Annotated in this window: 49 protein-coding genes and 1 pseudogene; 28 read left to right on the top strand and 22 right to left on the bottom strand. The window is 64.6% G+C overall.

From position 1 onward, the window contains the following. Window positions 1-112: 112 nt before the first annotated feature. Window positions 113-958 carry an LLM class F420-dependent oxidoreductase gene (locus M1247_RS35875; RefSeq protein ID WP_317161225.1) on the bottom strand — a complete coding sequence of 282 codons (846 nt, stop codon included), beginning with the start codon at window positions 956-958 and terminating at the stop codon, window positions 113-115. Between M1247_RS35875 and M1247_RS35870 the strand changes: the two genes are divergently transcribed. Beyond that, the gene (locus tag M1247_RS35870; RefSeq protein ID WP_317161224.1) at window positions 957-1,088 is read left to right on the top strand and encodes a hypothetical protein; all 132 of its coding nucleotides are present in this window, start codon (window positions 957-959) and stop codon (window positions 1,086-1,088) included. The two genes, M1247_RS35875 and M1247_RS35870, sit on opposite strands and share 2 nt — an antisense overlap. A 6-nt stretch (window positions 1,089-1,094) precedes the next feature. On the opposite strand, the gene M1247_RS35865 is transcribed toward M1247_RS35870, so the two are convergent. From M1247_RS35865 to M1247_RS35855, 3 genes are read right to left on the bottom strand one after another with little or no spacing between them, the layout of a single operon-like run. Then, window positions 1,095-1,952, bottom strand: coding sequence for a TIGR03618 family F420-dependent PPOX class oxidoreductase (locus M1247_RS35865; protein WP_317161223.1), 858 nt, complete (start codon window positions 1,950-1,952; stop codon window positions 1,095-1,097). A 29-nt stretch (window positions 1,953-1,981) separates the two neighbouring features. Next, entirely contained in the window at window positions 1,982-2,737 is a 756-nt protein-coding gene (locus M1247_RS35860) for an SDR family NAD(P)-dependent oxidoreductase (protein ID WP_317161222.1), read from the bottom strand. A 28-nt stretch (window positions 2,738-2,765) separates the two neighbouring features. Next, complete coding sequence (locus tag M1247_RS35855; protein WP_317161221.1) at window positions 2,766-4,190, bottom strand: APC family permease; 1,425 nt, start codon at window positions 4,188-4,190, stop codon at window positions 2,766-2,768. A 271-nt stretch (window positions 4,191-4,461) separates the two neighbouring features. Here M1247_RS35855 and M1247_RS35850 point away from each other — a divergent pair, with 271 nt between their 5' ends. The 3 genes from M1247_RS35850 (at window position 4,462) to M1247_RS35840 (ending at window position 7,955) form a co-directional block, all read left to right on the top strand. Then, window positions 4,462-5,073, top strand: coding sequence for a TetR/AcrR family transcriptional regulator (locus M1247_RS35850; protein ID WP_317161220.1), 612 nt, complete (start codon window positions 4,462-4,464; stop codon window positions 5,071-5,073). A 108-nt stretch (window positions 5,074-5,181) separates the two neighbouring features. Next, complete coding sequence (locus M1247_RS35845; protein ID WP_317161219.1) at window positions 5,182-6,417, top strand: alpha/beta hydrolase family protein; 1,236 nt, start codon at window positions 5,182-5,184, stop codon at window positions 6,415-6,417. Further along, the gene (locus M1247_RS35840; RefSeq protein WP_317161218.1) at window positions 6,417-7,955 is read left to right on the top strand and encodes an acyl-CoA synthetase; all 1,539 of its coding nucleotides are present in this window, start codon (window positions 6,417-6,419) and stop codon (window positions 7,953-7,955) included. The genes M1247_RS35845 and M1247_RS35840 overlap by 1 nt, the downstream gene beginning before the upstream one ends. On the opposite strand, the gene M1247_RS35835 is transcribed toward M1247_RS35840, so the two are convergent. Continuing rightward, a complete protein-coding gene (locus M1247_RS35835; protein ID WP_317161217.1) occupies window positions 7,952-8,557 on the bottom strand; it encodes a TetR/AcrR family transcriptional regulator in 606 nt (201 codons plus the stop codon). The genes M1247_RS35840 and M1247_RS35835 overlap by 4 nt on opposite strands. Before the next feature lie 107 nt (window positions 8,558-8,664). Here M1247_RS35835 and M1247_RS35830 point away from each other — a divergent pair, with 107 nt between their 5' ends. After that, window positions 8,665-9,378, top strand: a complete 714-nt coding sequence (locus M1247_RS35830) for an SDR family NAD(P)-dependent oxidoreductase (protein WP_317161216.1) — start codon at window positions 8,665-8,667, stop codon at window positions 9,376-9,378. Here the strand turns inward: M1247_RS35830 and M1247_RS35825 are convergent. Together M1247_RS35825 and M1247_RS35820 are read right to left on the bottom strand one after the other, a co-directional pair. Beyond that, the gene (locus M1247_RS35825; protein ID WP_317161215.1) at window positions 9,363-10,685 is read right to left on the bottom strand and encodes a lipase family protein; all 1,323 of its coding nucleotides are present in this window, start codon (window positions 10,683-10,685) and stop codon (window positions 9,363-9,365) included. The genes M1247_RS35830 and M1247_RS35825 overlap by 16 nt on opposite strands. Window positions 10,686-10,812: 127 nt before the next feature. Next, complete coding sequence (locus M1247_RS35820; RefSeq protein ID WP_317161214.1) at window positions 10,813-11,745, bottom strand: alpha/beta hydrolase; 933 nt, start codon at window positions 11,743-11,745, stop codon at window positions 10,813-10,815. Window positions 11,746-12,066: 321 nt separating this feature from the next. On the opposite strand from M1247_RS35820, the gene M1247_RS35815 reads away from it, so the two are divergent. The 4 genes from M1247_RS35815 to M1247_RS35800 are packed head-to-tail and all read left to right on the top strand — an operon-like array spanning window position 12,067 to window position 15,500. After that, window positions 12,067-12,627, top strand: a complete 561-nt coding sequence (locus M1247_RS35815) for a cupin domain-containing protein (protein ID WP_317161213.1) — start codon at window positions 12,067-12,069, stop codon at window positions 12,625-12,627. A gap of 49 nt (window positions 12,628-12,676) precedes the next feature. Further along, window positions 12,677-14,182, top strand: a complete 1,506-nt coding sequence (locus M1247_RS35810; RefSeq protein WP_317161212.1) for a CoA-acylating methylmalonate-semialdehyde dehydrogenase — start codon at window positions 12,677-12,679, stop codon at window positions 14,180-14,182. After that, complete coding sequence (locus M1247_RS35805) at window positions 14,179-14,619, top strand: VOC family protein (RefSeq protein WP_317161211.1); 441 nt, start codon at window positions 14,179-14,181, stop codon at window positions 14,617-14,619. The genes M1247_RS35810 and M1247_RS35805 overlap by 4 nt, the downstream gene beginning before the upstream one ends. Before the next feature lie 14 nt (window positions 14,620-14,633). Next, the gene (locus M1247_RS35800) at window positions 14,634-15,500 is read left to right on the top strand and encodes a mycofactocin-coupled SDR family oxidoreductase (protein WP_317161210.1); all 867 of its coding nucleotides are present in this window, start codon (window positions 14,634-14,636) and stop codon (window positions 15,498-15,500) included. An 88-nt stretch (window positions 15,501-15,588) separates the two neighbouring features. Here M1247_RS35800 and M1247_RS35795 read toward each other — a convergent pair whose 3' ends face one another. After that, window positions 15,589-16,251 carry a TetR/AcrR family transcriptional regulator gene (locus M1247_RS35795; protein ID WP_317161209.1) on the bottom strand — a complete coding sequence of 221 codons (663 nt, stop codon included), beginning with the start codon at window positions 16,249-16,251 and terminating at the stop codon, window positions 15,589-15,591. A gap of 223 nt (window positions 16,252-16,474) precedes the next feature. On the opposite strand from M1247_RS35795, the gene M1247_RS35790 reads away from it, so the two are divergent. After that, window positions 16,475-17,974, top strand: a complete 1,500-nt coding sequence (locus tag M1247_RS35790) for a long-chain-fatty-acid--CoA ligase (protein WP_317161208.1) — start codon at window positions 16,475-16,477, stop codon at window positions 17,972-17,974. Window positions 17,975-17,987: 13 nt separating this feature from the next. Here the strand turns inward: M1247_RS35790 and M1247_RS35785 are convergent, their stop codons facing one another. The 3 genes from M1247_RS35785 to M1247_RS35775 form a co-directional block, all read right to left on the bottom strand. Continuing rightward, window positions 17,988-19,544 carry an FAD-dependent oxidoreductase gene (locus tag M1247_RS35785; RefSeq protein WP_317161207.1) on the bottom strand — a complete coding sequence of 519 codons (1,557 nt, stop codon included), beginning with the start codon at window positions 19,542-19,544 and terminating at the stop codon, window positions 17,988-17,990. Continuing rightward, window positions 19,541-20,233, bottom strand: coding sequence for a TetR/AcrR family transcriptional regulator (locus M1247_RS35780; RefSeq protein ID WP_317161206.1), 693 nt, complete (start codon window positions 20,231-20,233; stop codon window positions 19,541-19,543). The genes M1247_RS35785 and M1247_RS35780 overlap by 4 nt, the downstream gene beginning before the upstream one ends. Window positions 20,234-20,330: 97 nt before the next feature. Further along, window positions 20,331-21,377 carry an NADP-dependent oxidoreductase gene (locus M1247_RS35775; RefSeq protein ID WP_317161205.1) on the bottom strand — a complete coding sequence of 349 codons (1,047 nt, stop codon included), beginning with the start codon at window positions 21,375-21,377 and terminating at the stop codon, window positions 20,331-20,333. Window positions 21,378-21,587: 210 nt separating this feature from the next. Here M1247_RS35775 and M1247_RS35770 point away from each other — a divergent pair, with 210 nt between their 5' ends. After that, window positions 21,588-22,070, top strand: coding sequence for a nuclear transport factor 2 family protein (locus M1247_RS35770; RefSeq protein WP_317161204.1), 483 nt, complete (start codon window positions 21,588-21,590; stop codon window positions 22,068-22,070). Further along, a complete protein-coding gene (locus tag M1247_RS35765) occupies window positions 22,067-22,525 on the top strand; it encodes a DUF3237 domain-containing protein (protein ID WP_317161203.1) in 459 nt (152 codons plus the stop codon). The genes M1247_RS35770 and M1247_RS35765 overlap by 4 nt, the downstream gene beginning before the upstream one ends. A 116-nt stretch (window positions 22,526-22,641) precedes the next feature. Here M1247_RS35765 and M1247_RS35760 read toward each other — a convergent pair whose 3' ends face one another. From M1247_RS35760 to M1247_RS35745, 4 genes are all read right to left on the bottom strand, one after another. After that, a complete protein-coding gene (locus M1247_RS35760) occupies window positions 22,642-23,628 on the bottom strand; it encodes an acyl-ACP desaturase (RefSeq protein ID WP_317161202.1) in 987 nt (328 codons plus the stop codon). Between the two features lie 313 nt (window positions 23,629-23,941). Next, window positions 23,942-24,469 (bottom strand): DinB family protein, encoded by a 528-nt coding sequence (locus M1247_RS35755; protein WP_317161201.1) that lies wholly within the window; start codon window positions 24,467-24,469, stop codon window positions 23,942-23,944. Then, complete coding sequence (locus M1247_RS35750; protein WP_317161200.1) at window positions 24,466-25,263, bottom strand: thioesterase family protein; 798 nt, start codon at window positions 25,261-25,263, stop codon at window positions 24,466-24,468. The genes M1247_RS35755 and M1247_RS35750 overlap by 4 nt, the downstream gene beginning before the upstream one ends. After that, window positions 25,260-26,093: a RecB family exonuclease gene (locus tag M1247_RS35745; RefSeq protein WP_317161199.1), complete on the bottom strand. Its 834-nt coding sequence runs from the start codon at window positions 26,091-26,093 to the stop codon at window positions 25,260-25,262. Before M1247_RS35745 ends, M1247_RS35750 begins: the two co-directional genes overlap by 4 nt. A gap of 86 nt (window positions 26,094-26,179) precedes the next feature. Here M1247_RS35745 and M1247_RS35740 point away from each other — a divergent pair, with 86 nt between their 5' ends. Then, entirely contained in the window at window positions 26,180-27,019 is an 840-nt protein-coding gene (locus M1247_RS35740) for a tRNA (adenine-N1)-methyltransferase (RefSeq protein ID WP_317161198.1), read from the top strand. 8 nt (window positions 27,020-27,027) lie between these two features. Here M1247_RS35740 and M1247_RS35735 read toward each other — a convergent pair whose 3' ends face one another. Genes M1247_RS35735 through M1247_RS35725 form a run of 3 tightly spaced genes read right to left on the bottom strand, consistent with a single transcriptional unit; the run spans window position 27,028 to window position 28,380 of the window. Next, window positions 27,028-27,324 (bottom strand): DUF503 domain-containing protein, encoded by a 297-nt coding sequence (locus tag M1247_RS35735; RefSeq protein WP_317161197.1) that lies wholly within the window; start codon window positions 27,322-27,324, stop codon window positions 27,028-27,030. 3 nt (window positions 27,325-27,327) lie between these two features. After that, entirely contained in the window at window positions 27,328-27,876 is a 549-nt protein-coding gene (locus tag M1247_RS35730; protein WP_317161196.1) for a lipoprotein LppK, read from the bottom strand. Further along, on the bottom strand, window positions 27,877-28,380 hold the full coding sequence (locus tag M1247_RS35725) for an MTB12 family secreted protein (RefSeq protein WP_317161195.1): 504 nt from the start codon (window positions 28,378-28,380) through the stop codon (window positions 27,877-27,879). Window positions 28,381-28,525: 145 nt separating this feature from the next. Here M1247_RS35725 and arc point away from each other — a divergent pair, with 145 nt between their 5' ends. After that, the gene (arc, locus tag M1247_RS35720; protein ID WP_317161194.1) at window positions 28,526-30,355 is read left to right on the top strand and encodes a proteasome ATPase; all 1,830 of its coding nucleotides are present in this window, start codon (window positions 28,526-28,528) and stop codon (window positions 30,353-30,355) included. A 19-nt stretch (window positions 30,356-30,374) separates the two neighbouring features. Here arc and M1247_RS35715 read toward each other — a convergent pair whose 3' ends face one another. From M1247_RS35715 to M1247_RS35705, 3 genes are read right to left on the bottom strand one after another with little or no spacing between them, the layout of a single operon-like run. Continuing rightward, window positions 30,375-31,523 carry a hypothetical protein gene (locus M1247_RS35715; RefSeq protein ID WP_317161193.1) on the bottom strand — a complete coding sequence of 383 codons (1,149 nt, stop codon included), beginning with the start codon at window positions 31,521-31,523 and terminating at the stop codon, window positions 30,375-30,377. Continuing rightward, complete coding sequence (locus M1247_RS35710) at window positions 31,501-32,739, bottom strand: amidohydrolase family protein (protein WP_317161192.1); 1,239 nt, start codon at window positions 32,737-32,739, stop codon at window positions 31,501-31,503. The genes M1247_RS35715 and M1247_RS35710 overlap by 23 nt, the downstream gene beginning before the upstream one ends. Window positions 32,740-32,760: 21 nt before the next feature. Next, on the bottom strand, window positions 32,761-33,945 hold the full coding sequence (locus M1247_RS35705) for a DUF418 domain-containing protein (RefSeq protein ID WP_317161191.1): 1,185 nt from the start codon (window positions 33,943-33,945) through the stop codon (window positions 32,761-32,763). A 50-nt stretch (window positions 33,946-33,995) separates the two neighbouring features. Here M1247_RS35705 and M1247_RS35700 point away from each other — a divergent pair, with 50 nt between their 5' ends. The 9 genes from M1247_RS35700 (at window position 33,996) to prcA (ending at window position 41,878) form a co-directional block, all read left to right on the top strand. Continuing rightward, the gene (locus tag M1247_RS35700; protein WP_317161190.1) at window positions 33,996-34,595 is read left to right on the top strand and encodes a TetR/AcrR family transcriptional regulator; all 600 of its coding nucleotides are present in this window, start codon (window positions 33,996-33,998) and stop codon (window positions 34,593-34,595) included. Between the two features lie 719 nt (window positions 34,596-35,314). Continuing rightward, the gene (gene ectA, locus M1247_RS35695) at window positions 35,315-35,800 is read left to right on the top strand and encodes a diaminobutyrate acetyltransferase (protein ID WP_410506997.1); all 486 of its coding nucleotides are present in this window, start codon (window positions 35,315-35,317) and stop codon (window positions 35,798-35,800) included. 66 nt (window positions 35,801-35,866) lie between these two features. Further along, window positions 35,867-37,159, top strand: a complete 1,293-nt coding sequence (ectB, locus tag M1247_RS35690; RefSeq protein WP_317161188.1) for a diaminobutyrate--2-oxoglutarate transaminase — start codon at window positions 35,867-35,869, stop codon at window positions 37,157-37,159. Window positions 37,160-37,172: 13 nt separating this feature from the next. Beyond that, a complete protein-coding gene (locus M1247_RS35685; protein ID WP_317161187.1) occupies window positions 37,173-37,565 on the top strand; it encodes an ectoine synthase in 393 nt (130 codons plus the stop codon). Next, window positions 37,562-38,449: an ectoine hydroxylase gene (gene thpD, locus M1247_RS35680; RefSeq protein WP_317161186.1), complete on the top strand. Its 888-nt coding sequence runs from the start codon at window positions 37,562-37,564 to the stop codon at window positions 38,447-38,449. The genes M1247_RS35685 and thpD overlap by 4 nt, the downstream gene beginning before the upstream one ends. Before the next feature lie 10 nt (window positions 38,450-38,459). Next, the gene (dop, locus tag M1247_RS35675) at window positions 38,460-39,956 is read left to right on the top strand and encodes a depupylase/deamidase Dop (protein WP_317161185.1); all 1,497 of its coding nucleotides are present in this window, start codon (window positions 38,460-38,462) and stop codon (window positions 39,954-39,956) included. 106 nt (window positions 39,957-40,062) lie between these two features. Next, window positions 40,063-40,257, top strand: a complete 195-nt coding sequence (locus M1247_RS35670) for a ubiquitin-like protein Pup (RefSeq protein ID WP_055114885.1) — start codon at window positions 40,063-40,065, stop codon at window positions 40,255-40,257. Then, entirely contained in the window at window positions 40,254-41,117 is an 864-nt protein-coding gene (gene prcB / locus M1247_RS35665; RefSeq protein WP_317161184.1) for a proteasome subunit beta, read from the top strand. Before M1247_RS35670 ends, prcB begins: the two co-directional genes overlap by 4 nt. After that, window positions 41,117-41,878, top strand: coding sequence for a proteasome subunit alpha (prcA, locus tag M1247_RS35660; RefSeq protein WP_317161183.1), 762 nt, complete (start codon window positions 41,117-41,119; stop codon window positions 41,876-41,878). The genes prcB and prcA overlap by 1 nt, the downstream gene beginning before the upstream one ends. Here the strand turns inward: prcA and M1247_RS35655 are convergent. After that, the gene (locus M1247_RS35655; protein ID WP_317161182.1) at window positions 41,867-42,577 is read right to left on the bottom strand and encodes an SDR family NAD(P)-dependent oxidoreductase; all 711 of its coding nucleotides are present in this window, start codon (window positions 42,575-42,577) and stop codon (window positions 41,867-41,869) included. The genes prcA and M1247_RS35655 overlap by 12 nt on opposite strands. A 55-nt stretch (window positions 42,578-42,632) precedes the next feature. On the opposite strand from M1247_RS35655, the gene M1247_RS35650 reads away from it, so the two are divergent. The 5 genes and pseudogenes from M1247_RS35650 to M1247_RS35630 all read left to right on the top strand — a co-directional run. After that, complete coding sequence (locus M1247_RS35650; protein WP_317161181.1) at window positions 42,633-43,187, top strand: TetR/AcrR family transcriptional regulator; 555 nt, start codon at window positions 42,633-42,635, stop codon at window positions 43,185-43,187. A 102-nt stretch (window positions 43,188-43,289) separates the two neighbouring features. Continuing rightward, complete coding sequence (locus tag M1247_RS35645) at window positions 43,290-45,740, top strand: GcvT family protein (protein ID WP_317161180.1); 2,451 nt, start codon at window positions 43,290-43,292, stop codon at window positions 45,738-45,740. Beyond that, a complete protein-coding gene (solA, locus tag M1247_RS35640; RefSeq protein ID WP_317161179.1) occupies window positions 45,737-46,873 on the top strand; it encodes an N-methyl-L-tryptophan oxidase in 1,137 nt (378 codons plus the stop codon). Before M1247_RS35645 ends, solA begins: the two co-directional genes overlap by 4 nt. Continuing rightward, entirely contained in the window at window positions 46,870-48,036 is a 1,167-nt protein-coding gene (locus M1247_RS35635; RefSeq protein ID WP_317161178.1) for an aromatic ring-hydroxylating oxygenase subunit alpha, read from the top strand. The genes solA and M1247_RS35635 overlap by 4 nt, the downstream gene beginning before the upstream one ends. 20 nt (window positions 48,037-48,056) lie before the next feature. Beyond that, window positions 48,057-48,584 (top strand): annotated as a pseudogene (locus tag M1247_RS35630) (aldehyde dehydrogenase family protein); the annotation flags it as partial. Window positions 48,585-48,657 lie beyond the last annotated feature (73 nt).

Here is a 48,657-nt window from a genome sequence, read left to right as displayed (position 1 = left end):
CCGCCCAACGCATCACCGCCGAACGCAAACTCAACGACACCCTCATCGCCGAACAAAACCTCCCACCACCGTTCTGACGCAGTAGGCCGTGGGCCGGCCGTAGGGCGTGGGATCAGTTCAGGCCGAGCGGGCCGGCCAGTTCGGCAAGCGCCGGAATCAACTTGTCAGGTTCGGTGAGGACCTGCACGGGCACGTGGTTCGCACCGGCGGCCAGATGCTCCTTGAGCCTCGCTGCGACGGCATCGGTACTGCCATACGCGATGAGCGCGTCGATCAGAGCGTCGCTACCCGGCGCGGCGACGTCGGTGTCGGTGAACCCCAACCGCTTCCAGTTGTTCACGTAATTGGTCCCTTTGAGGTAGATGTCGAGATGTTTGCGCCCGACTGCCCGCGCCTGCTCAGCGGCAGTAGTCAGCACCACCTTGTGCTCCGGGGCGATGAACGCATCCGGTCCGAGGAGAGCACGCGCCTGGGCAGTGTGCTCCGGGGTGGTCAGGTAGGGGTGGGCTCCGGCGCTGCGGCGGGCGGCGAGCTTGAGGACCTGTGGGCCGAGCGCGGCGACGACGCGCCGGTCCTTGGGTACGCCGTACTCGCCGAGCTTGTCGAGGTACTCGGTCAGCGCGGCGTAGGGCTTCTTGTACTCGGCGATCAACTCGGGGTGGCCGGCTCCGATCCCTAGCAGGAACCGTCCGGGATAGGCGGCCTCGATACGGTGGAAGGACTCGGCAACCTGGCCGGCGGGGGAGGACCAGATGTTGACGATGCCTGTTGCCACCTGAAGTTTTTCGGTTGGCTCCAAGAGCGACTCAACCCAGTCGAGTTCGGCCGGCGGCGAGCCACCTGCCCAGATAGCACCGTAGCCGAGCGCCTCGATGTCTCCCAGTTGCCCGGCGCTCAGTTGTTTCCACTGCTCGAAAACGCCGAAAACGCCGAAGGGGCCCAGAGTCGGATGAGTCATGGCTCAATCAACCCGCCTTGCGCTCAAGAGTATTCCGACATTGCCGATCAGAACCACGATGTGCCCGGCGACATCACCCGTCAAACTCGGCGCGGTGCACGCCGGCATCGTCGAACGATTGGTGCGTTGAGACGGACTAGTTTGCTTGAACGTTGAAGGCGTCGCGCATGACTTCGTCGCCCCCCAGCGCGTCCAGCACACTCACCGGGTTCCAGTAGTCGCGCTGCCGCACCACCTTGCCTGCCTCGACCGTGATCACCCAGACATAGCGCACCCGATACGGATTGCCGGTCGCGACCACGAGCCCCTCCACAACGGCCTCGACGACGAGCACTTTCGGGTCAAGCGTCTGGTGTACCGCTAGCTCGGAGATGTCCCGGAGGTCGATATGTTTCGGATAATCCTTGACATACTCGAAGATTGCGGCCTTACCCTCCAGCCTCTGCGGATAGTTCGCGGGTGCATAGGGCAATTCCAGTACCGCATCCTCGGCGAAGGTATCGACCCAGCCTCGCATGTTCTTGTCGAGTAGGTGACGTATCTGTTCGGTGTAGGGCGCCATCGTCTGCGCGTACTGTTTTTCGACGTCATAACCCACTCGGTGGTAGACCTTCTGCGGTGCGATCTTGACGATCACCCGGGTTTCCTCCGGCCGGTCGATCGGATACGCATCGAGACCGAGGTAGTGGTTGGCGAGTGCGTCGATGTGCTGCTCGGCACCGGCGTGAGTCATTTCGACGACCTTGCCTTGAACGGCCAGGCTCTCGTGAGAGGTGTTCCCGTGGCCCGCGATCGAGACCGCGACGCTCGGGTTGGCACGCAGATTCCTGGCCTTGACCGAACTTTCGTAGCAGTTGAAGGTGATCAGGTCGCCGTCGGTACTGACCCAGACCTGCGAAATCTGTGGTGTGCCATCGGTATTGGTCGTTGCAACGTGGGCGTAGTACTTTCCTCGCAGGAGGTGCATCGCGGCGGCGGGAATGGTGGTCATCATGCTCTTTGACGGTTGAACGGGTATACGGTTCAGCTCGCGATCCAGCCGCCGTCGATGAGCAGGCTGGAACCGTGGATGTAGGACGCCGACTCCGACGCCAGGAATACCACCGCGGGCGCGATGTCTCCTACTTCGCCGATACGGCCGGCCGGAGTGGAGTCGAGCATCTGCCGTTCGTACGTCGGATCAGCCAGAAGATGAGCATTGATACTGGTCCGTACGTTGCCCGGCGCGACTGCGTTGACGCGGATGCCACGCGGGGACAGCTCGGCGGTCAGCGATTTGACGAGCAGCTCGACCGCGCCTTTGGTTGCGCAGTACGCGCTGGAGTTGGGAAAACCGGCGTGACCGCAGATCGACGATATGAAGATGATCGACGATCCCTCGGTCATGTGGTCGACAGCGGTGCGGGCCAACCGAAAGGGTGCACGTACGTTCACATCCCACTGCTCGTCGAGAATCGCGTCGGTGGTGTCGGTGAATGGTGTCGGTTGGAAGACGCCTGCCGCATTCACCAGAACATCGAGTCCACCGAACCGGTCGACGGCATGGTTGACGATCTCGGTCGGCGCCGACTCGCCCGTCACGTCGACACTCAGGTAGTCAATGGTGCTGCTATCGGTGGACACGGCGTCCGCGCACGCAGCCAGACGTGCTCGGTCGCGTCCCACCAGGAGCACCTTCGCCCCGGCGGCATGCATCCCGCGCGCAATTTCGGCACCGATACCCGAGCTGGCGCCGGTGACTACGGTGGTCTTGCCCTGCAGCAGTGCAGTGATGGTCAATGTTCACCTTTCTGAGCTGTATTGCCGGTTAGTCGGTCAGATAGTTTTCGAGACTCACCTCAGGGTTCCGGCGAATTGCGTAAACGCCGTAGCCGGCCCCGATAACCAGGAGCAGGGGCATTGCGTCGATGATCAGCGAATTGCTTCCGGTGACTTCCCGATAGTTTGCGACGATGATCGTGGCGATCGTGAGCAGACCCGCGCCGGCGATCGTCGGGCCGATCCGGGTGGCCCACACGGATCCCGACACCTTGCCTCGGAACGAGGCGACGATCACGCTGAGACAACATCCGATCAGCATCGAGATGCCGCCGAGCGACGTCACGCCGGAAACAGCGGGAAACATGTTGCGGAGCGGGTCCAAACCGGACAGGACGAATGGAACGATGATGACGACGGTCAGTGCAATCTGGAGGTGCGTGGCATTGGCGGGTGTTCCTTTGCGGCGGTGCATACGCGACAACGCGGCGGGGAGAATGCCTGCCCGCGACAGCGAGAAGTGGTAGCGGGCCGCCATGTTGTGAAACGCAACCGCCGCCGCCAGGAAACTGATGGCGATGGTATAGGCCAATACCGCGCCCGCCCACGGAGCAACGTACCGATTGGCGGCCGAGGTCACTATTGCTCCGGGATCGGCTGCCGCCAAGGGCTCCACATCATCGAACGCCGCGATGAGGCTCCATGTTGCGAGAAAGAACAGTGTTACCAGGAGCGTCAGCGCCAAATAGGTTGCCGTGCGCACGTTTTTGGCTGGAGCGTCACATTCCTCGCCGTAGACGGCGGCCGCCTCGTAGGCTCCGAAAGAGAGCAGGCAGAAGACCAAGGTCATCGCGAAGTTTCCGCTCAGCATCGAACCGGGCGTCAGACCCTCCAGTGAGTACGAGCCGGATCTCTGCAGCACTATCGCCAGGATGAGGATGCCGACGAGGACAAACTGGGCGACGCAGATCGCGGTAGTGATGCGTGAGGCGATTGACACTCCGAAGTAGCCGATAGCCCAAATGCCCAATACGGCGGCGAACGTGTACCAGTACCAGCCGATATCGACATCCAGGACGGGGTCCAATGCGGCTTTCGCGAAGAATCCGGCCGCGGTCACCATGGCGACGGTCGCCAGGTTGTAGGCGATCCCGGCGATGAACGCGGCGGCCGCGCCAACACTGCGGCCAAGGCCGTAGCCCAGGAACGCCGAGTAGGCCCCGGCGTTCACCACGTGCCGACTCAGCACCACGTAACCGGAGGTGAACACGAACAGCAGTGCCGCCACCACGAGGATCCAGCCCAGTGTTCCGATTCCGGCACCCGAACCAATGCTCAACGCAAAGTTCGACGCCAACGCCGTCAGGGGCGCGGTGGCGGCAACGACCATGAACACCATGCCGCCGACACCGATGCTGCCCTGGCGTAGCCGCCGGCCACCGGCGTCGGTTCGCCCACCCGCTTCGGCTGTCATTGCGCGGCAACAGGTTCGGTCGGAATTTCGTACAACATGGCCATCTGTCGCCTTCTGGGTGGGCAGTGGTGAGGCATCGAACGAATCCGCGTGGTGATCGGAATCCAGACGAGACGGAACGGGACCGTCTCGTCTTGGTGACCCGAGCGTAAGGTGTCGTGCGCCACATTGCAACGCTTCCGTGGCAGCTGGTTCCGAATCCGCCGGTCGATGTGCGGCCAGGAGCGAAACACGACGCCCCGATCCGCCTTAGCTTGGTAATTTCCTAGCCGTGAGTAACCGATCTGCTCCCAAGGCCGAAAGGCCGTCGAGCTCGAACCTCAGCGCCGAATTGACCCGCACCATCACCGAGGCGGTGCTCAGTGAACTCGCCGAGGTGGGTTACGGACAGTTGTCGATGGACGGTGTCGCCCGGCGGGCGAAAGCAGGGAAGAGCGCGCTCTACCGGCGGTGGCCCTCAAAACAGGAGATGATTCTGGACGCGGTCTCGGGCGTCAGTGTCCCCGAGATTGCGGTCGACGCATCGCAGGATCTGCGGACCGTCGTGACCTCGGCTGTTGAGGCGGTGGACAGTTGGCTGACCAGCGGTATGAACCGGAGAATTGTGCCGGACCTCATCGCCGAAGCGTTGCGTAACCCGGCGCTCGACACGGCGTTGACCGAACGCATCGGCGTCATGCGTCGCAGATACTGGCGCGAGGTGTTCGAGCAACGGATCGAGACCGAGGAAGTGAGTGCGGGCGCGGATATCGAATATGCCCTCGATCTGCTGGCGGCCCCCCTCTTCTGGCGAGCCTGCGGGCGTCGGCGGGAGTCGGACAAAGCGTTGAAACAAAACGTTATTCAGTCAATCATGGTGGTTTTACACCCGGCTACGCGCTAGCGCTCGAACCCAAACAGGGCTGGACGAGATCCCATGCTCGCGGTAGCGTGTCGTTGCGTCGGGACGGAACGGTTCCGTCTCGTCTGCTGGAACGCAAAGGTGGCCCCCATGGCTGTGTTTTTCCACGAGGATCCGCAGTTCGACTTCGAGTTCATCCGGACGATGGGTCAAACATCGTACGGTGCAGCTGAATTCGGCGAATGTCTGGCAACTGCGTCGCGGATCGTCGAGGGTGACTACGACAGTTGGCATGCCGAGTGGTACGACACCGCGCAGTGGGTGTTCGAGCGGTCCACGGCCGCTGAGGCCAGGCACCCGGTATCGGCGCGTGACGGTTACCTGCGTGCTGCCAACTACTTCCGTACTGCGGAGTTCTTCCTCCATGGCAATCCGGAGGATCCACGGATCCGTGCGACATCCGCACTGTCCGTCGACAGTTTCCGGCGGGCGGCACGACTGCACGAGCCCGAGATCGAGGTGCTGGACATCGCCTTCGGCGACGGACACCTGCCCGCATACTTCTATCCCGCGCTGGGACCTGACTCTGGCACACCGAAGCCCACTGTGGTTATCCACAACGGCTTCGACGGAACGGGTGAAGAAATATACGCATTCGGCGGGCGGGCCGGACAGGAGCGCGGATACAACATCCTGGCGTTCGAGGGTCCCGGGCAGGGGCAGGTCATCCGCACTCAGGGACTGACGTTTCGTCCTGACTGGGAGAATGTCGTCGCACCGGTAATCGACTACTTGTTGACCCGCGACGATGTCGACGCTGACCGGATCGCACTGATCGGGATCAGCATGGGGGGTGTACTTGCCCCGCGCGCAGCGGCTTTCGAAGAGCGACTCGCCGCCGTCGTCGCCTGGAACGGTGTCTATGACATGAGCACGGTCCCCTTGGATGTCTACCTTGGTGATTTCCCGGACAGCAGGGAATCGCTTGTCGAGCGCATCGGCGCCGAAACCGACCCGGAACTCGACGAATTCATCCAGAACCGGATTGCCGAGAATGGCACCGTCCGCTGGTCGGTCGAACACGGGTCGTGGGTGATGGGCGCCGATACGCCCCGCATGCTGATGAAGCGGATCTGTGACTTCAACGTGCGCGACGGCATTGCCGAACAGATCAAGTGCCCTGTTCTGGTCCTGGACGCCGACGAGGACTTCGCACTCAAGGGGCAACCGGCTCTACTCGCCGAGCACCTCACCGCCGAGCACACCGTCCACACCTTCACCGCCCAACGTGGCGGTCATCTGCACAACCAGGTCGATGTTTTCCGCTACGCATCCTCGGTCATCTACGACTGGTTGGACACCGTGCTGCGCACGGAGCAGATCTGATGACCGGTGCACCCGCGGTCGATGTTGGGTCGTGGGTCGCCCGGCGCAGTCTGATCGGACCGGACCGGCCGGCGATCACCTTCGAAGACCACACCCTGAGCTACGGCGAATTCGCCGACCGCATCGACCGGTTGGCGTCCGAACTCGTGGCAGGCGGTGCCGGGTCCGGGCACCGCGTCGGATATCTGGGGCCCAACCATCCGGCCTTCCTCATCACATTGTTCGCGTGCGCGCGGGCCGGGGCGACGTTCGTGCCGCTCAATTTCCGGCTCACCGGACCTGAACTCGCGTACATCATCAACGACGCCGGAATTCACACGCTCATTGCCGATGCCACCCTCACTCCGGCGGTCGACTCGCTCCGCGCGGGTCTCGGGCTCAGCCGCTTCGTCGCGCTGTCCACGACGTCGGGCTGGGAAGAATTCGATGAGCTGCTGGCCGCCCGCGCCCCAATCGCCGAGCCGGCACATCCGGATCCGGGTGACGTCGCGGTCATCATGTACACCTCCGGCACCACGGGACTGCCGAAGGGCGCGATGCTCACACATGGAAACCTGTTCTGGAACAACGTCAATGCGCTACTGACCTTCGATGTGACGTCGGCCGACACCACCTATGTCGCCGCGCCGATGTTCCACATCGGCGGGCTCAACGTCACCACGTTGCTCACTTTGCAGAAGGGCGGCCACGTGATCCTCGTGGCATCCTTCGATGCGGCGCGGACACTGACTGACATCACCCGGTATCGGGTGACGACGATGTTCGGCGTTCCAGCCATGTTCCTGTTCATGAGCCGGCTTCCCGAGTTCGCGACCTCGGATCTGTCCAGCGTCGGCTATTTCGTCTGTGGTGGTGCACCGGTACCCGAACCGCTGATGCGGAGCTATGCCGAGCATGGAGTGGTGTTCGCCCAGGGGTATGGGCTGACCGAAACCGCGCCGCTCGCGCTGGCCACCGGGGTCAGCGATTCGGCACGGAAGATCGGAGCGGCCGGCCACAAGGTGCTGCCACTGTCCGATGTACGGGTGGTCGACACCGACAACACACCGGTGATGCCCGGTGAGCCGGGGGAGATCTGCGTCCGCGGTCCCCAGGTCATGCTCGGTTATTGGAATAATCCCGTCGCCACCAACGCGGTGATCGACGGCGAGGGTTGGTTCCACACCGGCGACATCGGTCACGAGGACAGCGATGGCTACATCCACGTCGTGGACCGGCTCAAGGACATGGTCGTGACGGGCGGCGAAAACGTCTATCCGGCTGAGGTGGAGAGCGTGCTCTACAGCCATCCCGCCGTCGCCGAGGTGGCAGTCGTGGGACTGCCGGACATCACGTGGGGCGAGGCGGTGACTGCCGTCGTCGCGACCGCACCGGGTGCCGCAGTGACTCTCGACGAACTGCGCCAGTTCGCCGCGGGCCGGCTGGCCCGGTACAAACTGCCGCTGCGATTGGAAGTCGTCGACGCCTTACCGCGCAATCCTGCCGGCAAAGTGCTGAAACTACAGCTGCGCGAACGCTTCACCGGCTCGCCGAGTTAGCCGCGCACCGCAGCGAGGCAGTCGTCGTATAGATCCATGATGTCGTTCTCACCGCCCTTGGCGACCCATGCCATCGATGCGGCGTCGAGGCACGCGAACGCCGTCGCGATCATCGCGCGGGCTTTCGCACCCTTATTGCGGACTTTTGCGTCCATCCGGATCTCGATGAGCGGCAACAGGTCCTCCTGGAACAGCAGTCGCTTCCCGAGCCAACTAGAGCGAAGAGATGCAGTGGCGTAAACGAGACGGAACCGGGCGAGAGCCTGATCGCGGCTCTCATGCAGAGCCAGCACGGCCTCGAGCCCCGCCCTCAGGGCCTCCCAGACGCCCGTCTCTGCCGGTAGTTTGCTGACCGTGCTGACGACGGCCTGCCGGAAGCTGTCCTGGTTGCCGCCGAGAAGATCTTCCTTTGTGCCGAAGTAGCGAAAGAGGGTGCGCTGCGAGACGCCGGCTTCCCGGGCGATCTGAGCAATGGTGGTCTCGTCATAGCCCTGCTCGGTGAACAGGCGCAGCGCCGTTTCACGGATCTCTCGGGACGCCAACTCTCGAGTTCGGTCCCACAGGGTGACCGGCGCGCTGGTCACCCGCTCGGAGTCCTCCATAACCTCAGATTAACCCACCACTGCCAAGTTGGCATACACATGCAATCTGGCAGTCACTGCCACATTGCGCTACGCTGCTTGAGAAACACAGGTGAAAGGAAGCCCTCATGTCTGCACCCGCAGCGTTGATCACCGGCGGAACCAGCGGCATCGGCAAGGCAACCGCCGAGCTGCTCCACGCGCGTGGCTATCGGGTTATGGTCACCGGCCTCACCAATGTCGCCGATGCCGAAGTGCGGGAGGGCATCACGGCTGTCCGGGCCGATGCACGGTCCCTATCGGACATCGACCGGGCAATGGATCAGGTGCGCACTCACCTCGGCGGTCTCGATCTGCTTTTTCTCAACGCGGGCATCTCCCGGCCAGGTCCGATCGAGACGACCGACGAAGCCGCCTTCGATGCCTTGTTCGACATCAACGTCAAGGGCACCTTCTTCACGCTGCAAAAGGCCCTGCCGCTCCTAAACGACGGCGCGTCCGTCGTGCTGACCGTGGGAGCAGGTGAAGGACTCGGCGCTGCCATGACAGCCGCCAAGGGCGCCCTGCTGCCCCTGATGCGATCGCTCGCACTCGAACTCGCCCCGCGCCGTATCCGCGTCAACGCGGTCAGTCCCGGCATGATCAACACCCCGGTCTACGCCAAAATGGGCGTGTCACAAGACATGATGGACTCCTGGGCTCAGGAGGTGCCTCTCGGGCGGATCGGCACTCCCGGTGATATCGCCGAGGCTGTGGTCTTCCTCGCCTCGGACGCCGCCACCTACATCACCGGGACCAACCTGACCGTGTCCGGCGGCATGGGCGTTCACTCCAACAGCTGACTGCAGGTGGGTGTGGTGGGCACGCCGTTGAAGCGGTCGGCGATCCAGGCCATGCTCCGCTCGCCGTCGACGAAGGCAGTCAGGAGTGCGTTGGTATCCGTCTTGTTGAGGAAAGGTGGTTGCTCGTTGGTCCACAACGTGACGTCGGCTCCCAGCGCGCACCAATCCCTCGCGGTGGCCACCACCGACTCATAGGGCGCGAAGGAATCCCATCGATTGTGCGAAAGATACACCGGTCCAGTGGGTTTCACGTTGCCAATTCGCTGCATCGCCAGGATGGAGCTGAGTGGTTCCTCGCGCACCGATTGATAGAGGTCCTTCTTGAACCATGGCTGCAGATGGCGGAACGCGTAGTTGATGCCGGTTTGGATCATGCACTGCCTGCTGGTGTTGGCCAACATCTCAGCACCGCGCGGGGTGAGGGAGTCTGCAATCGGTTGGGTCATATCGGGATACGCCTCTTGGATCCCTCGTAGCACCCACCCGAGTGATCCGGCGAGCTGGTTCCCGTCAAGGGGCGGCAGCATGCTGGGCAGATCGGTCGTGGCGCCGTTGGCATAGGTTCCGACCACGTTGAGTTCGGGTGCGTAGGCGCCGGCCAACTCGGCGGCTGCCAACGCAGCATGTCCGCCGCCGGCCAACCAGCCCCAGAAAGCCACGGGCCCATGCGGATCCAACGTGGTGCCGGGAAGTTTCATCGCTGCCCGCGCAGCGTCGTTGAGTGCGGTCCCGCCTGCCACGCGGTTCAGGAATTGCGGCGCCATCTGACCGTGGACTCCCAATCCGACACCGTCGGTGACCACGATCGCGTAGCCCCGCGCCAGCAGGGTCGCGATGAATCCTTCCTCGAGATTGAACATCAGGTCGAAACCGGTGTCCAAGGAGGCATGGATGCCTTGGTTGAACAGGCGGGACGGAGCGCACTGCTCTCCCATCCCGTACGGGGCGGTGGCGTAGGCAAGCAGGGGGCGTGGCCCATTGCCGGGCCAGGGGACGTCAGGTTCGATATAGGTACCGGTGACCGCTACGGGATGGCCTTGAGCATCGGTGCTGCGATACATGATTCGAGTTCCGGTCCCCACGAATGAGCCCAGTTGTCCGGAAGGCTCCAGAACCAGCCTGGAGGGCTCCGTGCGGATGAGATCACCCGGTGCGCCCGCGGGCAGGGGATCCGGCGGCGTGTAGAACGCCAGATACCGTGATTCGTCAGCCCGGGCATCCGGCGCATTCGCCGAAAAGGGCGCTGACGCAATGACACACAGGGCGACGATTACCGCCCTGACCCAGATACCCGGACAGGGAATCATCGTTGGTTTCCTTTGGTTGTATTGACGGCACGACGGATGGTTCCCGGTCCTGGCAGACGTGAGGAGTCGCCTCGAGACGGGAATGGCAATGGTTTGTGTGATCGGGCGTGAACGGCCGGTGCGTTGTCTAACTGAGGAACGCGGCGAGTTCCCTCGCGAATACGGTGATGGCGTGATCGCCGTCGTCGAGTACGCCCGCCAGCAACGGGAAGCTGTGCGGCATGCCCTCGTACTCATGGGTTTGGACCTTGATCCCCGCGGCAGCGAGCCGTTCGCCGTAGCGGTGGGCATCGTCGGCTACGGGATCCACCTGAGCACTGACGATCACAGCGGGCGGTGCGCCTACGAGGTTCTGGGTCAGCAAGGGTGAGGCGAGGCTCGAACGACGGTCGTCGGGCTCGGGTACGTACATGTCGTACGCCCATTCAAGCGCGGCCCGGGTAAGGAACGGGCCGTCCTTGTACCGTTCGACCGAGTCGCTGCTCATGGTGGCATCGAGTGCGGGGCACAGCAGACCTTGGGCCTTGACCGAAGGGCCTTGTTCACGCGAAGCAAGCGCCACGCTTGCCGCCAGCGCGCCCCCGGAGGAATCGCCGGCGACCGCCAGGGCCTCGGCGTCGATGCCCAGTCGCTCGGCATGCTCACTTACCCACGAAAAGGCATCGGCGGCGTCCTGGTGAGCACAGGGAAACTGGTCTTCCGGTGCCAGGCGGTAGGCAACGGAAATCACGATGAGTTCACCCCGCACGCAGAGTTTCCGGCACAGCCGATCGTGGGTGTCCAGGCTTCCGCGGACGAATGCCCCGCCGTGCAGATAAACAACGCCCGGTAACGCCGGTCCGGTCACGGGGGGCCGGTAGCACCGCGCGGTGACTGTCCCCTGACGCACTGGGATCGTGAAATCATCCACCGTGCAGCGTGATTCAACATCGCCCGCCAACGCGATGAGCTTCTCGCCTGCCTCCCGGTAGGCCGCGATCGGCATTTCCCACGGCTGTGGGGCAGGGCGGTCGGACAGCGAGTTCAACAGCTGCTGGACCTGCGCGTGCAGCACACTCATGCCGCGACTCGGAATCCTTGGCTGACGATCTGAGGTTCGGCCAGCTCTGCGGTGTAGCTGAACTCGCGCGCCAATTTCACTGTTGGACCTCCGTTTTCGAGCGGGGCTGCCCTTCAGCTCCGCGGTGGATCCGAGCGTGCACTATGCGTTGGTGATAGTCAACACATTGTCGAGTATTTACTTGACGACACCGGGCAACGCGGGGTCACTCAAAAGTAGACACTGTGTTGACTAAGCTCGACTGTGAGTCTAATCTCAACTTCGCCAAGGCCGTGACACCGAACACCGGGGCACGGCGCACAACGACGAAAGAGGATTGACATGGCCACGAGATCGGACGTCGATCAGATCCAACCGTCAACTTCGCGCGATGGCGAGAGCTACGTCTCCCACCGTGAAGACATCCACTTCAACATGACCGGTGACTTCATGACCGGCGTGGATTTCTGGATTCATGCGACCGGTGAGACCACCAACGGCCAGCTGATCATCATCGAGACGAACTGGGTGCGTGGTACCGAACCGGTCTGGCACATCCATCACCGCGAGGAAGAGGGCTTCTTCGTGATGGACGGTGAGATAAAGATTCACACCGAGGCGGGTTCCTACAACGCCAAGAAGGGCCAGTTCGTCTGGGGGCGCAAGGATCAGCGGCACACCTACGAGGTGGTCGGTGATGAAGCCCGGATTCTCGTGGTGTTCGTGCCCGGGCCCGACAGTGATGGTTTCGAGCCCAACGGCGGTATCGACAAGTACTTCTACGAAGCGCGCGATCGGGAGCTCCGGACACCCGAGCAGCTGCAGGCAGAGGTCGAGAACTTGAAGGTCAACTACGGCCTCGAGATGTTCCCCGAAATTCCGCATCCTCGCGAAGAAGCCTGAACCTGGTTGTCGTTTCGGATATTTGGCATTACTGACCATTGGAGTTGCTGTGACCATCGATGTATCTCTTGACACCGTGCCGCATTGGATCGGCGGCACGGCCGTCTCCTCGACAGAGGGGCCGCGAGCCGAGATCCATGATCCCGCCACGGGGCGCGTGATCGGGTCCGTCGTGTTGGGCGGTGCCGATGCCGTCGACGAAGCTGTCATCAGTGCGCACACTGCAGCGGTGGCCTGGGCCGACACCCCCGGCCCTGCCCGCGCATCGATACTGCATCGCTTCCGGGTGTTGCTGCACGAGCAGGTGGACGACCTGGCGTCGATCATCACGGCCGAACAGGGCAAGACGCTTGCAGACGCCCGGGGAGAGTTGGCGCGCTCGATCGAAGCCATCGACGTGTCGCTTTCAGTGGTGCAGCAACTCAAGGGGGAGTACGCCGAGCAGGTTGCCAATGGGGTCGACACGTACTCCTTCCGGCAGCCGCTCGGTGTATGCGCCGGCATCACACCGTTCAACTTTCCGGTCATGGTGCCGGTGTCGATGTTTGCCGCCGCCATTGCGTGCGGGAACACGTTCGTGCTCAAGCCAAGTGAACAGGTGCCGTCGGCTTCGGTGCGGTTGGCGCAGATCGCGAGCGAGGCAGGATTGCCCGACGGCGTGCTCAACGTCGTGCACGGTGGGGTAGAGGCCGCCGAGGCACTCATCGACCACCCCGATGTCGCGGCGGTGTCGTTCGTCGGGTCCACCCCGGTCGCGCGGGCGATCTACCGGCGTTCGGCCGAGGCGGGCAAGAAGGTGCAGGCTCTCGGGGGCGCGAAGAACCACATGGTGGTGATGCCGGACGCAGACCTCGATGCCGCGGCCGATGCGCTGGTGTCGGCGGCCTACGGGGCCGCAGGTCAGCGATGCATGGCCGTGACGGTCGCGGTCGCGGTCGGCTCCGCGGCAGATGCGTTGGTGGCCAAGGTTGCCGAGCGCGCCAATGCGTTCACGGTGGGCCCGGGTGCGGCGTCGGGTACCGACATGGGGCCATTGATCTCGGAGCGCGCACTCGATCGGGTCCGTGGGGCGCTGGACCGCTCCGTAGAGCAGGGCGGCCGACTGGTCGTCGACGGCCGTGAACGGACGGCACCCGGAGCCGGTTACTTCATCGGCCCCAGTCTGGTCGACCGGGTCAGCGTCGAGAGCGACCTTTACCGCGACGAAGTGTTCGGACCGGTCCTGAGTGTGCTGCGCGCCGAAGATCTCGAGCAGGCCCTGCAGATCGTCAACGATAATCCGTACGGGAACGGCGCGATCATTTTCACCGGCAGCGGTACGGCTGCCCGTCGATTCAGCCGGGGCGTACTGGCGGGCAGCGTGGGGATCAACGTGCCTATCCCCGTGCCGATTTCCTGGTTCGGGTTCGGCGGATGGGGCGACTCCCGCTTCGGAGACGACGGGCTCAACTACGACGGCTATCGCTTCTACACGAGGTCCAAAGTCGTCACCCAGCGCTGGACCGAGCCGAGGCCCGGCCTTGCTCCGCACTTCGTCGCGGCGGGCAGCCAGTGACCTCGCCACCCGCTGCCGGCGTGCCTCGGCTCGACCACGTCGGCATCCTGGTACGCGATCTGGATTCGGCCCTCACGCATTGGTGCGATCGGTTTGGCGTCGAAGTTGCTCGCACGGTTGAGGTTCCAGTCATGAGTATCAGCGCGGCGTTCCTCAACGTTTCCGGAGCAGAGGTGGAGTTGTACACCCTGCACGACCCGGACGCGCTTGACGCAGCCCTTCACGGGGCACCGGCAAAACTCGACCACGTAGCACTACGGCTACCTGACGCGGATGGCCCCGAACTCGCAGGCTGCGCCATCCGCGGGCCGGGGCGCCCGGAGCCGATCGCAGCACCGATTCCGATGGGAGACACCACACATGTCTGGACCGAGCCTCCCGGAATCGATGTTCTTCTCCAACTGATCAGGCCGACTGCAGGTAATCGAATCACCTAAGAAGAGGAGTAAACATGGGACGCATGGAAGGAAAGGTCGCGCTGGTCACCGGCGCGGCTCGAGGTCAGGGACGCGCACACGCGATCCGCCTCGCCCAGGAAGGTGCAGACATCCTCGCCTTCGACTGCCCGGCGAATGGAGGGGTTCCCTATCCCGTTGGCACGGCAGCTGACCTCGAGATCACGGTCAAGGAAGTCGAGGCGCTGGGCCGGCGAATCATCGCACGCCAAGGCGACGTCCGCGAGCAGGCCCCGCTGGACAGCTTGGTCGCTGAGGGCGTGCAAGCCTTCGGTGGACTCGATGTCGCAGTGGCCAACGCCGGCATCTGGACTGTGCACCCGTTCGCGGATATTCCCGAGGACGAGTTCCTGGATGTGCTCAACGTCAACATCATGGGGCCCTGGCGCACGCTGAAAGCGGTAACTCCCGCCATGAAGGCGCGCGGCGGTGGCTCGGTGATCATCACCTCGTCCGGCAATGGGGTCGAGGGATCTCCCCATTACGTTCACTACGTGGCCTCGAAGCACGGCGTACTCGGGTTGGCGAAGAGCGCAGCACTCGAGTTCGGCCAGTACGGGATCCGAGTCAACTCGCTACTTCCTGGACCTACCGACACCCCCGCCCTGGACTGGCAAGGTGGCTACGACCTTTGTGCAGGCAAGGGACCTGGCCAGGGTGTGAAAGAGGACTTGCAAGGCGCGAGGTACTGGGCGGTTCTCCGGGATGTGGGCCTGCTGCCACCGCAGGCCATGAGCGAGGCGGTGCTGTGGCTTGCCTCCGACGAATCACGGTGGACGACAGGCCTGGAGATGCTGGTCGAGGGCGGTCACATGCTCATGCCGGGTCTCAACATGACGAAAATGGCCTTGGACAACCAATAACGTCCGAGCGACCCCAGACGATAGACGAAAGCCCTCTCCGCGGCGTGTCATTCACGCCTTGGGAGAGGGCTGTCGTCTGTCGAATTCGTTACCGGGGCTTCCACTCAAGACCGTAGACCGTCCGCAGCCAGATCGTGGTCACCGTTTCGGCCATGTCCTCCAACGGGATTGCGTTCTCGCTGCGCAGGCTCATCAACGCGAGGTTGCGTTCGCCCATCCACATCAACGCGGCAGCCAGCGACCTGGCCGGGGGCCCGGGGATTGCCACGCCGGTCTCTCTGTCTCGCTCGATGCCTGCGGCGGCCGCATCGATGAACCGGCCGAGTATCGAGTCCCACTGGGTCTGCAGGTCCGGCTCGGCCGCAGCGGCGTCGGCAACTTCACGAAGAACGTGACCGTGCTGTTCCCACACCTGGATGACCTCGTTGACCGCGTGTTCGATGGCGGCCTCCGGCGGCATGCTCGTCGGGCGATCAAAGATCAGTTGCGACGCTTGGAACACGTCGGCGGTGACCTTCGAGAGCAGCGCGGAAAGAACCTGCCATTTGGACTCGAAGTAGAAGTAGAACGACGAGCGCGACAGCCCCGCGCGCTTGGTGAGATCGTCGATGGAAATGTTGCGCAGGGGCACGGTGCGCAACATGTCGTAGGCACCTTCGAGGATGGCCTGTTCGCGCCTGTCACCTTTGATGTTTCGTCGGCCCACCCGTGTTTCCTTGGTGCTCAGGTTGAACGATGAAGTGGACGCCATGAGAAACATGATAGGTCAGGCCAACCACGAAGCCGGTGTACCGGAGCGGATACACCGGCAATTTATCGACATTGTGTTGATTATCACCCACGCATCGTGCATACTATGAACGTTGCCGACCGTCTGCTCGGATTCGGCCGTTGTTCTGCTTGCGCTCAAACGGGATTCGCACGCCTGGCGCGGAATGAAAATGCGCGCTCACTATTCGAAGCAGGAGTCAACCGTGTCCAACCTCGCCGGCAATCTGATCGCGACCGCCCACGAATACGGAGACCGGCCAGCCGTGAAGCTCGACGAGCACGTGCTGTCCTACCGGCAGCTCCATGACCACGCCTCGGCAGTGGCCGGAGATCTGCGAGCCCAGGGCGTGCTCCCCGGTGACCGGGTGGGCCTGGTGCTTCCCAATGTCCCGGCATACCCGGTGCTGTTCTACGGCACACTTCTGGCCGGCGCGGTCGCGGTCCCCATGAATCCGTTGCTCAACGCGCGCGAGGTCGAGTACTACCTCACCGACTCCGGCATGACACTGGTCTACGGGTTGGAGGGCAGCGATTCCGTCGTGTCGGCCGCAGCGGCGAAGGTCGGGATTCGCTCGGTGCTGGTGCCCGCGACGGGTCCGATAGACCTGTCCGGCAGCCCAATCCATGACGCGGCCGATCGAGCCGACGACGATACTGCGGTGATTCTTTACACGTCCGGGACCACCGGAAAACCGAAGGGGGCAGAACTCACTCACCGGAACCTGTCGACGAACGCCGCGACGACAGTGGACAGCTTGATCACCGTGGGCCCCGAAGACGTGATCCTCGGTTGCCTGCCACTGTTTCATGTCTTCGGCCTGACGTGCGGACTCAATGCGGCGGTCAAAGCCGGTGCCCTCCTCACCCTCGTCCCACGCTTCGAGGCGGCCAAAGCTCTGCAGGTCCTAGGCCGTGATCGAGTGACGGTTCTCGAGGGCGTGCCCACCATGTACGCCGCGATGTTGCATTCTCCCGGTGCGGAGAACACAGACATGTCCTCGCTTCGCACGTGTATCACCGGTGGTGCACCCATGCCTGTCGAAATTCTCAAAGCGTTCGAGAAGAAGTTCGACTGCGAGATCTACGAAGGGTACGGGCTTTCAGAGACGGCACCCATTGCCTGTTTCAACCAGCCCGGGCACCAACGCAGACCCGGCACCATCGGGATACCGGTACGGGGCTGCGCGCTGCGGATCGTCGACGACGGCGGCGAGGACGTTCCCGACGGCATGCCTGGCGAGATCGCCATCCAAGGCGAGAATCTCATGAAAGGCTACTGGAACCGACCCGAGGCGACGGCCGAAGCCATTCCCGATGGGTGGTTTCGTACCGGGGACATCGCCACTCGCGATGGCGACGGGTATTACACCATCGTCGACCGGAAGAAAGATCTGATCATCCGGGGCGGGTACAACGTCTATCCCCGCGAAGTGGAGGAAGTTCTCTACGAACATCCTTGCGTCGCCGAAGCAGCGGTGATCGGCATCAAACATGCGGACCTCGGGGAGGAGATCGGCGCGGCCGTGGCACTCAAACGCGGGGCATCGGCCGACGTCGAGGAACTGAAGACCTTTGTCCGAGATCGACTCGCCGCGTACAAGTACCCCCGCGAAATCTGGTTCGTCGACTCCCTGCCCAAGGGCGCGACCGGCAAGATCCTGCGGCGCGAGGTGCAGCCACCCACACCGGCCGAGATCAGCTGAGGCACAGAATCTTTCACCCGACACCGTGGCCGCTCGGCAGACCGAACCAGCGGGTCGCTGTCTGTAGGAACACCTCCGTATCGGGGTCGCCCCCGCTCGCCCAGGCCACAATTCCGTCCGGGCGGATGAGCAGGCTGTGGAAACCGAGATCGTCGCGTACCGGGCCGGGTCGGTAGTCGATTCGTCCTTCCCAACCGTTGACGGCGTTCCGCAGTGTCTGGCCGTGGACGTCGAGAACGATGCCACGGCCGCCGCGGATCAGGTCACCGAGTCGGCGGCCATCGGCCAGTTGGAAATCTGGAGCGCTCGTCCCGACAATCGGGTGCCCACCACCCAGGTCGTAATGGTGAAAAAGTCCCGATGTCGTCCTGTACACGTGGGTGGCCCCGCACGGGGTATTCATCACGGCGAGCAACAGTTTGCGCAGCGCCGGGGTGTTCGCCGCCGGTTTCATGGCCGCAACTTGAGCGCGCGACCAGTCCAGAACGTCTGCCCCGACCGGATGACGTTCCGCGCCATACGTGTCGAGCAACTCGTCGGTGGCGTACCCGTGCACCGTGGCAGCGAGTTTCCATCCGAGATTCAAGGCGTCCCCGATACCGAGATTCAGGCCCTGGCCGCCGAGCGGGGAGTGGATGTGCGCGGCGTCGCCGGCGAGGAGGACGCGCCCACTGCGATAGCTGCTCGTCTGCATGGCCCGATCGGTAAAGCTGGAGGCGAGGTGAACTTCGCGGATTGACACGTCGGCACCGGAAACGCGACGGAGTACAGACTCGAGGTGGCCGCAGGTGAGCGGTTGCGAGCGGTCGAACGCTCCGCCGTCAAAGTCCATCATCCCCACATGCCCCTCCAAGGGGGTACGGAGATACATCCCGTTCGACGTCACGTTGAAACCGTAAGGAAGTCGTTGTGCATCAGCGAAACTGACATGGGCGACGTATCCGGTGAAGGTCGGACCGCTACCCACGAAGTCGAAATCCGCCAGAGCGCGGACCGCACTTCGACCACCGTCGCATCCCACAAGCCACCGTGCCCGGTATTCGCGATCGGCTGCCTGCGCGACGACGCATTCGTCGTCCTGGCTCACGGCGGTAACCGAAGCGCCTCGGATGACATCCACCCCCAACTCGGCGAGTCGCTTACAGAGAGCTGAACTGAACGCGTCGAGGCTCGTCATGAAGCCCTCCGCGGCAGGGCTCGGTAACCGGTATCCAAGTGCAGCGGTGTCAATGAGGTGTGCGTCCAGACCCATACCGGCGAAATGGCTTACATCGCGCGGAGCCGGTGCATCAACCGCATCGTGCGGGGCGCCCAGAGTCGCGACATCGATATGTGAAGCCTCGGCCACCGCCGCCAGAAGGCCGCGGCGATCCAGGGTTTGGACCGAGCCCGCATTGAGCCCCCGCAGCCCGAGGGGGAGTGTTTTCCACGGAGAAGTGGGTTCTCGATCGCGTTCGAGGACCAGCACTGAACACCCGGCCAGGGCCAGTTCCTGGGCCGCGAAGAGGCCGACGGGGCCGGCGCCGACAACAATGACGTCGTGAATGATGCGACCTTTCAGTCGGGTCAAAGACTTCTTGGCAGCCCGTCCATGATGATCGTCATGCCCGTTAGGAACTGTTGGCGGTCTTCATGTGTGCGCATCTGATCGACGATGGCGTGCATGAACGGGTATTGCTCCGGTGGCAGCCTGTGCCATGCGGCTGCGGTCTGATCCAGAAACTCCTGACGGTCAGCGCCGCCATCTGTGGCGGCCGCGCCGACTCGGGCGTGCTGACTGACAGCTCCGAGAATGTAGTGCACGATGGTCGAGGTTGTGTCGAACCATGCAGTCCGCGAAACCCCGAGCGCTTGCACCTGCCGGCCAATCCTCTCGAAGATCGACACCGTGACGTGACCGAGCGGATGGCGAACAATCTGGATGGTCAAGCGAGTGGCGAGCCATTGATGGACGGCGACCGCGTCGAATAGCGCGAGTGCCACCCCCAGGATTGCCTCCTTGGGAGTATCGGACGCCTTCACAACCTGGTCCGCGAGTACGGCACTGATCACTGCCTCAGTCGCCGCATCCAGGAGTTCGTCCCGGGTGCCTACCCGGTAGTAAACCGCACCCGATCCAGTGGCCAAGCGGTCGGTGATCGTACGTAACGTGAGTGCGCTTTCACCACCCGTATCGAGTACCTCGACGGCAACTTCGATGATCCGATCTCGCGAAAGCACCTGGTTACGCCTGTGTGGATGGCGCACCTTCTGTGGCATGACAACATCGTGCCACAATAATTGGATTAACGTACTAAATTAGTTCGTCGCTCCAAATAGGGGGCGGCTTGGCGATCGGTCGCATGTCAACGCCTTGTCATTCGCCGGGCGAAGGGGGAGCGACCTGGATGACTGCTTTTCCGCGGAGGCCGCCGGACAATGCCTGGTTGAGGGTGTCCCGGGCGTTTTCCAGTCCTTCGACGATGGTCTCGTCGTAGGTCAACGAGCCCTCGCCCAGTGACGCGGCGAGCTTTCCGATGATCTCCGCATAACGTTCGACGTGGTCGGTAACGATGAAGCCTCGCAGGGTGGCTCGCTGCATCAGCAGCTGGTTCGCGTTACGCAGGCCTGGTAGATCGCTGTCTGCGCTGTAGTCGTCGTACTCCGAGATCAGACCACACAGCGACACTCGTGCGCCGACGTTCAACCGGCCCAGGACGTGGTCCATGATCGGGCCGCCGACGTTCTCGAAGTCGACGTCGATGCCGTCAGGGGTCGCGTCGTCGAGTAGCTCGCGCCAGTTGTCCGAGTGCCGATCCACACATGCGTCAAAGCCCAGTTCCTCCACCAGGTGTCGGCACTTTTCCACGCCGCCGGCGATGCCGACCACACGAGCGCCGCGCTGCTTTGCCAACTGTCCGGCGATGGAACCGACAGCCCCACCAGCGGCCGACACAACAACCGTCTCACCCGACTTGGGGTCGCCCAGCTCAACACCGATGAACGCTGAAATGCCTGTGTGGCCAAGGACTCCCAGGAATGCGGGAAGCGGCGCAGGCAGCGGGTCGGGAAGAACGGTGAACGGAAACTCCAGAACGGAATCGTCAGCGACACAATAGTCTTGCCAACCGGTGAAGCCGAGCACGAACGCTCCGACCGGCAGATCCTCTCGCCGGCTTTCCACGACCTGTCCGACACCGAGACCGCGCATCACCGCGCCCAACGCGACCGGTGGGATGTAGGAACGCAACTCACTCATCCAGACGCGGTTGGTCGGGTCGAGCGAGAGGTACAGGGTGCGGACCAGCGCCTGCCCTTCGCCAATTTCGGGAATGGACTCCTCGACCCACTCGAGGTCGGTTTCGGTGACCTGGCCTTGCGGCCGGCTCTGCAGACGAAAGAGCCGGTTGATGGGTGTCGTCATAGCGGATCCTCGTTGGTCACAGGTGGCTGGGGTGGTGGTCCACGGCAGGACCACTAGCGAGATTAGACTAGGCGTCGGTGGTAATCAACACTACGTCGAGAGATTGTGTATCTGAATATCGACATAGTGTTGACTATTAACGACGTGTCGTGCACTGTCGGTTTTGGATATCGGCTGAGACAGCAGCCGACCAGAAGATGGAGGCGGCGCATGAGCGTACAAACGGACAACCGCGCGACGGTTGAGCGATTCTGGAAGGCCCTTGACGATGGTCCGCCACGCGGCGAGGCTCTCGAGGCGTGGAAGGACAACTTCGCCGAGGACGGCGTCTGGGAGATGCCTTTCGCGCCTGAGCCGCTCGCCGACACCGTGCCGGGCCGGCACCTCATCGGTCATTTCATCGACTGGTTCTTCGCCTCGGTGCCCGACCTCCGGATCGATTCGCTTACCGTGCACGACACCACCGATCCGGAACTCTTCGTTCTGGAATTACACGGACGGGCGACGGTCACGCAGACCGGCAAGATCTATGCCAATACCTATTGCACCCACATGCGGATCCGGGACGGCAAGGTTGTCCTGATCCGGGAGTACTTCAATCCCAATGTTGTGCTCGAGGCTTTTGGGCAAGACGTGATCGCCGAGGGCATGTCAGCTGTGATGGCCGCCGCCGGAGTGGGGGTCGGACAGTGAAGTTGGAGCCGGAGTTCAGCTACACCGCAGAGCTTGCCGAACCTCAGATCGTCGGCCCGGGACCGTACGGACTACGCCAGGTCCTCGCGGTCACCGGCGGCAAGGTCACCGGCAACCGCTTCAGCGGAACGGCCGCCCCCGGCGGCGGAGACTGGCTATTGGCGGGCGAGGACGGCTACGGCCGACTCGACGTACGCGCCCAGTTCTACACCGACGACGGCGCCGTCATCTACATGAGCTACCAAGGCCTGGTCGAAGTCACCGAAGCAGCCGCAACCGCACTCGGTGGCGGCACCACCGGCACCGACTACGGAGACCACTACTTCGTCACCACTCCACGCCTGGAATCCGGGGACCCCAGATACTCCTGGGTCAACCAGACCATCTTCGTCGGGCAAGGACGCGTCCAACCCGGACCCGTCGTCGAATTCCAGGTCTTCCGAGTCGTCACATAGCATTCCCGAGACCAAATTGAAGAGGAATGGCCATCCTCACCTGCGTGGGCGTCAGCTCCGTTGTGTGGCATGGCCATTCACTCTTTTGGACAGAGTCCAGGCGTCGGCGCGCCGTATCAGGAAGGGGCAGCTGCCTTTTCGGCTTCCCGCTCAGCCCTGGCCGCTTCACGGGCCAGGAGGCGGTCGCGCTGTTCCTCGAACTTGGTGACCTGCTGTTGCAGGTCCTCCAGGTAAACCGCCAACTGTTCGCGGCGCTTCTCGCCGCGCGCGGTCACGTCATTGCGTTCGAAGATCTGCCACTTCTTGACGTTGGGCATCACGACCTCCTCCAGGTGTTGGCGCAGGTCGTAGATCCCGTGCTTGGCCATGATCACGCTGTTGCGTCGCCAGTTCGGCATGCCGCGACCCGGCATCTGGAACCCTTCGATGATCGCGCAGACTGCCTCCATGGCCTGGTCGGGCGCGAGGTCGAAGCCTGCGCTGAACAGGTCGCGGTAGAAGACCATGTGCAGATTCTCGTCAGTGGCCACCCGTGCGAGCATCGCCTCGGCGATCGGGTCGTCGCACACCTTGCCGGTGTTGCGGTGGCTGACCCGGGTCGCGAGCTCCTGCAGTGTGGCGTACGCGGAGATCATCAGCGGGCCCGGCTCGTGAATTTCGCGCTCTTCGGCGCTTGGGTCGTAGCCGTTCTGCATGTGTTCCATCCGGGCCCGCTCCAGCGCGACCGGGTCGACGCCGCGCGTGACGACGAGGTAATCGCGGATGACTATGCCGTGGCGATTTTCCTCGGCGGTCCAACGGTTGACCCAGTCGCCCCACGCACCGTCCAGCGTGAAATGCCAGGCGGCTCCCCGGTGGTAGGACGGCAGGTTGTCCTCGGTGAGCAGGTTGGTGACCATCGCCACCTTCGCCACCTCGCTCAACTGCGACTGCTCGGGTGCCCAGTCCTCGCCGCCCAGTGCCGCGTAGTTGCGGCCGCGGTCCCACGGCACGTAATCGTGTGGGTGCCACTCCTTGGAGAGCGTGAGGTGGCGGTTCAGGTTCTCTTCGGCGACGGGTTCGAGTTCCTTGAGGACCTCAATGTCGGTCAGATGTCTCTGCATAGGCTTTCCCCCTGGGGATAAAGGTGCTCGTCAGCGTGCGCGGGTGTTTGCTCAGGAAAGCCCGGTCCGCACTCCCAGCAGGGCGTCAGAACAAATCACGCCGTTGCCCGTGTGCGACGGTGCGAGCGAGATATTCTTCTATCAGCAAAGATATCGTTTCATGGCCTGTGGATGTTTTACAAGCGCACACGGGGAGTCGTCGCGAACCGACATCGTGATCCGTTTCGAGCCGGACCGCAGGACCCTGTGCGCCCATCCTGATTTCGCCCTCCAGGCACTCGACCGAGGCCGGCCAGCTCGTCGTCTGGCAAAGCTACCTGAGTAGCTGATGATTTTCAGCGACTGCCCGCAGCATGCGAAGCTGGCCGATCTCTGCAGCGTTCTTCGTCAGTTCGACATGCAGCCACAGCGTGGTGTCGGCCACCGTCCGGCCGGAACCGGCGCCCCACGGAAATGCCGACGGCGCAGCGAGATCCGTCGGGGTCAGCGTGGCAAGTAGATCGCGCCACTGCGCGCTGAGCTCACGGAGGCGCTCGACAGAACCCGAGGGGCCGGGCCAGTCGATTTCGGTGCGCTGCGGAACCGGCCGGCCGTGGAGGTGTGCCAGCGCGGTCGACCACCAGAAGATCATGTGCCAGGTGACCCACCCGATCGTCGGAACCGGAATCGGGTCGGGTTCGGTTTCGGCCCAATCCGGCCACCAATGCCCCGAATCGTCCACGTGCACCGTCCACACCAGATTCACGGGCTTCCACAGGAAGTCGCCTTCGACAAGCGCCGTCAAATGCAGATCGGTCAGTGCCCAGGCCAGTTCGAACTGGCCGCGTAGCTCGTTGATCACGGGGTGCGCATCACCAGCAGGGTCTGTGCGGATGTCCCGATGAACCCCCGGCGGTCGAAGATTTCCGCGGTTGTCGCCCCCACCCCGTCCGGCCCGATCGATCCACGGGCCCGCAGGGCGAAGTCCGAACCTTCCGGCAGCCGGTGCAGGTGTACTGAGGTGTCGGTGTTCATGAACACGAACCGCTCGGGATCGAGCGCTGCGCCAACGCCGTTGGCCGAGTCCACCACCAACGCCAGGCGTTGGACGACGGTCGATTCCTCGTCAGCCACCAATGAGGTCAGCGGGCTCAGCCACACTTCAGCGGCCTCGCCGGGTGCGGTGTGCTGGCGCCGCCAGCTCACGGTCTGCAGGTAGCCCGTCGCACCTTTCCAGGCGTGCGCGACCCCGGCTGGTTCACGTTCGACCAGGGGTGGGAACCGGTCGGTGGCCACGTCGGCGGTGTCGCTGGGCGCCAGCAACCAGGCGCTCACCCGCGCCACCGCCCGCCAGGCGCCATCGGGCCGCTCGGCGGACATCTCGGCCATGACCAGTGAGATCCGTGCCCCCGGCCGGTCGACCCATGCCCGAACCCGGACCGGTGCAACGGGTATCGCCCCGAGGATGTCCAATGTCAGCCGGCCGATCCGCAATCCGGACCCCGCCGTGAGCTCTTCGATCGCCTTGGTCAGCAGGGCCAGCGGCGGTGACCCGTGCTGAATCGCCGGATCCCAGTTGCTGCAGGTGTCGGTGGTGGATTCGAACGTCTGATATTCGCCGACAGAAGGCAGCCGGCGGTAGTGACAACCGATCACGCGGCGGGCTCCGTGGGAGCAAGCAGTTCGGGCCAGCCGGGATAAGGAGGAGGAGTTCCGCCGTACGCCGGACAGAGCGCCTGATGGGCGCACCACGAACACAGTCGCGTCGGGTTGGGCCGGAAATCGCCGGTGACGCCGGCAGCTTGGATGGCCCGCCAGATCGCCATCAGAGTCCGTTCGAACCGCAGCAGTTCGTCATGGTCGGGGGAGTAGTCGAGCACCTGGCCGTCAGCCAGGTATAGCAGCCGTAGCCGCGCAGGCATCACACCGCGGGACCGCAGCAGCGCCACCGCGTAGAACTTCATCTGGAACATCGCCTTGAACTCGGCCAGTGTCCGTGTTTCCGACGGCGCCTTCCCGGTCTTGTAGTCCACCACCCGCATCTCACCGGTCGGCGCGACATCGATGCGGTCGACGAACCCGCGCAGCAGTGTCCCGTCGGCCAGCTCCACCTCGAGCTTCTGCTCGCAACTCTGCGGGTCGAACCGGGTCGGATCCTCCAACCGGTAGTAGCCCGACAGCAGGGCCCTGGCTTCGGCGAGCAGGACACCCGGCTCTTCGACCGTCGCCAGCTCCGGCTCGGCGGCCACCACACGCTCCCACGCGGGCTCGACGAGGGTCAACGCGGTGTCGTGCACCCGCTGGTCTGCCGGTAGCCCGTACAGCTCTTCCAACGCCGCGTGCACCAGGGACCCGCGAAGTTGCGCCGTCGAGCGCGGCTCGGGCAACCGGTCGATGGCCCGGAACCGGTACAGCAGCGGGCACTGCTTGAAATCACTGGCCCGCGACGGCGAGAGCGCCGGGCGGCGCACCGGCTCATCACTCATGTCTGGCAGCTTATGACCGGCCCCCGACAAACCCTGCCGAACCCCGGCCACCGGGCGTGCCGCGCCTCCTGGCAGGCTGAACAGCTGTGCCAAGGACAGGACCGTTCGCTGTGGGTGACCGCGTGCAGCTCACCGACGCGAAGGGCAGGCACTACACGATGGTGCTCACCGAGGGCGGTGAGTTCCACACCCACCGCGGGATCATCGCGTTCGACAACGTCATCGGCCTTCCTGAGGGCAGTGTCATCAAGTCCACCAACGGAGACCAGTTCCTGGTACTGCGACCGCTGCTGGTCGACTACGTGATGTCGATGCCGCGTGGCGCGCAGGTGATCTATCCGAAGGACGCCGCGCAGATCGTGCACGAAGGGGACATCTTCCCTGGCGCGCGGGTGCTGGAGGCCGGCGCCGGTTCGGGCGCCCTGACCTGTTCGCTGCTGAGGGCCGTCGGCCCGGAGGGCAGGGTGACGTCCTACGACGTGCGCGACGACCATGCCGTGCACGCCGAGCGCAATGTGGTCACCTTTTTCGGGGAGCGCCCGTCGAACTGGGATCTGGTGATCGGCGACGTTGCCGCCTACGACGGGCCCGAGATGGATCGGGCGGTGCTCGACATGCTGGCGCCGTGGGAGGTGCTGCCCGCGGTTTCCGGCGCGCTGGTGGCCGGGGGCGTGCTGATGATCTATGTCGCCACCGTCACCCAGCTGTCCCGCACCGTGGAGGCGCTACGCGAGCAGCAGTGCTGGACCGAGCCGCGGGCCTGGGAGAGCATGCAGCGCGGCTGGCATGTGGTGGGGCTGGCGGTACGGCCGCAGCACACCATGCGCGGCCACACGGCGTTTCTGATCAGCGTCCGCAAACTGGCGCCGGGAGCCGTCGCCCCCATGCCGCTCCGGCGCAAACGCCAACTCGGCGGAGGCGTCTGAGCGTCGCGTCAGTCGTCATCGCTGCGGTGTAGGCCCCGGCGGGTGGACAACAGTTCCACCTCCGGCCGCGCCGCGACCAACCGCTCGGCCGCATCGAGTACATCGACGACGTGGCGGCGATCAGCCGCGACCGTCGAGATGCCGATCGCGGCGCGGCGGTGCAGGTCCTGTGCCCCCGTCTCGGCCGCCGATACGGCGAACCTACGGTGCAGTTCGGCGACCACCGGACGGATCACGGAACGCTTCTGCTTGAGCGAATGCACATCGCCGAGCAGCAGATCGAACTCCAGCCAGCCGATCCACATGCGCTAGGGCGTGGGCGTAGGGGTGGCCGGCGACCCGGCCGCCGCGCCCATCTCCAGCAACAGGTCGGCGGTGTGCCGGGTCAACTGCCAGTCGGCGTCGTGTGGGGTGAACTCCATCGGGAAGCGGAAATCGCCGTCGGAATTGCCGCCGGGGGTCTTGACCACAATCGTGGCGACCACGTTGTGGGGCTCGGTCTGCGACCACGCCAGGTCGCGCGCCTCGAACTCCAACGGGGTGAACCCGTTGTCGGCCAGCGCGCGCCCGAATTTGTCGAGAGCCGCGGCATCGTCGGCGGTCGCATGTTCGACAAGGCCGATCTTGTCCGCGCCGGGCACATTGACATCGGCCAGGCGATACAGCACGCCGGTCAGCGCCTCAGGCGCGGGCAGTGGTTCCGCCGGCGGAGGTGCAGGCGCAGTCGTGGTCAGCACCGAGGACGACGGCGCGGCAGTCGTCGAATCGGCGGGCCGGTCGGTGGCCGCGCACCCGGAGAGCCCGAGTGCCGCCACGATCGTGGCGGCACCCAGGACTGCGATCTCGGAGCGGATCAATTACCCGACGGAGGAGAGCAGCGACAGGGCCGATCCCTTGGAGATCTGCCAACCGGACGGGCTCGGGCCCGCCACGAACTGGATGTTCTGGGTCGCGGTGCCGCCGGTCGCCGAGGTTGCGGTGACGTCGGCGGTGGCGACCGGGCCCTGCTGATCGATATTGGCGACCACGAACGTCAGCGGGAACTTGCCCTCGGCGGCGGCCTGGTTGTAGGCGCGATCGGCGGCGATGCTCTCGACGCGCCCGATGCCGCCCTGGATGTAGGCCGACTTGCCCTTGAAGGAACCGCCTGCGGAGAGGGCCTGCAGGGTCTGCACCAGCGGTGCGTCGAGTTCGGGTGCCGGCACCTGCGGCAGCGGGGCGCCGAATACCATAGGTTGCACGTTCGGCGCAGCCGAAGGTCCGCTGGATGCAATGGAAGTCACACCTGCGGCCGCTCCACCGACCACAGCGGCGGCAGCAGCGGCGGTGACAAAGCCGGTAACGAGGGTTTTCAGGGTCACGATTGTCCTTTCGGGCGGACCAACTCAAGCCAGAGGTTAACAGTGGTGCTGGTGTGTCGAGTTCCTAGACCGCACACAATGGCTGAATCGCCGGTAGCGTTGAAGTTGTTACTGCACCAACTTACGGTGCGGGAGGGAGCGCAATATGAGTGAGTCAGGGCGTTCGGAAGATTTCCCCGAGGGTCTCGGGACATCCATGTCCAGCGATGAGGCCGCTGAGCTGGAAGCGCTGCGGCGCGAGGCGGCGGCGCTACGTGAGCAACTCGACAGTGCGGTAGGCCCGCAGAGTGGTCTGCGCAGTGCCCGTGATGTGCATCAACTCGAAGCACGGATCGACTCCCTGGCGGCCCGCAACGCCAAGCTGATGGACACCCTCAAGGAGGCACGTCAGCAGTTGCTAGCCCTGCGCGAGGAAGTGGACCGGCTGGGTCAGCCTCCGAGCGGCTACGGCGTCCTGCTGGGCACCCACGATGACGACACCGTCGACGTGTTCACCTCCGGCCGCAAGATGCGACTCACCTGCTCACCCAATATCGAGACCAGCTCCCTCAAGCAGGGCCAGACTGTTCGGCTCAACGAGGCACTGACCGTCGTCGAGGCCGGCAACTTCGAGGCCGTCGGTGAGATCAGCTCGCTGCGCGAGATCCTGGCCGACGGGCATCGCGCGCTGGTGGTCGGCCATGCCGACGAAGAGCGCATCGTCTGGCTGGCCGAACCGCTGGTTGCCGCCGCGGATCTGCCCGACGATCCGGACGCGCCGTTCGATGACGAACGTCCCCGCAAACTCCGTCCCGGTGACTCGCTGCTGGTCGACACCAAGGCCGGTTACGCGTTCGAACGCATTCCCAAGGCCGAGGTCGAGGACCTGGTGCTCGAGGAGGTGCCCGATGTCAGCTACCACGACATCGGCGGCCTGACTCGGCAGATCGAGCAGATCCGCGACGCCGTGGAACTGCCGTTCCTGCACAAGGAGCTCTACCGCGAGTACTCGCTGCGCCCGCCCAAGGGCGTGCTGCTGTACGGCCCTCCCGGTTGCGGTAAGACGCTGATCGCCAAGGCCGTGGCCAACTCGCTGGCCAAGAAGATGGCCGAGGTGCGCGGCGACGACGCGCGTGAGGCCAAGAGCTACTTCCTCAACATCAAGGGCCCCGAGCTGCTCAACAAGTTCGTCGGCGAGACCGAACGCCACATCCGGCTGATCTTCCAGCGGGCGCGGGAGAAGGCCTCGGAGGGCACTCCGGTGATCGTGTTCTTCGACGAGATGGACTCGATCTTCCGCACCCGTGGCACGGGTGTGAGCTCAGACGTCGAGACAACCGTTGTGCCGCAGCTGCTTTCGGAGATCGATGGCGTTGAGGGCCTGGAGAACGTCATCGTGATCGGCGCCTCCAACCGTGAGGACATGATCGATCCGGCGATCCTGCGGCCCGGCCGTCTGGACGTCAAGATCAAGATCGAGCGGCCCGATGCCGAATCGGCGCAGGACATCTTCTCGAAGTACCTCACCGAGGCCCTGCCGGTGCACGCCGACGATCTCGCCGAATTCGGCGGGGACCGTGCGCTGTGCATCAAGACCATGATCGAGAAGGTCGTGGACCGGATGTACGCCGAGATCGACGACAACCGGTTCCTGGAGGTCACCTATGCCAATGGTGACAAGGAAGTCATGTACTTCAAGGACTTCAACTCCGGCGCCATGATCCAGAACGTGGTCGACCGGGCGAAGAAGAACGCGATCAAGGCAGTGCTGGAGACCGGTCAGCCCGGTCTGCGCATCCAGCACCTGCTCGACTCGATCGTCGACGAATTCGCCGAGAACGAGGACCTGCCCAACACCACCAATCCCGATGACTGGGCGCGGATCTCGGGCAAGAAGGGCGAACGGATCGTCTACATCCGCACCTTGGTCACAGGGAAGAGCAGCAGTGCCAGCCGTGCCATCGACACGGAGTCGAACCTGGGGCAGTACCTGTAATCCTCACGCGAGCGGCCCGTCAGGATTCCGCCGTATGGGTCCGGTACCGGTCGCGGGCAACCAGTGTGAGTCGTAGGTCGTCGAGCAACGGGTCGAAGAATCGGGTCCGCTGCTCGGCGTCCGACACCGCCCGGGCGCTGACATACATGAATGTCAATGCGGTCAGGAACATGCTGGTCTGAATCAGCGCCTCGGGCACCGGGAAAGTCATTCCCAGCAGTTGACCGTCCGACGATCCGTTGCGGGTCCAGGCGGCGAGCAGTTCGGGACTGAGCATGATCAGTCCCAGCACGAAGAAGATCAACGCTGTCACGACCGCGACGGTCAGCACCTGGATGATCTGGGAGAGCACGAGCACGAACACCACGTTGAGTCGCTCCGACTTCGACAGGCGCACCCGTCTCGGCCGGTCGGGCATCTCGGCGAACGGGGTGCCGTCCAGACGCCGGGCATCCTCAGGCTCCTTGGCGTCGGGCCGCAGGATCGGTCGCACTCGCTCCAGCGTGCTGGAGACCAGGAACACCGCCGCGACCGCGAAGAGGAACAGCAGCGCGAGCCAGAGCCGAGCCCGGCTCAACGTGGATGCCATCACCCAGACGTAGGTGTTGAAGAACACCAGCACGGTCAGGAGCACCACCGGTAGTGCCCGGACGAACAGGCCACCGACCGCCGCCAGATTGGAGATCGTCACCTGGGCCGCGAAACTCAGGATCGATCCGATTCCGGTAGCAGTGCACACCAATATGATTGCGATAACCAGCAATTCGAGGATCAGGTTCACGCCGTCCCGCGTGGTGGTGCCACCGTAGAACCCACTCACCACGATCACCAGCACGGCCATCGTCGCCGCCACGCCGGCCGCGCGCGGGGTCTGTAGTCGAGAGATCGCCCAACCGACCAGAGCGGCCACCGGTAACACCAGCAGCAGCACCGCCAGCACGAACCACTCGGTGCGGGTGGGGGTTCCGTCGATGTCGATCGTGTGCTTGCCGGTCAGGGCCACCACCAGCACCGAGCTCAGTGTCACCCACGCGTACGCGGCCAGGGCCGGTGCTGAACGGGTCCAGACCGACCGGACCAGCGCGCCCGGACGCAACACCGCGGGGAGACCGTTGGCCAGGAACCAGCGTTCGGCCTCGATGCGGTCAGGTGATCGTGAATGCGCCACGGTTACTCACCGCCACACCGTCTTTGATGACCAGGAGGATGTTCGCCGCGTCGCCGACGCTGTCGATGTCGGTCAGCGGGTCGCCGCGCACCACGACCAGGTCGGCGAGCTTGCCGGTCTCGACGGTGCCCAGCGATGCGTCGACCCCGCACAGTTCGGCGGCCGTGGCCGTGCCTGCCACGATGGCCTGCATCGGGCTGAGCCCGCCGAACTTGACCAGCAGGCCGAGCTCTTTGAGGTTGGCCCCATGGTCGGGGGACAGGCCTGCATCGGTACCCAGCGCGATCTTGATTCCGGCGGCAGCCGAGGCGTGCACCGAATCATGTGCCATCGCATGCCATTTCGCGCTCTTGGCGGCACCCTGCGGCGACGCCGTCACCGGTGTCATGGTTTCCAACAGCGTCGGAACCAGGAAGGTGCCCTGGGCGACCATCTGATGCCGTAGGTCGTCATCGAGCTCGTAGCCGTGCTCGATGCTGTGCACGCCGGCCTCCACCGCGGCCCTGATGCCCGCATGGCCGATGGCGTGCGCGGCCACCGGACGCCCGCCGTAATTGTGTCCCTCCTCGACGACGGCGGCGATCATCTCGCGGCGCATACCGAGCCAGGACGGATCGTCGTTGGGTGAGGACACACCGCCGGAGGACCCGACCTTGATCACGTCGGCACCCTGGCGGATCAACTCCCTGGCGCGTTTTCGGGCGGCATCGACGGAGTCGACGAGCGAACCGCCGACGAACGGGGTGAGGTCGATTCCGGACGGCAAGTGGAAATCGGCGTGCCCAGAGGTCTGGCTGAGCATATTGATGGCGACCAGCAGCCGTGGTCCGGCGATCAACCCGTCGGCCACCGCCGCGCGGATCCCGGCATCGACACCCATCAGGTCCCGCGCGGTGGTGACACCGTTGTGCAGCGTGACGCGGAGGCGCTCGATGAGCTGGAAGTACGAATACGACGGCGGCTTGAGCACCCGTTCCAGCGGGCTGCCTTCGGCTCCCGGCAACCCGAAATGGACGTGGCAGTCGAAGAACCCCGGACAGAGTGTGTTGCCACCGAGATCGACTGACGTCACGGTACCGGCCGGCTCAGAGGTGCGGGCCGATTCAGCGCCCACCCAACTGATTTTGCCGTCCTCGACGAGTACCGCCGCATCGGGCACCGGATCGGCGCCGGTTCCGTCGATCAGGGTCGCATTGCGTAGCAGCATGTTCGTCATCGCGACTACTGCACCAAGCAATCACCGGTAAAGCAAAGACCCGGCACTTTGCGGGAGTACCGGCGTGTCGCGCGTTGCGCTGCCGGAGCGCGCCAGGGCGCGGTAGCTGGTGTTCCAGAGCCACTCCACCGGTCCCCGCCGGAACCTGCGCAGCCACAGGTGGGCGAAGGTGATGACCACAGCGATCACGACCAGGTAGGTCACGACCGTCATCGGTACGCGGTAACCGGGCGCAGTGCCCGCGGCCAGGCCGAGTCCCCAGCCGTAGCAGATCGCCGAGGCGAGCACGTTCTGAAGCACGTAGCTGGACAACGCCATCCGCCCCACCTCGGCCATGCGGCGCCCCATCCACCCCGGCGTGGGGCGTCGGACATAGAACTCGGCGACCGCAGCCAGGATTGCCAGTGAGACCACCGGCGCGACGCAGTAGCGGGCGATCAACAGCCCGGATCCGCCCGCGGTCGTCTCCAACGCGAAGTCGATCGGAGCGCCCACTGCGAAACCCAGCCACATCAGCCGTCGCCGAAGGACGCCGCCGCGTTCGTCGAGCACCCCGGCGTGGAACAGCCTGGCGCCCAGAAGAAACAGCGCTATCGACATCGGGAAGATCAGCAGAGTCTCCAACCGGAACAGCACGGCGTGGTCGAGGCGGAATTCGACCAGGTCCCAGAACGACCCGTCCGTATATGGGTTGGGGTTCAGCGGTTGGGGCGGGCTTTCGCTCTGCGGCACCGTAAGCAGCGCAACGGTTATCGCGGTCAACAGTGCGATGTGCACCGCGGCGGCGGTCGCGATCATGCGACGCTGGGCGCGAGCGGAGGTCAGCAGCAGATAGGACACGATCCAGCCGGTGATCGCGTAGCCGGTCAGGACGTCGAACTCGGTGAACAGCACGAAATGTGCGATCCCGTCGACCAGTAGCAACGCCGCCCGCCAAGGGTAGCTCCCCGGCCAGCGGTGGCCGGCACGCACGGCCGAACATTGTTGCAGGGCAAGGCCAATGCCGAACATCACGGTGAGGAGTCCGAGAAACTTGCCTTGCGCCAGGAACTGCAGCACCTGCTCGAGCGGCCGCCAGGCGGAGTCCGGGGTGCCGTTGACGTAGCCGACCAGGCCCTCGGGATGGGTGAAGATCCAGATGTTGGTGCCCAGTGTTCCGAGGATGGCGATTCCGCGCAGGACGTCCAGGGATTGCAGTCGCGCCATGAGTGCGGACGCTACCATACGATCGTATTGCTCCCGGGTATGATCGGCTCGTGACTGAGCCCTACCGCCGGATGGCCGACGCGGTCCTGCAGGTCCTGGTGTCTGACGGCTTCGAGGGCGTCTCGGTGCGGAAAGTGGCTGCGCTGGCCGATGTTTCGATCGGCGCGGTGCAGCATCACTTTCCGACGAAGGATGTCATGCTGGCCGCCGCGCTGGATCGCTCCAGTGAGCGCTTTCTGGACCGCCTCGGGAGGCAACTGTCGCCGGGGATGCCCGCGGGGGAGGCGCTGGAGGCGCTGGCCGTCGCCCTGGTGTGTCCGGATCCCCGGGATCGCGACATCAGCGTGGCCTGGCTGCTGCGGCTGGCCAGGGCCGCAGTCGATGACGCCACCGCTGCCCGCCATCGCGAGGACTGGTCCCGTATGTCGCAGTGGTTGACCGAGTTGATCACGGCCGCGGCGCCCGATGTCGATGCCGAGCTGGCCGCGGTCGAGCTCCTGGCCCTGCTCGACGGGCTGGCCTGCTCGGTGGCCGTCGAACCGGAACGGGTCAGCGCTGCGCTGGCCGAGCAGATTGCCCGCGGCCACGTTCGGCGGCTACTGGCACGCGGCGATGCTCCGGGAATCATGGAGCAACGCATTTTCCCGTGAACGTCAACGAGATCACCGCACTCATTCCGCCACCCTTTGGTGCGGATGTTTGATCGACCGCGTGTGTGGTGCAACCCTCCGCCCCTGGGTCGGCGGCAGCCTCGTCACCAAGGGGGCAGGTCACCGGCCGGTTCGTCGACCAGTGGGGTAATTGCTGGAAAGAATTCGATCTTTGGCGTCGAGGAAATGTCTCACGATATTGCCTGACGGGCGCGTAAAGCTTTTGAATTCTCCGCCGAATCCGGTGGCGTGATCGATCGCGAAATGGCGTCGAATTTTCGTCGAAATGGCGTGAATTCATTACGATCCAATATCCGCGCGAGCAAATTTCGAACAGCGTTTATTGGCCGGCGTGGGCGGGCGCGGATACCGCCCGGCGTGCTCACGGAGCGGGGTGGCGGCATGGCCGGCAGACCAATGTAACGATTTGATAACGCCGCAAAAGTTCGCCCGAAGCCGGATCGTCACGAGGTTTCACCAGCTCAGATGGGGTGAATTGGGGTGCTTACCGGGCGCTCTGAGCGTTTGCCCAGCTTGATCCGACGGTGCCGGTGTGCTTACGGTCAGTGGCACCGATGATTTGAACTGACGATGATTGCTGACTGTTCGGTGGTGACTTTTAACTCGATATGCCTATTTTTCAGAGCGCTCCGGCGCGCACCAGCGGTGATGGTGGACCCGGTCTTGTGGACCGGCCTGCCCCGACAGACTTTCTGCGCATGCCGCGGGGGACCGATGCGATTGGTATCCGTGATCTCGCGGCAGCCACCGGGGTCCTCGATCTGAATTCGACCTACGCCTATCTGCTGCTGGCCACGGATTTTGCTGCCACGTCGATCGTGGCCGAATCCGGTGGTGACCTGCGCGGATTCATCACGGGTTACCACCCGCCAGTGCGGCCCGATGTGTTGTTCGTCTGGCAGGTGGCCGTCGCGCCGACGGCCCAGGGCAGCGGACTGGCGAGCGCGATGCTCGATGACCTCGTGCGCCGCGTTCGGTCCGACCGCCACGGGCATCCGATCACCGTGGAGGCAACGGTGGCACCCGGTAATGCGGCGTCACGCGCATTCTTCGGCGCGTTCGCCCGGCGGCACGGTGTTGCGCTCACCGAGCACCCGCACTTCGGCGCCGAACTTCTGGACGCCGACCAAAGCCACGAGGAAGAGCCGATCCTGCGGATCGGCCCGATCATCGACTCGCGGTAGTACCGAAAACCGGCGTCGGATCGACGCCGGTGATTGCACCAATTGAACCAATCTGGAGGATTTCCCTTGCTGCTTGCGACTTCAACACCCACCAGCGCGACCGAATCCGACCTGCCCGAGGTCTTCGCCTCGGTTGAGTCCGAAGTACGCAGCTACTGCCGTGACTGGCCTGCTGTCATGAAGAGCGCCAGTGGCTCGACGGTGACCGACACCTCGGGCCGGCGCTACATCGATTTCTTCGCCGGCGCCGGGGCGCTGAACTACGGGCACAACAACCCGGTGCTCAAGGCGCCGCTGCTCGAGTACCTGACTTCCGACGGGATCGTGCACTCCCTGGATATGGCCACGGCCGCCAAACAGGAGTTCCTGGAGACGTTCCAGAGCCTGGTCCTGCAGCCGCGCGGTCTCGACTTCAAGGTGCAGTTCCCCGGCCCGACCGGAGCGAATTCGGTCGAGTCCGCGCTGAAGCTGGCCAGGAAGGTCACCGGTCGCGAATCAATCGTCAGCTTTACCAACGCCTTCCACGGGATGACCCTCGGAGCGCTGTCCGTCACGGGCAACTCGATGAAGCGTGCCGGTGCAGGCATCCCGCTGGTCCACGCCACGCCCATGCCGTATGACAACTACTTCGGTGGCGTCACCGAGGACTTTCACTGGTTCGAGCGGGTTCTCGACGACTCCGGCAGCGGCCTGAACCGCCCGGCCGCAGTCATCGTCGAAACCGTGCAGGGCGAAGGTGGGCTCAATGTCGCCCGCATCGAGTGGCTGCAGGCACTTTCGGACCTGTGCCGCAAGCGCGACATCCTGCTCATCGTCGACGACGTCCAGATGGGTTGCGGCCGCACCGGTCCGTTCTTCAGTTTCGAGGCCGCAGGCATCGTGCCGGATATCGTCACGTTATCGAAGTCGGTCAGCGGCTACGGCCTGCCGATGGCGCTGACCCTGTTCCGGCGCGACCTCGACGTGTGGACTCCCGGCGAACACAACGGAACCTTCCGTGGTCACAATCCGGCGTTCGTCACCGCCACCGCCGCACTCAAAACCTACTGGCAGGACGCTGAGTTCAGTGGTGAGACGACGCGTAAGGGCGAGCTGGTGAGGGCCAGGCTCGATGAGATCGCGACCCGGTACGAGGGCGTGACGTCGCGTGGTCGGGGCATGGCGCAGGGCCTGAAGTTCGCCGACGCCGACCGGGCTGCCGAAGTGTGCAAAGCGGCATTCGACCGTGGCGCGCTGATGGAAACCAGCGGACCCTCCGACGAGGTCGTCAAACTGCTGCCGCCGTTGACCACTTCGATCAGCGAACTCGAAGCAGGTCTTGACATTCTGGCCGAATCCACCGCAATCACCTTGAGCTGAGGGAGAATCAACCATGATTGTGCGCACGACAGCTGAAATCACCGGGACCGACCGCGATGTGTCGGACGGCACCTGGAGATCAAAGCGCATCATTCTTGCCGGCGACGGAGTCGGGTTCTCGTTTCACGAGACCACGATCGAGGCGTCGTCGGTCAACGAGTTCCGCTATGAACACCACATCGAGGCCGTGTGGGTGGTCGAAGGCACCGGGACGCTGACCAACCTGGAGACCGGCGAAGTCCACCCGCTCGGGCCGGGCACCATGTACCTGTTGAACGGCCATGAGCGCCACCGGGTTACCTGTGATGAGCAACTGAGGATGCTGTGCGTCTTCAATCCACCGGTCACCGGTCAGGAGGTACACGACGAGACCGGCGCCTACCCCGCGCCCCAGTCCGTCGCATGAGCGCGCCAGACCACGTCGATCAGTACCCCACCCGGCTGGCTCATGCCATTGCGCCCATTCCGCGTCATGAGCCTGCCGTCTGGGGTGCCGAATCAGACGGACCATTGAGACAGGACCACCTCGACCGCTTCTCGGATAAGGGCTACCTCGTGCGGCACGGCACCGTCGAGGACGACCAGCTGCCTCACCTGAGGCATGAATTGGACCGGATCGCAGCGGATCTGGACGCCGATGACCCCCGGGTGATCCGGGAGCCGGGTGGCACCATCCGCTCGATCTTCGAGCCGCACCTGCTCAGTGAGCTTGTCGCACAGGTGGTTCGCCTCGAGACCGTGCTGCCGGTGGCGCGACAACTGCTCGGCAGCGACGTCTATATCCACCAAGCGCGAATCAATCTCATGCCCGGGTTCACCGGTACGGGTTTCTACTGGCATTCCGATTTCGAGACCTGGCATGCCGAGGATGGCATGCCGGCGATCCGTGCCGTGTCGTGTTCGATCGCGCTGACCCAGAACTATCCGTTCAACGGCTCGCTGATGGTGATCCCCGGGTCGCATCAGACGTTCTATCCCACAGTCGGCGAGACGCCGGACAACAACCACGACACCTCGCTGGTGGCCCAGAACATCGGTGTGCCCGACGAGACGACGTTGACCAAGGCCGTGGACCAGCACCACATCGACCAGTTCACCGGCCCGCCCGGGTCGGCGTTGTGGTTCGACGCGAACCTGCTGCACGGCTCAGGGTCCAACATCACGCCGCTGCCGCGGTCGAACGTCTTCCTGGTGTTCAACTCGGTGGACAACCAGTTGGGCGAGCCTTTTGCCGCCCCGCGACCCCGGCCCGAATACCTGGCAGCCAGGCACGTCACGCGCGTCGCCTAGGCTGATCGGTATGCAGCGGATTATCGGAACTGAGGTCGAGTACGGCATTTCCTCGCCGTCCGATCCGACCGCGAATCCGATCCTGACGTCGACGCAGGCGGTGCTGGCCTACGCGGCTGCCGCCGGTATCCAGCGGGCCAAGCGAACCCGGTGGGACTACGAGGTGGAGTCGCCGCTGCGCGACGCCAGGGGATTCGACCTGTCCCGGTCCTCGGGGCCGCCGCCGATCGTCGACGCCGACGAGGTCGGTGCCGCCAACATGATCCTCACCAACGGGGCTCGGCTGTACGTGGACCACGCCCATCCGGAGTACTCGGCGCCGGAGTGCACCGATCCGATGGATGCGGTGATCTGGGACAAGGCAGGCGAGCGGGTGATGGAGGCCGCCGCCCGCCATGTCGCGAGCGTGCCGGGTGCCGCCAAGCTGCAGCTCTACAAGAACAATGTGGACGGCAAGGGCGCGTCCTACGGGTCCCACGAGAACTACCTGATGAGCCGTCAGACACCGTTCTCTGCGGTGATCGCCGGGCTGACCCCGTTCTTCGTTTCCCGGCAGGTGGTCACCGGGTCGGGGCGCGTCGGGGTCGGTCCCTCCGGGGATGACCCTGGCTTCCAGTTGTCCCAGCGGGCCGATTACATCGAGGTCGAGGTCGGCCTGGAGACCACGCTCAAGCGCGGCATCATCAATACCCGCGACGAACCGCACGCCGACGCCGACAAGTACCGACGGCTGCATGTCATCGTCGGTGACGCGAACCTGGCCGAGACGTCGACCTACCTCAAACTCGGTGCCACGTCACTGGTGTTGGACCTCATCGAGGACGGAGTCGACCTCTCCGACCTCGCACTGGCCCGGCCGGTGCACGCGGTGCACGTGATCAGCCGCGATCCGTCCCTGCGCGCCACCGTCGCCCTTGCCGACGGACGTGAACTCACCGCACTTGCGCTGCAACGTATTTACCTGGACCGGGTGGCCAAGCTGGTGGACTCGCGCGATCCGGATCCCCGGGCCTCGCATGTCGTCGAGACGTGGGCCCACGTGCTGGACCTGTTGGAGCGGGATCCGATGGAGTGCGCCGAGATCCTCGACTGGCCTGCGAAGCTGCGTTTGCTGGAGGGATTCAGACAGCGCGAGAATCTGAGCTGGTCGGCGCCCCGGCTGCATCTGGTCGATCTGCAGTATTCGGATGTGCGCCTGGACAAGGGGCTGTACAACCGGCTGGTGGCGCGAGGATCGATGAAGCGGCTGGTCACCGAGCAGCAGGTGATCGACGCCGTGGACAATCCACCTACCGATACCCGGGCGTACTTCCGCGGCGAATGCCTGCGCCGGTTCGGCGCCGATATCGCCGCGGCCAGCTGGGACTCGGTGATTTTCGACCTCGGCGGCGATTCGCTCGTCCGGATTCCAACCCTGGAGCCGCTGCGCGGCAGCAAGGCGCACGTCGGGGCACTGCTGGATTCGGTCGACAGCGCCGCGGAGCTCGTGGAACAACTCACCACCTGAAATCCTCACCGGTGAGCTATCCCGAGCAATTCGGGGGTTGACCGGTACTGTGGAAGAACCGGTCGGGCGGTAGTCAGCCGGCCGATGACAAGTGCAGGAGGCAGCGATGGCTCAGGAGCAGACGAAGCGCGGCGGCGGCGGTGGCGAGGATGACGACCTCCCAGGCGCTTCTGCCGCGGGCCAGGAGCGTCGCGAGAAGCTCGCCGAGGACACCGACGACCTGCTCGACGAGATCGATGACGTGCTGGAAGAGAACGCAGAGGACTTCGTGCGGGCGTACGTCCAAAAGGGCGGCCAGTGATCTGGCGCGAAAACCTCTCCTTTTCCCCTAACACCAAACCCGTCTCTGGAGTGCCGTCTGTACCTGTGGACCTGTCATCGTTCTCTGACCTGTTGCACCGGCAGGCCCCCGAATTGCTGCCGGTCAACCGTGGGGCCGACGTCGTGAACCCGACCAACGTCGTACCGCACGGAACCACGATCGTGGCGTTGCGTTACCCCGGCGGTGTGCTGATCGCGGGCGACCGCAGGTCGACCCAGGGCAACATGATCGCCGGCCGCGACGTGCAGAAGGTGTACATCACCGACGACTACACGGCGACAGGCATCGCAGGCACCGCCGCGATCGCCGTCGAATTCGCGCGGCTCTACGCGGTGGAGCTCGAGCACTACGAGAAGCTCGAAGGCGTCGCATTGACGTTCCGCGGCAAGGTCAACCGGCTCGCCATCATGGTGCGCGGGAACCTCGGTGCGGCCCTGCAGGGTTTTGTGGCGTTGCCCCTTCTGGTGGCCTTTGACGTCGATGCTCCCGACCCCGAGAATGCGGGCCGCATCGTGTCCTTCGACGCAGCGGGCGGCTGGAATATCGAGGAAGAGGGCTACCAGTCGGTGGGCTCCGGCTCGATCTTCGCCAAATCGTCGATCAAGAAGCTGTATCCGCAAGTCGTGGATGCCGATTCGGCATTGCAGGTGGCCATCGAAGCGCTGTACGACGCCGCCGATGACGACTCCGCAACCGGTGGACCGGACCTGGTGCGCGGTATTTACCCGACCGCGGTGACCATCGGGGTCGACGGCGCGGTGGAGATCACCGAGGACCGCATCGCTGAGCTGGCTCGGGAGGTCATCGCACGGCGCACCCGGACAGGCGGTGAAGGTTAATGAGCTTTCCGTACTTCATCTCGCCCGAACAGGCGATGCGTGAGCGTTCCGAACTGGCACGCAAGGGCATCGCCCGCGGCCGCAGCGTGATCGCACTCGCCTACGACAACGGTGTGGTGTTCGTCGCGGAGAATCCGTCGCGGTCACTGCAGAAGGTCAGTGAGCTCTACGACCGGGTGGGCTTCGCTGCCGTCGGCCGGTTCAACGAGTTCGACAACCTGCGGCGCGGCGGCATCCAGTTCGCCGACACCCGCGGGTATGCCTACGACCGTCGGGACGTGACCGGCCGCCAGTTGGCCAACGTGTACGCCCAGACTCTCGGCACCATCTTCACCGAGCAGGCCAAGCCCTACGAGGTCGAGTTGTGCGTGGCCGAGGTCGCTCATTACGGCGAGACGAAACACCCTGAGCTGTACCGCATCACTTACGACGGGTCGATTGCCGACGAACCGCATTTCGTGGTGATGGGCGGCACCACCGAGCCCATCATCGCCGCGCTGAACGACTCATTCACCGAGAATGCGGATCTCGGTGCGGCGGTGAAGATTGCGATCGAGGCGTTGAGTGCGAGCAGCAACGGTTCCGAGCCGCGGACGCTCGGGCCCGCGACGCTGGAGGTGGCGGTCCTCGATGCGACGCGGCCGCGTCGATGCTTCCGCCGGATCACCGGAGCGGCGTTGGAAGCCCTTTTGCCCGAGGTCGATCCGGATGCTCCCGCGGCCGAGGAGCCGCCGGAGAAGCCGAAAAAGTCAGACAAGTAGGTTGATCACCGCTTCGGCCTCGGTGCCGTCGCGGTAGAGATCCCACGTGAGGTCCGCCAGTTCGTCGGGATCTATCGTCGGCAGATCGCCGTTGCCTGCCATCGCCCGGTGAATGTCACCGCGCTCGATGAGCCCACCGATGGTGATGGTGCCGGCATAGACGCCTGCGGGCTGGAGTGCGGCGTGCAGTGTGAGCGCATAGTTGCGTAATGCCGCTGCCGCCAGTGCCAGGCCGCCCAGCGGGGGCATCGGTACGACGCTGCTCAGGCCGCCGGCGAACAGCAGCCCGCCGCTGCCGCGTTCCCGCATCTCGGGCAGAAGTCGGCCGGCGAAGTCGACTGCGGACACCACGCTGTTCAGCGCGGCCCGGGCGCCATCGGCGTCGAGTTCGGTGATGTCACCGGTGGGCGCCGCCTCGAACGCGGCCGGACCGTAGTAGCCCACGTCGATGCGGCCGAAGCGGTCGCGCACCGCACCCAATGCTGTCGCGAGCTGTACGGGATCGTTCGCGTCGGCCACGTAGGCGGCGGCCTCGACACCGTTGCCTGCCAGCGCTGCCAGGTAGTCGGGATGACGGGTGGGGGTCCGCGAGATAAGGGCCACGCGGTGGCCGGCGGCGCCGAAGCGCTGGGCAATCGACAGTCCGAGGCCGGGCCCGACGCCGAGCACCACCAGGACCGGGGTGGAAGTTGAGGTCATACTCAACTTACTAACATAAGTTGAGTAGAGCCTCAACTTGGCTATCCTGAACGACATGTCGGCGATGCGTGCGGATGCGGTCCGCAATCGGGATCGGTTGGTGGCCGCGGCCGCCGAGCTGTTCACCGATCGTGGCGTCGATGTGCCGCTCGAGGAGATCGCCCGGCGGGCCGGAGTCAGCATCGGCACGCTCTACAACCATTTCCCGAATCGCGGCGCACTCCTGGACGTGGTGTTGTCGGATCGGTTGGCCGTCATCGATCGGCTGGCGCAGCAGGCACTCGACGATGCGGACCCGTGGCGGGGATTCACCGGATTCCTCGACGGCCTGTTCTCGATGCAGGCCGCCGACCGGAGCATCAACGATGCGGTAGCCCGCAACCCGGTCGGGGCGGTCGACGTCGCGGGGGAATGCGGTCGGGCCGGGGGGCTGCTCGAGGCCGTGGTGGGCCGGGCCGGGGGCGCCGGGGTGTTGCGGGCGGACTTCGGCGCCGAGGACCTGGCGACATTGATGTGGGCGATGTCGAAGGTGATCTCGATGGCCGAAGGCGACGATGCCATCTGGCGGCGCCATCTGAACTTCGTGCTCGGCGGGCTCAAAGCGCGTTAATTCGGCGTGTCCCTATTGACGCGCCTGCTCGAGCGGGAGCACCATTTGTTGCGTCAGTCACTACGTGGCGCACCATGCGCAACAAACCCGGGGGAGTCTGAGATGCCGAAGGTTGTCGTGATCGGTGCGGGCATCGTGGGCACGTCGCTGGCCGATGAGTTGACCGCCCGCGGCTGGACCGACGTCACCGTCGTTGACCGCGGCCCGCTGTTTACGACCGGCGGTTCGACATCGCACGCGCCCGGCCTGGTGTTCCAAACCAATCAGTCCAGGACGATGAGCGCCTTCGCGAGCTACACCGTGGAGAAGTTCAACTCCCTCGAACATCCCGACGGATGGGCGTTCAACCCCGTCGGCGGGTTGGAGGTCGCGGCCAGCCCGGAGCGTTGGGCAGACCTGCACCGTAAGGCCGGGTGGGCGCAGGCCTGGGGCATCGAGGGCAGGTTGTTGTCACCCGCCGAATGTGTGGAGCTGCACCCGCTGCTGGACTCCGACCGGATTCACGGCGGATTCCACACGCCCACAGACGGTTTGGCCAATGCCGTGCGGGCGGCCGAGGCGCAGGCCCGGCGCGCGATGGCCCGCGGCGCAACGTTCGTGCCGCACACCGAGGTACTCGGCATCCTTGACAACGGCGGCCGGGTCACCGGCGTGCGCACCTCCTCCGGCGCGATCGACGCCGACATCGTGGTGTGCGCAGCCGGGTTCTGGGGCGCGCAACTCGCCAAGCAGGTCGGCCTGGTGCTCCCGCTGGTGCCGATGGCACACCAGTACGCGAAGACCGGCCAGATTGCGGCCCTCGTAGGGCGCAATACCGGACTGTCCGAAGCGGGTCTGCCCATCCTGCGCCATCAGGACGCGGACCTGTACTTCCGCGAACACCTCGACCGCATCGGCATCGGCTCCTACAGTCACCGGCCGATGCCCGTCGACATGTCGACGCTGATGGCCGACACCGCAGGCGAGCAGATGCCGTCGATGCTGCCGTTCACCGATGAGGACTTCGCTCCGGCCTGGGATGAAGCCGTGAAACTTATTCCTGTCCTTGGTGATTCAAAGCTCGAGGAGGCGTTCAACGGCATCTTCTCATTCACTTCGGACGGCTTTTCCATCATGGGCGAGCACCGCGAGCTGAGCGGGTTCTGGGTTGCCGAGGCCGTCTGGGTGACGCATTCCGCCGGCGTCGCGAAGGCCACCGCGGAATGGATCATCGACGGTGCCCCGTCCATCGATGTCCACGAGTGCGACCTGTACCGCTTCGAAGATGTCGCGCACAGCCCGCAGTTCGTTCTGCAGACCAGTTCACAGGCATTCAACGAGGTCTACGACGTCATTCACCCTTATCAGTTCCGCACCGCGCTGCGCGGTCTGCGCACCAGCCCGTTCTATGAACGACAGAAGGACCTCGGTGCCTTCTTCTACGAAGGCGGCGGCTGGGAGCGACCGGCTTGGTTCGAGGCGAACGCCCCACTCGTGCAACAACTGCGCGACGACGGCGTGGCCTTTCCACCGCGCGACGACTGGTCGGCCAGGAACTGGTCACCGATCGCGATCGCCGAAGCCCACTGGACCCGCGAGCGGGTGGCGATGTACGACATGACCCCGCTGACCCGCTACGAGGTGGCGGGCCCCGGCGCGGCGGCGTTCCTGCAACAGATGACCACCAACAACGTCGACAAGAGCGTCGGATCGGTCACCTACACGCTGCTGCTGGATGAAACCGGTGGTATCCGAAGCGATGTCACCGTCGCCCGGCTGGCGGACAACCGGTTCCAGGTCGCCGTCAACGGGCCGATGGATTTCGACTGGTTGAGCCGTCATCTGCCTGACGATGTGATGTTGCGCGATGTCACCGGCGGCACGTGCTGCGTCGGCGTGTGGGGACCGCGGGCACGGGACCTGGTGGCGCCGCTGTGCCCTGAGGACCTGTCCAATGAGACGTTCAAGTACTTCCGCGCACTGCAGACCTACCTCGGCGCGATACCCGTCACGATGCTGCGCGTGTCCTACGTCGGCGAGCTCGGCTGGGAGATCTATGCGAGTGCGGAATACGGTGCGGCACTATGGGATCTGCTGTTCGACGCCGGTCAGCAGCACAGGGTGATAGCGGCAGGGCGGATCGCGTTCAACAGTCTGCGGATCGAGAAGGGATACCGCAGTTGGGGCACAGACATGACCGCCGAGCACCGGCCCGACGCGGTGGGTGTGGGATTCGCCGTGAAGATGAGCAAGCTGGACTTCGTCGGAAGGACAGCCCTCCAGAACGCGGCCACCCCGCGGACGGCGCTGCGCAGCATCGTGTTCGATGATCCCGATGCGGTGGCCATGGGCAAGGAGCCGGTGTACCTGGCCGAACGCGACGTCGACTGTGTCGGCTATGTGACCAGCGCCGGCTACTCGCCGACCGTCGGTCGCACCATCGCCTACGCATGGCTGCCGAACGACACCGCGGTGGGCGATGCGGTGATCGTCGACTATCGGGGCTCCCGGTTCGGTGCCACCGTACATGCCGAGCCGGTGGTTGATCCGGAGATGGCGCGGATAAAGCGATGAGCCACTACGACGTCATCGTCATCGGACTCGGCGGGATGGGCAGCGCCGCGGCGTATCACCTTGCCTCCCGAGGCCAACGGGTGCTGGGACTGGAGAAGTTCACTCCAGCACACAACAAGGGCTCCAGCCACGGTGGCTCGCGCATCATCCGGCAGTCCTACTTCGAGGACCCGGCCTACGTTCCGCTGCTGCTGCGGTCATACGAATTGTGGGATCGGCTGGCCACCGACACCGGACTCGAGGTGTACCGGCTGACCGGTGGCCTGTTCATGGGATCGCCGGACAGCCTGACCGTCGCGGGAAGTCAACGCGCCAGCCGGGAATGGGACCTGCCCCACGAGATGCTCGGCACGGCCGAGATCCGGCGACGCTTCCCGACCCTCACCCCACATCCCGACGACATCGCCCTCTACGAGCCGAAGGCAGGCTTCGCGCGGCCGGAGATGACCGTCCAGGCGCATATCGACCTGGCCGCAACCGTGGGCGCGGATCTGCATTTCGGCGAGCCGGTCATTGAGTGGGGCGAAACCTCGGGCGGCGTCAGCGTCACCACGGAGAGTGCCAACTACACCGCAGGCCAGCTTGTCATCTGTCCCGGTGCCTGGGCGCCGCAGCTGCTCGCCGAGTTCGGTATCCCCATCAGGATCGAACGTCAGGTGCTGTATTGGCTTGACCCACAAGGCAGCACAGCGCCTTTCGTCGACCATCCGATCTGGATCCACCAGGGTGCCGACGGCATGCAGGTCTACGGTTTCCCCGCCATCGACGGACCGCATGGCGGCGTGAAGGTCGCGTTCTTCCGCAAGGGCATCGTCTGCACGCCGGAGACGATCGACCGCACCGTCCACGAGCAGGAGATCGCCGAGATGAGGGGCCGGGTGGCCGAACTGCTGCCCGCCCTCGACGGCCCCTGCGTGCACACGGCGACGTGCATGTACTCCAACACTCCCGACGAGCATTTCGTGATCGCCCGCCACCCTGACAGCGCGAACGTCACGGTGGCGTGCGGGTTCTCAGGGCACGGTTTCAAGTTCGTCCCCGTAGTCGGGGAGATCCTCGCCGACCTCGCCATCGACGGCGGGACCGGCCACCCCATCTCGTTGTTCGACCCGAAGCGATTGGTGACCGCATGACCCGTAACCTGCCGCCGCGGCCGGCCACCGCAGCCACCGTGAACCCGTCGTCGGCGCTGCACGCCACACTCGGAGGCGACTACTACGCGAACCCCGCCGTGTTCGCCGCCGAGCAGGAACGCATCTTCGAGGCGACGTGGATCTGTGCCGTGCGGACGGCCGATCTCGCGCTGGCGGGCCAGTTCAAGAAGGTCCAGGTCGGCCGTGAGAGCGTGCTGCTGGTGCGCGGGCGTGACGGGCTGTTGCGGGCGTTCCTGAACATCTGCCGACACCGGGGCGCTCAACTGTGCGTCGAGGCGCACGGGCAGGTGCGACGCAACCTGCGCTGCCCGTATCACGCCTGGACCTACGCCCTGGACGGCAAGCTGGTGGCCGCACCCAACCTCGGGTCACTGACAGACGGCGACGGCGCGCCGATCGACCGGTACCAGTTCGGTCTGGTTCCGGTCGCGCTCACCGAGTGGCTCGGCTACGCCTGGGTCTGCCTGTCGGACGCGCCGCCACCGTTCGAGGACGTCGTCGCCGAGGCAACCAGGACACTCGGCGATTCGGATGCGATCAACCGGTACGGCATCGGCGGTCTGGATGTGGGCCGCCGGATCGTCTATGACGTGGCGGCCAACTGGAAGCTGATCGTCGAGAACTTCATGGAGTGCTACCACTGCAGTTCCATCCACCCTGAACTCGTCGGCGTGCTCCCGGAGTTCTCCCGCGGCACCGCGGCCCAGGCAAACGTCGGGCGTGGCGCCGAATTCGGTTCGGAGGTAAACGGATTCACCGTCGACGGTTCTGAGGGGTTCGAGCGACTGCCCGGCATCACCGATGAGCAGGACCGGCGCTACTACGCGATCACCGTCAAACCGACGGTTTTCATCAACCTGGTGCCCGACCACATCATCTTCCATCGCATGTTCCCCGTCGCCGTCGATCGGACGGTCATCGAATGCGACTGGCTCTACACTGCTGACCTGCTGGCGTCCGGGCGCGACATATCCCGCTCGGTGGAGTTGTTCCACCGGGTGAATGAGCAGGACTTCGCGGCGTGCGAGCGAACACAGCCGGCGATGTCGTCACGGGCGTATCGCAACGGTGGCGTGCTCGTACCTACCGAACACCACATCGGAGAGTTCCAGGAATGGGTAGTGTCGCGTCTCGGTGAGTGAACGAGGCGACGGGAAGTCGGATGGACGGTGAACCGGACCTGTACATCGACGGGCGATGGCGTCGCGCGTCCGACGGAGGCACCAGGGAGATCGTGAATCCCGCCGACGGGAGCCTCGCCGCCGTCGTCGACGAGGCCACTCCCGACGACGCCCGCGACGCCGTGGCCGCGGCGCGGGCCGCGTTCGACGACGGGGCCTGGTCCGCCACTCCCGTCGGCGAACGCGCGGCGCTGCTGGACCGGATCGCCGACCTGCTCCAGCGGGACAGGGAAGACCTCGCGGCGCTGGAGACCAAGGACACCGGAAAGACACTGGCCGAAAGCCGAATCGACATCGACGACGTGACCTCGGTGTTCCGGTACTACGCCAGGCTCGTCGCGGTCGAAGCCGACCGTGTCGTCGACGTCGGCGATCCCGCCGTCATCAGCCGGGTGGTGCGCGAACCGATCGGCGTGTGTGTGCTGATCGCGCCGTGGAACTATCCGCTGCTGCAGATGTCGTGGAAGATCGCACCTGCGCTCGGTGCGGGTTGCACCATGGTCGCCAAGCTTAAATGTCGCTAAACTACCCTCATGGCGAAACCAAAAACTCCTGGTCCGCGGGGTGGGGTGCGGTCGGCGG

Origin of the sequence: Mycobacterium appelbergii, assembly GCF_032883035.1 — a bacterium.
Lineage (GTDB): Bacteria > Actinomycetota > Actinomycetes > Mycobacteriales > Mycobacteriaceae > Mycobacterium > Mycobacterium appelbergii.
This window is presented reverse-complemented; position numbering and strand designations above follow the sequence as displayed.

Bases quoted from the DNA above. Each gene is read 5' to 3' on its own strand.
- M1247_RS35635 (WP_317161178.1), top strand. From the start codon at position 46,870: ATGACCCGTAACCTGCCGCCGCGGCCGGCCACCGCAGCCACCGTGAAC.
- M1247_RS35825 (WP_317161215.1), bottom strand. From the start codon at position 10,685: ATGATTCCCTGTCCGGGTATCTGGGTCAGGGCGGTAATCGTCGCCCTG.
- M1247_RS35650 (WP_317161181.1), top strand. From the start codon at position 42,633: ATGTCGGCGATGCGTGCGGATGCGGTCCGCAATCGGGATCGGTTGGTG.
- M1247_RS35780 (WP_317161206.1), bottom strand. From the start codon at position 20,233: ATGCCACAGAAGGTGCGCCATCCACACAGGCGTAACCAGGTGCTTTCG.
- M1247_RS35870 (WP_317161224.1), top strand. From the start codon at position 957: ATGGCTCAATCAACCCGCCTTGCGCTCAAGAGTATTCCGACATTGCCG.
- M1247_RS35685 (WP_317161187.1), top strand. From the start codon at position 37,173: ATGATTGTGCGCACGACAGCTGAAATCACCGGGACCGACCGCGATGTG.
- M1247_RS35670 (WP_055114885.1), top strand. From the start codon at position 40,063: ATGGCTCAGGAGCAGACGAAGCGCGGCGGCGGCGGTGGCGAGGATGAC.
- M1247_RS35710 (WP_317161192.1), bottom strand. From the start codon at position 32,739: ATGACGAACATGCTGCTACGCAATGCGACCCTGATCGACGGAACCGGC.
- M1247_RS35845 (WP_317161219.1), top strand. From the start codon at position 5,182: ATGGCTGTGTTTTTCCACGAGGATCCGCAGTTCGACTTCGAGTTCATC.
- M1247_RS35875 (WP_317161225.1), bottom strand. From the start codon at position 958: ATGACTCATCCGACTCTGGGCCCCTTCGGCGTTTTCGGCGTTTTCGAG.
- M1247_RS35760 (WP_317161202.1), bottom strand. From the start codon at position 23,628: ATGCAGAGACATCTGACCGACATTGAGGTCCTCAAGGAACTCGAACCC.
- M1247_RS35775 (WP_317161205.1), bottom strand. From the start codon at position 21,377: ATGACGACACCCATCAACCGGCTCTTTCGTCTGCAGAGCCGGCCGCAA.
- M1247_RS35840 (WP_317161218.1), top strand. From the start codon at position 6,417: ATGACCGGTGCACCCGCGGTCGATGTTGGGTCGTGGGTCGCCCGGCGC.
- dop (WP_317161185.1), top strand. From the start codon at position 38,460: ATGCAGCGGATTATCGGAACTGAGGTCGAGTACGGCATTTCCTCGCCG.
- M1247_RS35655 (WP_317161182.1), bottom strand. From the start codon at position 42,577: ATGACCTCAACTTCCACCCCGGTCCTGGTGGTGCTCGGCGTCGGGCCC.
- ectA (WP_410506997.1), top strand. From the start codon at position 35,315: ATGCCGCGGGGGACCGATGCGATTGGTATCCGTGATCTCGCGGCAGCC.
- M1247_RS35770 (WP_317161204.1), top strand. From the start codon at position 21,588: ATGAGCGTACAAACGGACAACCGCGCGACGGTTGAGCGATTCTGGAAG.
- M1247_RS35855 (WP_317161221.1), bottom strand. From the start codon at position 4,190: ATGACAGCCGAAGCGGGTGGGCGAACCGACGCCGGTGGCCGGCGGCTA.
- M1247_RS35820 (WP_317161214.1), bottom strand. From the start codon at position 11,745: ATGAGTGTGCTGCACGCGCAGGTCCAGCAGCTGTTGAACTCGCTGTCC.
- M1247_RS35735 (WP_317161197.1), bottom strand. From the start codon at position 27,324: ATGTGGATCGGCTGGCTGGAGTTCGATCTGCTGCTCGGCGATGTGCAT.
- M1247_RS35815 (WP_317161213.1), top strand. From the start codon at position 12,067: ATGGCCACGAGATCGGACGTCGATCAGATCCAACCGTCAACTTCGCGC.
- M1247_RS35745 (WP_317161199.1), bottom strand. From the start codon at position 26,093: ATGAGTGATGAGCCGGTGCGCCGCCCGGCGCTCTCGCCGTCGCGGGCC.
- M1247_RS35645 (WP_317161180.1), top strand. From the start codon at position 43,290: ATGCCGAAGGTTGTCGTGATCGGTGCGGGCATCGTGGGCACGTCGCTG.
- prcA (WP_317161183.1), top strand. From the start codon at position 41,117: ATGAGCTTTCCGTACTTCATCTCGCCCGAACAGGCGATGCGTGAGCGT.
- M1247_RS35795 (WP_317161209.1), bottom strand. From the start codon at position 16,251: ATGGCGTCCACTTCATCGTTCAACCTGAGCACCAAGGAAACACGGGTG.
- solA (WP_317161179.1), top strand. From the start codon at position 45,737: ATGAGCCACTACGACGTCATCGTCATCGGACTCGGCGGGATGGGCAGC.
- M1247_RS35865 (WP_317161223.1), bottom strand. From the start codon at position 1,952: ATGATGACCACCATTCCCGCCGCCGCGATGCACCTCCTGCGAGGAAAG.
- M1247_RS35835 (WP_317161217.1), bottom strand. From the start codon at position 8,557: ATGGAGGACTCCGAGCGGGTGACCAGCGCGCCGGTCACCCTGTGGGAC.
- M1247_RS35800 (WP_317161210.1), top strand. From the start codon at position 14,634: ATGGGACGCATGGAAGGAAAGGTCGCGCTGGTCACCGGCGCGGCTCGA.
- M1247_RS35705 (WP_317161191.1), bottom strand. From the start codon at position 33,945: ATGGCGCGACTGCAATCCCTGGACGTCCTGCGCGGAATCGCCATCCTC.
- arc (WP_317161194.1), top strand. From the start codon at position 28,526: ATGAGTGAGTCAGGGCGTTCGGAAGATTTCCCCGAGGGTCTCGGGACA.
- M1247_RS35830 (WP_317161216.1), top strand. From the start codon at position 8,665: ATGTCTGCACCCGCAGCGTTGATCACCGGCGGAACCAGCGGCATCGGC.
- thpD (WP_317161186.1), top strand. From the start codon at position 37,562: ATGAGCGCGCCAGACCACGTCGATCAGTACCCCACCCGGCTGGCTCAT.